The sequence below is a fragment of the Aedoeadaptatus nemausensis genome (assembly GCF_903819165.1).
GTDB lineage: Bacteria > Bacillota > Clostridia > Tissierellales > Peptoniphilaceae > Aedoeadaptatus > Aedoeadaptatus nemausensis.
Window position 1 is genome coordinate 56757 of sequence record NZ_CAIJCS010000022.1, and the last position, 54994, is coordinate 111750.

General features: G+C 46.4%; 67 protein-coding genes and 1 other annotated feature (1 of these 68 running past the window's edge). Of the genes, 57 read left to right on the forward strand and 10 right to left on the reverse strand.

Annotation, left to right across the window (positions count from 1 at the left end):
• A protein-coding gene (locus tag PEPTYR26121_RS06795) for a rhodanese-like domain-containing protein (RefSeq protein ID WP_246285916.1) crosses the window boundary here: on the forward strand, positions 1 to 58 show its end. It extends 521 nt beyond the left edge of the window; the window shows 58 of its 579 coding nt (coding positions 522-579); the start codon falls outside the window, past its left edge; the stop codon is at positions 56 to 58.
• Positions 59 to 558: 500 nt separating this feature from the next.
• Here PEPTYR26121_RS06795 and PEPTYR26121_RS06800 read toward each other — a convergent pair whose 3' ends face one another.
• The 4 genes from PEPTYR26121_RS06800 to PEPTYR26121_RS06815 form a co-directional block, all read right to left on the reverse strand.
• A complete protein-coding gene (locus PEPTYR26121_RS06800; protein ID WP_180500484.1) occupies positions 559 to 1641 on the reverse strand; it encodes a YrzE family protein in 1083 nt (360 codons plus the stop codon).
• Between the two features lie 1220 nt (positions 1642 to 2861).
• Positions 2862 to 3335 carry a dihydrofolate reductase gene (locus tag PEPTYR26121_RS06805; RefSeq protein ID WP_180500486.1) on the reverse strand — a complete coding sequence of 158 codons (474 nt, stop codon included), beginning with the start codon at positions 3333 to 3335 and terminating at the stop codon, positions 2862 to 2864.
• Positions 3332 to 4543 carry a GNAT family N-acetyltransferase gene (locus PEPTYR26121_RS06810; RefSeq protein WP_180500488.1) on the reverse strand — a complete coding sequence of 404 codons (1212 nt, stop codon included), beginning with the start codon at positions 4541 to 4543 and terminating at the stop codon, positions 3332 to 3334. The genes PEPTYR26121_RS06805 and PEPTYR26121_RS06810 overlap by 4 nt, the downstream gene beginning before the upstream one ends.
• Before the next feature lie 40 nt (positions 4544 to 4583).
• Positions 4584 to 5240: a GntR family transcriptional regulator gene (locus tag PEPTYR26121_RS06815; RefSeq protein WP_180500490.1), complete on the reverse strand. Its 657-nt coding sequence runs from the start codon at positions 5238 to 5240 to the stop codon at positions 4584 to 4586.
• Between the two features lie 194 nt (positions 5241 to 5434).
• On the opposite strand from PEPTYR26121_RS06815, the gene PEPTYR26121_RS06820 reads away from it, so the two are divergent.
• The 40 genes from PEPTYR26121_RS06820 (at position 5435) to PEPTYR26121_RS07015 (ending at position 31932) form a co-directional block, all read left to right on the forward strand.
• Positions 5435 to 6199 carry an alpha/beta fold hydrolase gene (locus PEPTYR26121_RS06820; RefSeq protein ID WP_180500492.1) on the forward strand — a complete coding sequence of 255 codons (765 nt, stop codon included), beginning with the start codon at positions 5435 to 5437 and terminating at the stop codon, positions 6197 to 6199.
• Positions 6200 to 6208: 9 nt separating this feature from the next.
• Positions 6209 to 7750 carry a UDP-N-acetylmuramoyl-tripeptide--D-alanyl-D-alanine ligase gene (locus tag PEPTYR26121_RS06825; RefSeq protein ID WP_180500494.1) on the forward strand — a complete coding sequence of 514 codons (1542 nt, stop codon included), beginning with the start codon at positions 6209 to 6211 and terminating at the stop codon, positions 7748 to 7750.
• A 110-nt stretch (positions 7751 to 7860) separates the two neighbouring features.
• On the forward strand, positions 7861 to 9036 hold the full coding sequence (locus PEPTYR26121_RS06830) for a D-alanine--D-alanine ligase family protein (protein WP_180500496.1): 1176 nt from the start codon (positions 7861 to 7863) through the stop codon (positions 9034 to 9036).
• Positions 9037 to 9054: 18 nt separating this feature from the next.
• Entirely contained in the window at positions 9055 to 11175 is a 2121-nt protein-coding gene (gene rnr, locus PEPTYR26121_RS06835) for a ribonuclease R (protein ID WP_180500498.1), read from the forward strand.
• Positions 11162 to 11626: an SsrA-binding protein SmpB gene (smpB, locus tag PEPTYR26121_RS06840; RefSeq protein WP_180500500.1), complete on the forward strand. Its 465-nt coding sequence runs from the start codon at positions 11162 to 11164 to the stop codon at positions 11624 to 11626. Before rnr ends, smpB begins: the two co-directional genes overlap by 14 nt.
• A 68-nt stretch (positions 11627 to 11694) precedes the next feature.
• Positions 11695 to 12240, forward strand: coding sequence for an NADPH-dependent FMN reductase (locus PEPTYR26121_RS06845; RefSeq protein ID WP_180500502.1), 546 nt, complete (start codon positions 11695 to 11697; stop codon positions 12238 to 12240).
• A 147-nt stretch (positions 12241 to 12387) separates the two neighbouring features.
• Positions 12388 to 13323, forward strand: coding sequence for a DnaJ domain-containing protein (locus tag PEPTYR26121_RS06850; protein WP_180500503.1), 936 nt, complete (start codon positions 12388 to 12390; stop codon positions 13321 to 13323).
• Positions 13324 to 13360: 37 nt separating this feature from the next.
• Positions 13361 to 15937: an ATP-dependent chaperone ClpB gene (clpB, locus tag PEPTYR26121_RS06855; protein WP_180500505.1), complete on the forward strand. Its 2577-nt coding sequence runs from the start codon at positions 13361 to 13363 to the stop codon at positions 15935 to 15937.
• 118 nt (positions 15938 to 16055) lie between these two features.
• A complete protein-coding gene (locus PEPTYR26121_RS06860; protein WP_218956338.1) occupies positions 16056 to 16454 on the forward strand; it encodes a pyridoxamine 5'-phosphate oxidase family protein in 399 nt (132 codons plus the stop codon).
• A 492-nt stretch (positions 16455 to 16946) separates the two neighbouring features.
• Positions 16947 to 17264 carry a 30S ribosomal protein S10 gene (gene rpsJ / locus PEPTYR26121_RS06865; protein ID WP_068368942.1) on the forward strand — a complete coding sequence of 106 codons (318 nt, stop codon included), beginning with the start codon at positions 16947 to 16949 and terminating at the stop codon, positions 17262 to 17264.
• A 50-nt stretch (positions 17265 to 17314) separates the two neighbouring features.
• Positions 17315 to 17947 (forward strand): 50S ribosomal protein L3, encoded by a 633-nt coding sequence (gene rplC / locus PEPTYR26121_RS06870; protein WP_180500506.1) that lies wholly within the window; start codon positions 17315 to 17317, stop codon positions 17945 to 17947.
• 20 nt (positions 17948 to 17967) lie between these two features.
• Complete coding sequence (gene rplD / locus PEPTYR26121_RS06875; protein WP_180500508.1) at positions 17968 to 18594, forward strand: 50S ribosomal protein L4; 627 nt, start codon at positions 17968 to 17970, stop codon at positions 18592 to 18594.
• Positions 18594 to 18884 (forward strand): 50S ribosomal protein L23, encoded by a 291-nt coding sequence (gene rplW / locus PEPTYR26121_RS06880; protein ID WP_180500510.1) that lies wholly within the window; start codon positions 18594 to 18596, stop codon positions 18882 to 18884. The genes rplD and rplW overlap by 1 nt, the downstream gene beginning before the upstream one ends.
• 18 nt (positions 18885 to 18902) lie before the next feature.
• On the forward strand, positions 18903 to 19733 hold the full coding sequence (gene rplB / locus PEPTYR26121_RS06885) for a 50S ribosomal protein L2 (protein WP_180500511.1): 831 nt from the start codon (positions 18903 to 18905) through the stop codon (positions 19731 to 19733).
• Between the two features lie 15 nt (positions 19734 to 19748).
• Positions 19749 to 20027 (forward strand): 30S ribosomal protein S19, encoded by a 279-nt coding sequence (gene rpsS, locus PEPTYR26121_RS06890; protein WP_180500513.1) that lies wholly within the window; start codon positions 19749 to 19751, stop codon positions 20025 to 20027.
• A 13-nt stretch (positions 20028 to 20040) separates the two neighbouring features.
• Positions 20041 to 20376 (forward strand): 50S ribosomal protein L22, encoded by a 336-nt coding sequence (gene rplV, locus PEPTYR26121_RS06895; protein WP_180500515.1) that lies wholly within the window; start codon positions 20041 to 20043, stop codon positions 20374 to 20376.
• Positions 20377 to 20389: 13 nt separating this feature from the next.
• Entirely contained in the window at positions 20390 to 21127 is a 738-nt protein-coding gene (gene rpsC, locus PEPTYR26121_RS06900; protein WP_180500516.1) for a 30S ribosomal protein S3, read from the forward strand.
• Positions 21128 to 21144: 17 nt separating this feature from the next.
• The gene (gene rplP, locus PEPTYR26121_RS06905) at positions 21145 to 21585 is read left to right on the forward strand and encodes a 50S ribosomal protein L16 (RefSeq protein ID WP_180500518.1); all 441 of its coding nucleotides are present in this window, start codon (positions 21145 to 21147) and stop codon (positions 21583 to 21585) included.
• A complete protein-coding gene (gene rpmC, locus PEPTYR26121_RS06910; RefSeq protein WP_180500520.1) occupies positions 21575 to 21781 on the forward strand; it encodes a 50S ribosomal protein L29 in 207 nt (68 codons plus the stop codon). Before rplP ends, rpmC begins: the two co-directional genes overlap by 11 nt.
• 3 nt (positions 21782 to 21784) lie before the next feature.
• Positions 21785 to 22039: a 30S ribosomal protein S17 gene (gene rpsQ, locus PEPTYR26121_RS06915; RefSeq protein ID WP_068368913.1), complete on the forward strand. Its 255-nt coding sequence runs from the start codon at positions 21785 to 21787 to the stop codon at positions 22037 to 22039.
• Positions 22040 to 22052: 13 nt separating this feature from the next.
• A complete protein-coding gene (gene rplN / locus PEPTYR26121_RS06920) occupies positions 22053 to 22421 on the forward strand; it encodes a 50S ribosomal protein L14 (protein WP_180500522.1) in 369 nt (122 codons plus the stop codon).
• Between the two features lie 14 nt (positions 22422 to 22435).
• A complete protein-coding gene (gene rplX, locus PEPTYR26121_RS06925) occupies positions 22436 to 22750 on the forward strand; it encodes a 50S ribosomal protein L24 (protein WP_180500524.1) in 315 nt (104 codons plus the stop codon).
• 11 nt (positions 22751 to 22761) lie between these two features.
• Positions 22762 to 23313: a 50S ribosomal protein L5 gene (rplE, locus tag PEPTYR26121_RS06930; RefSeq protein WP_180500526.1), complete on the forward strand. Its 552-nt coding sequence runs from the start codon at positions 22762 to 22764 to the stop codon at positions 23311 to 23313.
• Between the two features lie 3 nt (positions 23314 to 23316).
• Complete coding sequence (locus PEPTYR26121_RS06935; protein ID WP_068368903.1) at positions 23317 to 23502, forward strand: type Z 30S ribosomal protein S14; 186 nt, start codon at positions 23317 to 23319, stop codon at positions 23500 to 23502.
• A 25-nt stretch (positions 23503 to 23527) separates the two neighbouring features.
• A complete protein-coding gene (gene rpsH / locus PEPTYR26121_RS06940; protein WP_180500528.1) occupies positions 23528 to 23923 on the forward strand; it encodes a 30S ribosomal protein S8 in 396 nt (131 codons plus the stop codon).
• 15 nt (positions 23924 to 23938) lie between these two features.
• Positions 23939 to 24475, forward strand: a complete 537-nt coding sequence (rplF, locus tag PEPTYR26121_RS06945; protein WP_180500530.1) for a 50S ribosomal protein L6 — start codon at positions 23939 to 23941, stop codon at positions 24473 to 24475.
• A 17-nt stretch (positions 24476 to 24492) separates the two neighbouring features.
• Complete coding sequence (gene rplR, locus PEPTYR26121_RS06950; protein ID WP_180500532.1) at positions 24493 to 24855, forward strand: 50S ribosomal protein L18; 363 nt, start codon at positions 24493 to 24495, stop codon at positions 24853 to 24855.
• A gap of 11 nt (positions 24856 to 24866) precedes the next feature.
• Positions 24867 to 25379, forward strand: a complete 513-nt coding sequence (gene rpsE / locus PEPTYR26121_RS06955; RefSeq protein ID WP_180500533.1) for a 30S ribosomal protein S5 — start codon at positions 24867 to 24869, stop codon at positions 25377 to 25379.
• A 10-nt stretch (positions 25380 to 25389) separates the two neighbouring features.
• Positions 25390 to 25566, forward strand: a complete 177-nt coding sequence (gene rpmD, locus PEPTYR26121_RS06960; protein WP_180500535.1) for a 50S ribosomal protein L30 — start codon at positions 25390 to 25392, stop codon at positions 25564 to 25566.
• 13 nt (positions 25567 to 25579) lie between these two features.
• A complete protein-coding gene (gene rplO / locus PEPTYR26121_RS06965) occupies positions 25580 to 26029 on the forward strand; it encodes a 50S ribosomal protein L15 (RefSeq protein ID WP_180500537.1) in 450 nt (149 codons plus the stop codon).
• Positions 26030 to 27310, forward strand: coding sequence for a preprotein translocase subunit SecY (gene secY / locus PEPTYR26121_RS06970; RefSeq protein WP_180500538.1), 1281 nt, complete (start codon positions 26030 to 26032; stop codon positions 27308 to 27310).
• Between the two features lie 10 nt (positions 27311 to 27320).
• Positions 27321 to 27971 carry an adenylate kinase gene (locus PEPTYR26121_RS06975; protein WP_180500540.1) on the forward strand — a complete coding sequence of 217 codons (651 nt, stop codon included), beginning with the start codon at positions 27321 to 27323 and terminating at the stop codon, positions 27969 to 27971.
• 3 nt (positions 27972 to 27974) lie between these two features.
• On the forward strand, positions 27975 to 28241 hold the full coding sequence (locus PEPTYR26121_RS06980; protein WP_068368876.1) for a KOW domain-containing RNA-binding protein: 267 nt from the start codon (positions 27975 to 27977) through the stop codon (positions 28239 to 28241).
• A gap of 13 nt (positions 28242 to 28254) precedes the next feature.
• The gene (gene infA, locus PEPTYR26121_RS06985; protein WP_068368873.1) at positions 28255 to 28473 is read left to right on the forward strand and encodes a translation initiation factor IF-1; all 219 of its coding nucleotides are present in this window, start codon (positions 28255 to 28257) and stop codon (positions 28471 to 28473) included.
• 16 nt (positions 28474 to 28489) lie between these two features.
• The gene (gene rpmJ, locus PEPTYR26121_RS06990; protein ID WP_008859825.1) at positions 28490 to 28603 is read left to right on the forward strand and encodes a 50S ribosomal protein L36; all 114 of its coding nucleotides are present in this window, start codon (positions 28490 to 28492) and stop codon (positions 28601 to 28603) included.
• Positions 28604 to 28615: 12 nt separating this feature from the next.
• The gene (rpsM, locus tag PEPTYR26121_RS06995; protein ID WP_180500542.1) at positions 28616 to 28978 is read left to right on the forward strand and encodes a 30S ribosomal protein S13; all 363 of its coding nucleotides are present in this window, start codon (positions 28616 to 28618) and stop codon (positions 28976 to 28978) included.
• Positions 28979 to 28987: 9 nt separating this feature from the next.
• A complete protein-coding gene (gene rpsK / locus PEPTYR26121_RS07000) occupies positions 28988 to 29383 on the forward strand; it encodes a 30S ribosomal protein S11 (RefSeq protein ID WP_180500544.1) in 396 nt (131 codons plus the stop codon).
• A 64-nt stretch (positions 29384 to 29447) separates the two neighbouring features.
• Complete coding sequence (locus PEPTYR26121_RS07005) at positions 29448 to 30395, forward strand: DNA-directed RNA polymerase subunit alpha (protein ID WP_180500546.1); 948 nt, start codon at positions 29448 to 29450, stop codon at positions 30393 to 30395.
• Positions 30396 to 30409: 14 nt separating this feature from the next.
• Positions 30410 to 30751, forward strand: coding sequence for a 50S ribosomal protein L17 (rplQ, locus tag PEPTYR26121_RS07010; RefSeq protein WP_180500548.1), 342 nt, complete (start codon positions 30410 to 30412; stop codon positions 30749 to 30751).
• A 173-nt stretch (positions 30752 to 30924) separates the two neighbouring features.
• Positions 30925 to 31932, forward strand: coding sequence for a potassium channel family protein (locus PEPTYR26121_RS07015; RefSeq protein WP_180500550.1), 1008 nt, complete (start codon positions 30925 to 30927; stop codon positions 31930 to 31932).
• Between the two features lie 207 nt (positions 31933 to 32139).
• Here the strand turns inward: PEPTYR26121_RS07015 and nifJ are convergent, their stop codons facing one another.
• Entirely contained in the window at positions 32140 to 35661 is a 3522-nt protein-coding gene (nifJ, locus tag PEPTYR26121_RS07020) for a pyruvate:ferredoxin (flavodoxin) oxidoreductase (RefSeq protein ID WP_180500552.1), read from the reverse strand.
• 356 nt (positions 35662 to 36017) lie between these two features.
• On the opposite strand from nifJ, the gene PEPTYR26121_RS07025 reads away from it, so the two are divergent.
• Genes PEPTYR26121_RS07025 through PEPTYR26121_RS07035 form a run of 3 tightly spaced genes read left to right on the forward strand, consistent with a single transcriptional unit; the run spans position 36018 to position 37648 of the window.
• Entirely contained in the window at positions 36018 to 36155 is a 138-nt protein-coding gene (locus PEPTYR26121_RS07025) for a CD1871A family CXXC motif-containing protein (protein ID WP_180500554.1), read from the forward strand.
• A 1-nt stretch (position 36156) separates the two neighbouring features.
• A complete protein-coding gene (locus PEPTYR26121_RS07030) occupies positions 36157 to 37044 on the forward strand; it encodes a 4Fe-4S binding protein (protein WP_180500556.1) in 888 nt (295 codons plus the stop codon).
• Between the two features lies 1 nt (position 37045).
• On the forward strand, positions 37046 to 37648 hold the full coding sequence (locus PEPTYR26121_RS07035) for a TlpA family protein disulfide reductase (protein ID WP_180500558.1): 603 nt from the start codon (positions 37046 to 37048) through the stop codon (positions 37646 to 37648).
• A 96-nt stretch (positions 37649 to 37744) separates the two neighbouring features.
• On the opposite strand, the gene PEPTYR26121_RS09290 is transcribed toward PEPTYR26121_RS07035, so the two are convergent.
• From PEPTYR26121_RS09290 to PEPTYR26121_RS07055, 4 genes are all read right to left on the reverse strand, one after another.
• On the reverse strand, positions 37745 to 37831 hold the full coding sequence (locus PEPTYR26121_RS09290) for an IS3 family transposase (protein ID WP_180500601.1): 87 nt from the start codon (positions 37829 to 37831) through the stop codon (positions 37745 to 37747).
• Between the two features lie 176 nt (positions 37832 to 38007).
• Entirely contained in the window at positions 38008 to 39855 is a 1848-nt protein-coding gene (locus tag PEPTYR26121_RS07045; protein WP_180500559.1) for a heavy metal translocating P-type ATPase, read from the reverse strand.
• Positions 39856 to 39858: 3 nt separating this feature from the next.
• Entirely contained in the window at positions 39859 to 40083 is a 225-nt protein-coding gene (locus PEPTYR26121_RS07050) for a cation transporter (RefSeq protein ID WP_180500561.1), read from the reverse strand.
• A 9-nt stretch (positions 40084 to 40092) separates the two neighbouring features.
• Entirely contained in the window at positions 40093 to 40386 is a 294-nt protein-coding gene (locus tag PEPTYR26121_RS07055; RefSeq protein WP_180500563.1) for an ArsR/SmtB family transcription factor, read from the reverse strand.
• A 136-nt stretch (positions 40387 to 40522) separates the two neighbouring features.
• On the opposite strand from PEPTYR26121_RS07055, the gene PEPTYR26121_RS07060 reads away from it, so the two are divergent.
• The 12 genes from PEPTYR26121_RS07060 to serS all read left to right on the forward strand — a co-directional run bounded on the left by PEPTYR26121_RS07060 (position 40523) and on the right by serS (position 50622).
• Positions 40523 to 40873 carry an ATP-binding cassette domain-containing protein gene (locus PEPTYR26121_RS07060; protein ID WP_180500565.1) on the forward strand — a complete coding sequence of 117 codons (351 nt, stop codon included), beginning with the start codon at positions 40523 to 40525 and terminating at the stop codon, positions 40871 to 40873.
• A gap of 501 nt (positions 40874 to 41374) precedes the next feature.
• Positions 41375 to 42541 (forward strand): CD0519/CD1768 family membrane protein, encoded by a 1167-nt coding sequence (locus PEPTYR26121_RS07065; RefSeq protein WP_180500566.1) that lies wholly within the window; start codon positions 41375 to 41377, stop codon positions 42539 to 42541.
• Positions 42542 to 42631: 90 nt separating this feature from the next.
• Complete coding sequence (locus tag PEPTYR26121_RS07070) at positions 42632 to 42988, forward strand: hypothetical protein (RefSeq protein ID WP_180500568.1); 357 nt, start codon at positions 42632 to 42634, stop codon at positions 42986 to 42988.
• Between the two features lie 130 nt (positions 42989 to 43118).
• Positions 43119 to 43997: a radical SAM protein gene (locus tag PEPTYR26121_RS07075; protein ID WP_180500570.1), complete on the forward strand. Its 879-nt coding sequence runs from the start codon at positions 43119 to 43121 to the stop codon at positions 43995 to 43997.
• A 1-nt stretch (position 43998) separates the two neighbouring features.
• Positions 43999 to 45342: an aminotransferase class I/II-fold pyridoxal phosphate-dependent enzyme gene (locus PEPTYR26121_RS07080; protein ID WP_180500572.1), complete on the forward strand. Its 1344-nt coding sequence runs from the start codon at positions 43999 to 44001 to the stop codon at positions 45340 to 45342.
• Positions 45339 to 45641, forward strand: a complete 303-nt coding sequence (locus tag PEPTYR26121_RS07085; RefSeq protein ID WP_180500574.1) for a hypothetical protein — start codon at positions 45339 to 45341, stop codon at positions 45639 to 45641. Before PEPTYR26121_RS07080 ends, PEPTYR26121_RS07085 begins: the two co-directional genes overlap by 4 nt.
• Positions 45642 to 45905: 264 nt before the next feature.
• Positions 45906 to 46130, forward strand: a complete 225-nt coding sequence (locus tag PEPTYR26121_RS07090) for a FeoA family protein (protein WP_180500575.1) — start codon at positions 45906 to 45908, stop codon at positions 46128 to 46130.
• Positions 46131 to 46138: 8 nt separating this feature from the next.
• Entirely contained in the window at positions 46139 to 46384 is a 246-nt protein-coding gene (locus tag PEPTYR26121_RS07095; RefSeq protein ID WP_180500577.1) for a FeoA family protein, read from the forward strand.
• Positions 46381 to 48498, forward strand: a complete 2118-nt coding sequence (feoB, locus tag PEPTYR26121_RS07100) for a ferrous iron transport protein B (protein WP_180500579.1) — start codon at positions 46381 to 46383, stop codon at positions 48496 to 48498. The genes PEPTYR26121_RS07095 and feoB overlap by 4 nt, the downstream gene beginning before the upstream one ends.
• Positions 48499 to 48506: 8 nt before the next feature.
• Positions 48507 to 48653, forward strand: a complete 147-nt coding sequence (locus PEPTYR26121_RS07105) for a FeoB-associated Cys-rich membrane protein (protein WP_180500581.1) — start codon at positions 48507 to 48509, stop codon at positions 48651 to 48653.
• A 213-nt stretch (positions 48654 to 48866) separates the two neighbouring features.
• Entirely contained in the window at positions 48867 to 49034 is a 168-nt protein-coding gene (locus tag PEPTYR26121_RS07110; RefSeq protein ID WP_180500583.1) for a DUF362 domain-containing protein, read from the forward strand.
• 94 nt (positions 49035 to 49128) lie between these two features.
• Positions 49129 to 49293, forward strand: a binding site (T-box leader).
• Positions 49294 to 49329: 36 nt separating this feature from the next.
• Entirely contained in the window at positions 49330 to 50622 is a 1293-nt protein-coding gene (serS, locus tag PEPTYR26121_RS07115; protein ID WP_180500584.1) for a serine--tRNA ligase, read from the forward strand.
• Positions 50623 to 50698: 76 nt separating this feature from the next.
• Here the strand turns inward: serS and PEPTYR26121_RS07120 are convergent, their stop codons facing one another.
• Entirely contained in the window at positions 50699 to 51778 is a 1080-nt protein-coding gene (locus PEPTYR26121_RS07120) for a stalk domain-containing protein (RefSeq protein ID WP_180500586.1), read from the reverse strand.
• 397 nt (positions 51779 to 52175) lie between these two features.
• On the opposite strand from PEPTYR26121_RS07120, the gene PEPTYR26121_RS07125 reads away from it, so the two are divergent.
• Entirely contained in the window at positions 52176 to 54881 is a 2706-nt protein-coding gene (locus PEPTYR26121_RS07125) for a cation-translocating P-type ATPase (RefSeq protein WP_180500588.1), read from the forward strand.
• Positions 54882 to 54994: the final 113 nt, after the last annotated feature.

Sequence of the window (54994 nt, forward strand, 5' to 3'; positions counted from 1 at the left end):
TCCCGGCGGAATCGGCGCATGGATGGAAGCACAATATCCCGTTGAAGCAGCAAAATAAGATATTAAAAAAAGAGTCGATTTTTATCGACTCTTTTTTAATGGCAATATGTTTTTGGATAGGTTGTTACGGAAGATTTTTTCTTGAAAAAGGAAAGCATTCATCTTAAATTTTTTCCCCGGGCCCCAATCCTTTCCACCCTAACGCTTTCCAGCAGTCCGAAGCCCTAACGGGCTTCGATTCCTGTTGCCTCGAGTCGACACTATGGATAAAAAGACCATTTTTGCGTTTTCGAAAACATATCGATGTTTCTGATAAGTTTTTAGTTTGCTTTTCCAATCTTTTAGTTGTTCATAGTCTCGTTGAAGTTGATGTTTTCTTTTGCCTTGACCATGTACGAAGTTTATTTTCTTTTGTCTACATTCTTTACTTCTCTTTGCTTTAGTATTGGTATATTTTACCATTATAAAAAATATTTAATTTAGTGATTATTTAATAATCTCCAAAAAAATCACTTAGCCTAGGCTAAGTGATATAAACAAATTATATATTTTTTTCTATTAGTTTTCTTCTATAAATCTTTCATTAGATACTCTTGAACCTAATAAACCACCAAACATTGCTGCAATAGCACTTAATAACAATCCAACAAAGATTAATAATGAAGCCTTGCTTGATGTGCTTGTAACATCATTACCTGTTTCTTTTGCTTCTTCTACAGTATTTTCTGCTGTTACTTTAGCTTGTTCTACTGCTTTTGTAACTTCTACTGAAGCTTCGTTAAATGTTTTTTCTGCTTGTGCATATGTTTTTTGTAAACCATCATATATGTTGTTTGATATTTCTTCAACTTCAGTTTCTGATAGGTCTGAGTTTTTTGCTACTGCATTTGTAATATCTTCTTGTGATACTGAATTTGCAATGTCTTCTGCTCTTGCACCTATTTTATCTGCTGTATCCTTACCAATTTTTTCTGCATTTTCAGGATTTAAAGCTATATCTTTTGCTGCTTGTTTGATTTCTTCTACTGATTCATCAACTTGTGATTGCAAGTATCCTGGTCTTAATTTTTCATTTTCTGAATCTTTTAAGTATTTTTCTACATTAGCTTGTAATTCTTTTGAATCAACACCTTCAACTTCTTGACCTACTTTTTCAAAAGCTGTTGAACTTAATGATGATACATTTTCTGAAACTGTAGATGCTGCTTTTCCAGCTACACTACCTGCTGCCCCAGCTACTGATCCTGCTGTATTTGCTGCAGTTTTAACTGTTGCTGTAACAGCTGTGAATAACATTACAACTACTAAAGCCATTGATAATGCCCATGATAAGAAACCATGCAATAAACCAACTCTTTTAGCTGCTAATCCTCCAACAAAACCTGCTGCAAATAAAGATACTAATAATTGAACTACTGTCCAAATACCAACACCTGTAAATAATCCATTAAATGGATTTGATGATTGAAAGTCTAAAGTTGCAAATCCGATTGATGATCCTATAAAACTTAGTAAGAACATTACAGCGATAAATGTCACTGCACCAGCAAATATTGCTGACCATGAAATGTTGTTACCTATTTCATGTCTACTATTTCTTCTTTCAATTCTTTCTTGTAATACTTCTTCTCTATTTTTCATAATTCCTCCTAATAATTCATCTGCATAGTATTGTATCAGCAAATATGTTTTTTTCAAACAATTATCATAAATATTCTCTATAGGCGAGTGGTAATATTAAATGAAACACCCTATATAAAAAAGTCGCTGTCCTCTCATGTATAATAAATTTATCAACAAGTTCTTTTCCCTTACCAAGTTCATCTGGATTGTTAAATGAAACATCGGGAAGAGCTCCTTTAAGATTATTTGTTTCTAATTAATCATATAAATTCAAATCTATTTATCATTTTTCTCCATCTATACCGTTGACACGACCTATCAAAATATCCAAAGTGTTGACACAACCCTTTCATAATATTTATAGTGTTGCTACGACTAAGTATTTGAAAAATATTTTTGAAGACTAATTTCAATATTTTAAATCTATAATTATCTAGTCCAAAATTCATAAGCCTATTGATTTCAAGCCTTTCAAAGACTTTAATACCTTACTCTCTTGTCATCAATACTAGAGCCTCTACATGGGCTGTGTCGCGGAATAAATTCTCTAAATTGGACCATTATATTCGCCCACAGATAACGGGCGAGCGTCCGTCAAATCTACCCAATCAGTCGTCGCTTCGCTCGGCTTCTTGGAGATTTTTGAATTGAGACCTGCCATGAAATCAAAGATTTCAGGCTAGGGCTTCAGCTCGCCCCTACGAGCGTGCAAGGTGTGGTTAGGATAAAAATATTTTTATAGGAAACGCGACGATGTCTGACCGACACAAAATAAAAAGATTCTGTTGAGTCCCAATGTAGGGGCGGGCCTGCCCGCCCGAGGTATGCGAATATATTCCCCCAAATGAAACACAAAACTTTCGCATGAATTCCATCTGATGCGGAAAATGCCGCAGGTATTTTCTTCTCATCAAAAAGCCGGCCAGAATGGGGATGGGGTTCGCGGAAAAGTTTTTCTGGTTATTTAAAACCGAGTTTAAAAAGGAGTTTCATGCGTGAATGTATTTTTTTAATGCGATCGAAAGTTTTTTATTTTTAACCAGAAGGTTTTTTCTTGAAAAAGGAAAGAATTCATCTTAAACTTTTTCCGGGAAAAGGAATAGGGCATCCGGATTCGCCCTCTTACCTTTCCCCGCGTTATGGTTTTCGGGTAGTATGTAAACCGAATCAAAGAAGATTTTTACATTAAAGCTGTCTTTATTTTTTCTAATCAAAAAAGCTCATTTTAGATCATATATCTAAAATGAGCTTTCTCTTCTTACCCAATGTTCTTCTCTCGCTTTTTCCGTAAAGGGTTTATCTTCTTTCAGTTCGAATTCATCCTCCAAAGAGGGAATCGTCGTCTCTCCTCCCGTGTGGGCGGGCACGCGGGTAAGATAAGCTTCTTCGATCCGGTGCCAAAGGCTTTTTACTACGCCGGCACCGCCGACGAGAAATACTTTCCGCTCGGGAAATTTCTCTATCAGGCGGTTCAGTTCTTCTTCGTCTTTAAAGTAGTGGACGTGAGGCTCGGGTTCTTTCTTTTGCCGCGTCATAACGAATGTTTTACGGCGGGGAAGGGTGCCGGTAGCTTCAAATGTCTTTCGACCCATGACGAGGATATGGCCTTCGGTCCGTTCTTTAAAGCGCTTCAGGTCTTCGGGAATAAAGAGGATCTGTTCGTCGTCTTTTGCGATGGCATTGTCTAAATCTACGAGGAGTAATAGGATCATCGGATGGTTTGGATATCGGCGCTACGTTCCGCCGGATGGTGGAGGATCAGTGCTTCACGGGCGCGATTCGGGGTTTCGGAGAAAATAGTCAGCTTGCCTTCCGTTGCGTCGTGGCGCAGCAGATTATTTTCTACAAGTTCTTTTCGCAATCCCGTCATTAAAAGATCGAATACGTCCACGCGATGAAGTCGACGCTTTAAGCTCTCTTCCAGGAATTTTTCGATGGCATCGGATTGAGTGGAAAGCTTGGAATCGACGATCAGGAGGGTGTCGAAGTTTTTCTCTTTAAGCTCGTCCAGATGAGCGGCGAGGACCGTATAAAAATCGGCGTCCAGGGTGTGGCCGCTTCTAAAGCCGTCTCTGTCCAGTGTCATTTCTACGGCGGTAAGGGAGCCGTCTATTGCGTCGAAAGCGGCGCGATAATCGTTGGATTTAAACTGCATTTCCGTACCGATGACGAGGGCCGTCTTGGTCTTGCTGACTCGCTTAACTTCTTCCGCCGCTACTTTCGGCAGATCGAAGTCTTCCAGGGGGCGGAAATTGCGATTGCCGTACAATTCGGGGGCTATAATGGAATACTTTGCTGTTTCCGTCTTAACTCTTCGGGCCAGTTCCAACCAATAAGGGTCGTCGCGCAGGAGGTCTACGACGATAAGCTGCTCTTTCGGGAAATAGTTACGGATGGTGGGGATCAGTTCGAAGCCCATAGTTTTCGTCGTGAAGTAAACCAGAGGCTGTTCTTGTTCTTTAGCAAAGAGGGGAAGGGGATTGCGGGCTTTGCTTCCGATTTTTTTCTCGTAATCGATGCGCATGCGGTCGTTGACGCCGCTGTATTTTGTCTTCGGCTGAAAGCCGTTGCGTTCGAAAAAGCCGCGAGCGGAAAGGGGACCCGACGACGATAGAATTTGGCCTTTTTCCATGCGGGCTTCCAGGAAGCTGAGCATTTGATGGCCAAGCCCTTGGCGGCGCTTATGGTAGTCCACCAGGATTTCGTGAATATGGATTTTATCTTCTTCTTTTGAGGTAACGAGGGCGCCGACCAGTTTCTCGTCGTCGTAAAGGCCGTAAATGGTTTTGTCCCGATCCAATGTCATGCGTTCGTCGTCGAAGAGCTCATTGTAGGGAGCGTAGAGAATATGTTGGCGCAGGCGAATAGCCTCGTCGTGTTCCGGCGTACCGTAATCGATGGCGTTCATGTAAATGGTCATATTTCCCTCCAAAAAAATACAGAGGCGAGCCTCTGTATTACTAGATGTCTGTCGCCGTATGGCCAATTTCCGAGAAGTGATATTCCCAGTGGGTGTTGATAAGGTAGTCTTTCAACTCGTCGATTTTCTTTTCCCGGAAGAGATCGGTAATATGGGAGTGTTGTCTGTTGGTCTCGATCAGCAGGTTCTGCAAGTCTTTATTCTCTCCCACATCGAGGCCTTGGCGAATAAAGCGACGTTGCAGACGGTTGATGGTATCGATAAGAGTTTCGTTGTTGGATTTTTCGATATAAGTTTCGTGAAATCTCTCCTGAAGATCGAAGTACTCGTCGAATTGGAAGCGGTTAATATGGAAACTCATAAGCTCCGTTAAATCGTCCATGGAGTTTAAATCTTCTTCCGTTAAATTTTCGAGTGCGAGCTCGGCCGCCAGTGCATCCAGAGGAGCGAGAATGCGGTAAATATCCTTGCCCTCTTCCTTTGTAAGGGGCTTGACGCGGAACCCTCTGCGCGGTGCGGAATCCAAAAAGCCGTCGGCGGCCAACTGAATCAGCGCCTCGCGCACCGGTGTACGGGAAATATTTAGTTGCTGACAAATATCTTGTTCGTTTACTTTTTCATTGGAATTTAATTTTCCCAAGCGAATTTGCTCGGCTATAAAATTATAAACATGATCTTTTAATGATAAAAATTCCATAGTAACCTCCTATTGTACGATATCCTTTGCTTAATCATAACACTAGGAAAATACCATGTCTACAATTTTCACATCTGCATACAATATCTAGCTTAGAAAAGAACAATTAATTGAATTATCCTAGAAGTCTTCAGCGGGGAATGGGGTCAATTCTTTTATAAGCTATGGTATAATGAGCAGTTGAGGGGGATGGGATGGAGAAAGAATACATTCAAATAAATGGAAAACAAATTGCTCTCGTCGATACGAAAATCGGCGAGGATATCGTGTTTGTCTTACACGGTTGGGGCGCCATGATCGAGTCGGTCATGCCCATTGTCAATGCACTGAAAGATAAATACCGCGTGATCGCCTACGACGCTTATGGCCACGGCGATAGCGACGCGCCTACAGAGGTGATCGGAGGGGAAGAATATATGGAACTTCTTCATGCCGTTTACGATTATTTCGGCGTGGAATCCGCCCACTGTGTGGGACATTCTTTCGGCGGTAAGACCCTTACGCTTTTCGCCTCGCGCTATCCCGAAAAGGTGAAGAGGCTCGTGCTCATTGACGCCAGCGGCGTAAAGCCCAAGCGCAAACCGTCGTATTATGTGAAGGTGTATTCTTTCAAACTCATGAAATTCCTTTACCGCGCCGCCTTTTTCTGGAAAGACAAGGAAGAAGCCATGAAGGGCTTTTATAAAAACCACGGGAGTGACGATTATCGTGCCGCCGACGGCATTATGCGCAAGGTCTTCGTAAAAGTGGTAAATGAAAACACGGAAGAGGTTTTTCCGGATATTCAGGCGGAGACGCTCCTTATTTGGGGCGATAAAGACGACGCCACGCCTCTTTATATGGCGGAGGTCTTCGAGAAGAAGATCCCCGGAGCGGGGCTAGTGGTCTTGGAAGGCGGACATTACAGCTACTTAGATGCATTCGGACAATTTAACGCCGTCTTGCGTTCGTTTTTATAAGGAGAGATTATGGATCAAAGCATTTCCTTTTGGGTTTATGTCATTATTTACGGTTTACTCAGTGTGGCGCTGTATAAACTTTTCAATCAGCGGGCACTGTACCCTCTCCATATGCTTCAATTAGAGGGCTATGAGGAGAGTGAATACAGAGCGTGGCTTAGGGCAAACGGAGATAAGATCAAGAGTTTCCGCTATCAAACCACATCGCAGAAGACGCCCCTGGTCATGACCGATCGGGCGAAGCGTCTGTTCAAGGTCCATCGCCAATTAAACGGTCTTTTGCTCGGACTGATTTTTATTCTTTCCGTAGCCTTATACGGCATGTCGCCCTATATTTCCATCGTCGTCTTCGCCGTTTTATGTGCCCTCGTTCATTTTTATCAATACTTGATCTTGATTTATGCCAATCGGATTAATTATCCGAGAGAAATGAAGATTAATCAGGGATTTTATGATGCGGCACAGAAGAAAGTTCGCGAATTAAAAGAACAGGGCCTGCAGGTCGTGGGTATTACCGGGAGCTTCGGCAAGACTTCGACGAAATTTATAACCTCCACGGTTTTAGAAGAGGGCTTCCGCGTACAAAACACGCCCTCGTCTTATAATACGCCCATGGGACTTTCCAAAGTCATCAACAATGAACTGGACGACAAGGACGAAATCTTCCTGGCGGAGCTGGGCGCCAAAGTGCCGGGAGAAATTGCGGAAGTGGCGGAGCTCGTGCAACCCTCCATCGGCATTATTACCGCCATCGGTCCCACCCACATGCATCTTTTCAAGACCATCGAAAACATTCAGAAGACGAAATATGAATTGATCGAAGCATTGGCTGAAAAGGATGTGGCCATATTTAACTACGACAACGATTATGTCAAACCCTTAGCGGACAAGACGAAACAACGCACTATTCGCTACGGTATGGAGAATATTGATAAGCTCGATGTCTACGCCAAGGACATCGCCGTTCACGAGCGAGGAAGTTCCTTTACCCTCGGCTTTAAAGAGGGAGGGGAAGTGCGCGCCGAGACGAAACTTCTCGGAAAGCACAATATTTCCAATCTCCTGGCCGCCGCTTCGGTAGCCTATGTTCTCGGCATGGAGCCCGAAGCTGTAGCGCGAGGCATCGGCAAAGTAGAGCCTGTGGAGCATCGCTTAAACATCGTCGACGGAGGCACGGGTATTATCGTCATCGACGACGCCTTTAACTCCAATCCCGTAGGAGCGCGGGCGGCCCTCGATGTACTGGCCGCTTTCGAAACGGGCAAGAAAATAATCGTTACGCCGGGAATGGTAGAGCTCGGCGATATGGAAGAAGAGGAGAATTATAAATTCGGCAAGGAGATGTCGAAGGTCGTGGACTATGCGATTCTCGTCGGGCCCAAGCGTACGGAGCCCATTCAAAAGGGCTTACTGGAAGCGGGCTTTGCATCCGACAAAATGATCGTCGCCAAAAACTTGGATGAAGCTACAGCGTCTTTAGGACGGATAGCCGTTCCCGGGGACGTGGTTCTTTTCGAAAACGATCTGCCGGACAGTTATGATGAAGATTAAAAGGAGGGAGCGAACGGCAGGTTCGCTCCTTTCTTTGCCGTATAAGCGCAAGCCATATGGAAAAGATTATGTTAAAATAAACAACGACTAATGATCTGGGAGGATTTAGAATGAAAACAATAGCTGTATTTTTCGGCGGACGAAGTGTGGAACACGAGGTAAGTGTTATTACCGGTATGCAAGTCATCGAAAATTTAGATAAAACGAAATACGATGCCGTGCCGGTCTATGTGACGAAAGACGGACGTTTTTTAGGGGGAGAAAGTTTAAAGAACTTTAAAACCTTTAAATCCAGCGACTTTTCCGGCACCTACGATGTCTATTTCAAAGCGGACATTAACGACCGCAAGCTTTACCATAAAGTGGAAGAAAAAGGCGGTCTCTTCTCTAAAGGCGGAGAAAGAGAAGCGGTTTATGCCGATGTGGACATGGTCTTTACGGCTCTTCACGGCACCTTCGGCGAAGACGGCTCCATTCAAGGCTATTTCGACACGCTGAACATTCCCTATATCGGCTGTTCCACTTTATCCGCCGCCGTAGGTATGGATAAGAAGATTATGAAAGATGTGTTCCGTTCCCACGGCATTCCCGTTATGAACGGGGAAGCTTTTTACCGCAGAGAGTGGCAAGAGGACAAGGACAGAGTGCGGGCCGCCATCGAAAAAATAGGCTATCCCGTCTTTGTAAAGCCCGTCAACTTAGGATCTTCCATCGGCATCAGCAAAGTAAAGGACGCTTCCGAATTAGATGAAGCCATGGATCTCGCCTGCCAATACGATCGCAAGATCTTAGTGGAAGAGGCGGCGGAAAACCCCCGTGAAATTAACTGCGCGGTCTTAGGCTATGCAGGGGACGTGATCACATCCGCTTTAGAAGAACCCCTTGGCTGGAAAGATCTCTTAAGCTTTGAAGACAAATATGTAAGTGGCAATAAAAAAACCGGCGGCTCCAAAGAGGGCAATGCCCGTAACTGCCCGGCCGATGTAGAGGACAGCCTGAAGAAGGAAATTGAAGAATTAGCGAAGAAAGCTTTTACCGCCATCGATGCCTGTGGCACTGCCCGAATTGATTTTCTCGTTACCGAATCGGGTACAGTTGTCAATGAGATCAACACCTTACCGGGCTCCATGGGTTTCTATCTCTGGGAGCCGCTTGGAATTTCATTCGGTGAACTTCTCGACAGAGTCATCGAATATGGTGAAGTTCGTGCCGGCGAGCGCGGAGAAAATATGTACAGCTACGAATCCAATTTATTCTCCAAGACCGGATACGGAAGTAAACTTTAAAAACATGAAGGAGGTCGCATGACCATACGCGAACGTGTGTTAGAAACAATTGAAAAGGAGGGCCCCCTTTCCGAGCGCACTCTTTTCAAGGCGCTTCAAGTCAATCCGAATTTACAAAAGGAAATGAAGACGCTTTTGAAGGAAATGGTAAGAGATGGGAGTCTTTATCGCGACGAGGAAAGTCGCTACCATTCCAGCGAAAAAGAGGGGCTTATGGTAGGTCGCCTGCAGGGGAATGAGAAGGGCTTCGGTTTTTTCGTCGCCGACGACGAGGAACAGGACGATCTTTACATTCACCGCACCAAGATCAATTCCGCCATGCACAACGACCGCGTGCTTGTAAAAGAAATAGAGCCGAAGGATCCTTCGAAAGGGGAAGAGGGCCGCGTCGTTACGGTTTTAGACAGAAGCAACGAGCGCGTCGTCGGCGTTTACGACGATGCGGGGAAATTCGGCTTCGTCATGCCCGATGAAAAAAAGATATCAGAAGATATCTTTATCCCCAGCCGTTGGAAAAACGGCGCAAAATCCGGACAGAAGGTCGTCGTGGACATCGAGCGATTCCCCTCCGACGAAAAAAAAGCCGAGGGTAAAATTGTAGAAGTTTTGGGCTATCCCGACGAAAAAGGCGTGGATATTTTAAGCATCGCCTACGCCATGGGTCTGGATCTGGAATTTCCGAAAGAAGTTCTCGACGAGGCTAGGCGCGTGCCTCGGGAAGTAAGTAAGGAAGCCGCCCAAAAGCGGGAAGATTTCCGCTCCGCCACCACCTTTACCATCGACGGCGCCGACAGTAAAGACTTCGACGACGCCCTTTCGGTGGAAGAGCTTCCCAACGGCCATTATCAAATCGGCATTCACATCGCCGATGTGGCGGAATATGTAAAGGCGGGAAGCGCCTTAGACGAAGAGGCCTATCATCGAGGCAACAGTGTCTACTTAATCAATGAAGTGCTCCCCATGCTTCCCAAAGAACTTTCAAACGGCATTTGCTCTCTGAACGAAGGGGTGGACCGCCTCTGCTTAAGCGTCGTTGTGGAATTGGACGACAAGGGGAAGGTATACGGCCACAGCATTATGGAGACGGTGATCAATAGTGACCGGCGATTGGTCTACACCGATGTAAGCGACTTTTTAGAGGGCCTTCGTGTGGACGACTCCCTAAAGGATTTGACAGAAGAACTTACGATCCTAAATACTATCGCCAAGAACCGCAAGAAGATGCGTGACCGTCGCGGCAATATCGACTTTTCCTTTAAAGAACCTTATATCGAACTGGACGATAAGGGACATCCGATTAAGATCACCCTGTCCGATCAGCGGGAAGCCAATCAGTTGATCGAGGAATTTATGCTCCTCGCCAATGAACTGGTAAGCGAAGAGTACTCGAAAAAGAAGCTCCCTTTCCTCTATCGGGTCCACGAGGAACCTACGGCGGAAAAATTGGAGCTTTTAAACTCCGTCATCCGTCCATTCGGCTATCACCTGGATCTTACGAAAGATATTACGCCGAAGGATATTCAGGAACTGACGAGCAAAGTAGAGGGAAAAGACGAGGAGAGCTTAGTGCAGACCATGGTGCTGCGCAGTATGCAAAAGGCCCGCTACAGTGACGAGCGCTATATGCACTTCGGTCTCGCAGCGGAATATTATTCTCACTTTACCTCGCCCATTCGCCGCTACGCCGACCTTACCATTCACCGCGTCATTAAAGAAGATCTTAACCACGAATTGAATCAGCACTTAATCGACGAATACAAGGCTACTTTCGGCGATATTGCCGAACATATTTCCGCCACGGAAAAAGCTGCGCAAGAAGCGGAGCGCAAGGTAGTGGACGTGAAGATGGCACAGTATATGTACGATCATATAGGCGAACATTTCGACGCCAAGGTATCGGGGATTACCTCCTTCGGTATTTTCTGCGAACTGGAAAATACGGTGGAAGGCCTTGTAGGCTACGCCTCCATGGATGATTTTTACCGATTCGACGAGGAAAACTATGTGGCTATCGGCGAAAGGACTCAGAAAACCATTCACATGGGCGATCCCGTGCGCATCGTCGTCGTAGGTGCCGATCCCATATTGGGCCGTATCGATTTTCAAATGGAAGGTGATGAGGACCATGGCGAAAAATAAAAAGACAAATCCCGGCACATTGGCCACCAATCGCAAGGCACGCCACGAGTACTTTATTGAGGAAACCTATGAGGCGGGCATCGCCTTAAAGGGGACGGAAGTAAAGAGTATGCGCCAAGGTAGCGTGAACCTTAAAGAAGCTTACTGCTCCATTGAGAATGGCGAGATCTTCATCGAGGGCATGCATATTTCTCCTTACGAGCAGGGGAATCGCTTCAATACCGATCCCCTTCGCAAGCGCAAGCTTTTAATGCACAAGCGGGAGATTTTGAGACTTCAAAAAGCCCGGGATCAGGAAGGCTATACCATCGTACCTTTGAGCGCCTATTTAAGTCGCGGGAAAGTAAAAATTTCCATCGCCGAGGCGAAAGGTAAAAAACTTCACGACAAGCGGGAGACTATTAAAAAGCGGGATATCGAGCGGGATTTGAAACGCTACGTGGACCGTTAGTGTTTAGAACTTATTTTTTCGGCTATATATTTGATAGAAATAGAATACTAGCTGAAAGGATGAAATAAATGAAGAAAATAGGTTTAATCGTAGGGTCCTTAAGGAAGGAATCCTGGAATCGCAAGGTAGCCCAAGTAGTTAAGGGAATGTTCCCCGAAGCTTACGATGTAGATTTTATCGAAATCGGCGATCTTCCCCTATATAATGAAGATTTCGAAGCGCCCGGCATGGAGCCCGCAAGTTACGCGCCCTTCAGAAAACAGGTAGAGGAGTCGGATGGCTTTATTTTCTTCACGCCGGAATACAATCGCTCCGTACCCCCGGCAATAAAAAATGCCATCGACGTAGGCAGTCGACCCTATGGCGAAAGCAAATGGGGCGGAAAGCCTGCGGCCGTGGCAAGTGCCTCCATCGGAACGTCAGGCGGTATGGAAGGAAATATGGCACTGCGTCAAAACTTCATCTTTACCGATTTAATTCCTCTTCAACAGCCCGAGGTTTACCTCGCCGGCGTGGCGGACCTCTTCGACGAGAAGGGCGAAATGGTGGAGGACACGAAGGAGTTTTTACAAAACTTCGTCGACGCTTTCGTTCGACACGTGGAACGCTTCTAAAAAACGAGCCTGCGTCAGCGGGCTTTTTTTTGCGTCTAATTAAAAATAAAATTGGTAGTCAAAGATAGTCAGAAAAAGCTTGCAATTCATAGCTGAGCTGGTATAATAAAAGTAAGGTCAAAGAAAGTCAACAGGTTGAGGTGATGTATGGAATATAAAGATTACTATAAAGTGTTGGGCGTCGATAAAGATGCCGACGATAAAACGATAAAAAAAGCCTATCGAAAATTAGCGAAGCAATATCACCCGGACCTACACCCGGACGATAAGAAGGCTCATGAAAAATTTAAAGAAATAAACGAGGCCTACGAAGTTCTTTCCGATCCGGAAAAACGGAAGACCTACGATACATTCGGAAGCAGCGGAAACTTTACAGGCGGCATGAACTTCGATCCGTCTCAATATGGCTACACCTATACGACGGGCGGCGGAGGAGACTTCAGTGATTTCTTCGAAATGTTTTTCGGCGGCGGCGCATCGAGTGCCGGCGGAAGAAGCAAGAGGAGATCCGGAGGCTTCAATATGTCCGATATTTTCGGCGGTTTCAGCGGAGGTGGAGCAAGCGGCGGCGGTCGCGCTGCGCGCACCCAATACAATACCGATCTCACCATTTCTCTTGAAGATGCCTACAAAGGCGTCAATCGAAATGTGAGCTTAACCGTCAATAATCAACCGGTAGATGTGCTCGTAAAAGTGCCCGCCGGTATTACGGAAGGCAAGAAGGTCAAAGTGCGAGGGGATAAATTCGGTGTGGACGGAGATATTCTCTTTAAGATTCACATTAATCTTCCGAAGGGAACGACTATGGACGGGCTGGACCTTACCGTTCAAAAGGACATCTATCCCTGGGAAGCTTATTTCGGCGACCGCGTCGAGGTGGAACTTCCCGTCGGAAAGCTCCGCGTCAAGGTACCGGAAAAAACGAAGGGCGGCTCCAAGCTGCGCTTAGCTAAAAAAGGCTTTAAAGATCTAAAAAAACATGAAGGCGATGCCTACATTCAATTTAATATTATTAATCCTACGTCTTTGAGCGTCGAAGAAGAGGCGCAATACAAGGCCATGGGCGAAAAATACAAACACTAATAAAAAATAAATCAGGTTTAAAAAGAAAGGAGTGCCTATGAAAATCGATCAATTTACTCAAAAAAGCATGGCCGCTTTAGAAATGGCTCAACGATTGGCACAAGAATACGGAAATCCGGAAGTGGACGTGCTCCACTTAAACAAAGCCCTTTTATCGGATAATGAGGGGCTTATTCCCAAAGTACTGAATTATATGGAAATCGATCCTCGGGATGTAGAAAACGCCGTAGATCGTGAAATTAACCGTCTCTCCCGCCAAACGGGAGCGGATCCGAGAATGTCCTCGGCAATGAACGGCGTCTTAACCGATGCCCTCAAAGAGGCGAAGCGCCTCGGCGACAGTTATGTAAGCGTCGAACACCTCTATCTAGCCATGATCAAAGGGGACGGGGTCAACAATAAGCGTATATTAAAAGAATTTAATATCGACGAGAAGAGTTTTATGGGCGCTCTGAAAGAAATACGCGGCAATCAAAAAGTTACCAGCGACAATCCGGAAGACACCTACGAAGCCCTTACAAAATACGGCAGAGACCTGACCGCCGATGCGGCGGCGGGGAAAATGGACCCGGTCATCGGCCGCGACGGCGAAGTGCGCCACGTGATTCGCATTTTGAGCCGCCGCACGAAGAATAACCCCGTCTTAATCGGCGAGCCCGGCGTCGGTAAAACCGCCATTGTCGAAGGATTGGCTCAACGAATCATTGCGGGAGATGTGCCCGACGGACTTAAAAATAAAACCGTCTTTTCCTTAGATATGGGCGCGCTCATCGCAGGTGCCAAATACCGCGGCGAATTTGAAGAGCGATTAAAAGCGGTCTTAAACGAAGTCAAAAGCTCCGACGGCGAGATCATTATGTTTATCGACGAGCTTCACAACATTGTCGGCGCCGGAAAGAGCGAAGGGGCAATGGATGCGGGCAATCTCTTAAAGCCCATGCTCGCGAGAGGGGAACTGCGTACCATCGGCGCCACCACCCTCGATGAGTATCGTAAATACATCGAAAAAGACCCGGCATTGGAACGTCGCTTCCAAAAAGTACAAGTAGATGAGCCTACAGTGGAAGATACGATTTCCATTTTAAGGGGCTTAAAGGAAAAATACGAAATCTATCACGGTATTCGCATTTCCGACGGCGCCGTCATCCAATCGGCAGTATTAAGTGATCGCTACATTACCGATCGCTTCCTGCCGGATAAGGCCATCGACCTAATGGACGAAGCCTGCGCCATGGTGCGTACGGAGATTGAATCCATGCCGACGGAAATCGACGAAATCAGACGGAGCATCCTTCAACTTGAAATCGAACGGGAAGCGCTTAAGAAAGAAACCGACGAGGCGTCGAAAAAACGTCTCGAAATTCTGGAAGGAGAATTGGCCGAGGAAAAGGCCCATTACGACGCTCTTATCGCCCGATGGGAATCGGAAAAGAAGGAGCTCGAAGGGGAAAAGAACTTAAAAGAAGCCATCGATCGTGTACGTCACGAAATCGAAGAGGCCGAGAGAAAATACGATCTGGAAAAACTTTCCGCTTTGAAATACGGCAAACTTCCCGAGCTCGAAGAAAAACTTAAGCGAGAACAAGAGAAGGAAAAAGGCGAAGGAAAGCTTATAAAAGAAGAAGTCAGCGAAGAAGAAATCGCCGCTGTCGTGAGCAAATGGACGGGCATTCCCGTGACGAAGCTCGCCGAAACGGAAAGGGAAAAACTTCTCCACTTAGACGAAATCTTGAAGGAACGCGTCATCGGACAAGACGAGGCGACGCAAGCCGTATCCGATGCCGTGCTTCGCGCAAGAGCAGGCCTTAAGGCGGAAAACCGCCCCATCGGAAGCTTTATATTCTTAGGCCCCACCGGCGTCGGGAAGACGGAAACGGCCAAGGCCTTAACCGAAGCACTTTTCGACGACGAGCGGAACATGGTTCGCATCGACATGAGCGAGTATATGGAAAAACACAGCGTGTCTCGCCTCGTAGGCTCCCCTCCGGGATATGTAGGATATGACGAAGGCGGTCAGCTTACAGAGGCCGTCAGAAGAAAACCCTATTCCGTCATCCTCTTCGACGAAATCGAAAAAGCGCACCCGGACGTGTTTAATATCTTATTGCAAGTATTGGACGACGGCCGCTTAACCGATAATCAAGGCCGCACCGTGGACTTTAAAAATACCGTCATCATTATGACTTCCAATATAGGGTCTCAGGACTTGATCGAAGGCATGGAAAGTGACGGCACCATTACCGAAGAGGCCCGGGAAGATGTGTCCGATCAATTGAAAGCACACTTCCGCCCGGAATTTTTAAACCGCGTGGACGAAATCGTGCTCTTCACCCCCTTGCAAAAAGATGAAATTAAGCGCATCATCGACGTATCCGTCGCGGAAATTTCTACACGCTTGGAAGAACGCAACATCACCATCGTCTTAACGGATAAAGCGAAAGATCAAATTCTCGAAGAAGCCTACACCGTTCAATACGGTGCAAGGCCTGTCAAGCGCTATATTCAAAACCATATCGAAACTAAACTTTCCCGTGCCCTTATTGCGGGAACGATTATGGACGGCGACAATGTAAACGTAGATTACGACGGAGAAGATTACACTTTAAATAAATAAACCCCAGACGCACTGGCTTTTTAATAGCTGGTGCGTCTTTTCTATCTATATTAGGGTACATGTAAATTGAAGTTCGCGAGTAGGGTAAAGAGGTACATTCATAAGGAAGGAAGAGTGAATGATGAAAGTATTGGAATTTTTGCAAAATGCCAAAGTATTTTACGCCGCCACCACCGACGGAGAGGGCGGTCGCGTACGTCCCATCGGATTTGTCATGGACTATGAAGGTAAACTCGCCTTCTATACCGACAAACGCAAGGACATGTACAAGCAAATGTGTGAGCATCCGAAAATCGAACTCTGCGCAATAGATGGCAAAATGAACACCCTTCGTTTAAAGGGAGAAGCCAAGTTTATTACGTCGAAAGATTCTAAAAAAGCGGCGCTGGAAGCTCTGCCTATGTTGAAAAAAGCGGGCTATACAGAAGATGACGATGTGTTTGAAATCTACACGATCGACAATGCAACTGTATCCCTAAAAACCATGATGGGGAAAGAATTGGACATCGAACTTTAAAATAAAGCTTCATATCTATACAGGATGCTCTCTTTCAAATCTTGAAAGAGGGCATTTGTATTGAGTCAAGATTCGATGGGCCATCATAAAAGCACGAAGAAATAGAAAACAAATCGATAAAAGACTTGTAAGCTGACAAAAGATTTGTTATGGTATAAAAGTTGCCTACGAGAGATCGCCGGAATGAAGACTTTAAAAAAATTAAGAGTTTTTCTTCGAGAAACGGCGAAGTTCTCTTGATTTTAGGTATTTTTTAAGTTATAATACTTTGGTATGCGTAAGACATGCGTTGACACAATAGGTGGCTTTGAAACAGGCGCAAAGATGTGTTCGCATCGGAGGCTTGCGGAAAAGGGAATTATTGTTTAGTAATGTCCAATCTGGAATTGGGCGACGGAACGCCCATATTTTTTATGGGGTGCAGAAAACACCCGGATCGGTTGATCGGCGTTCTTTCCCTTAATTTGAGGAAAATGCAATAGGAGGGACTTAATGTCTGCAAATGTAAAACAAAAAATCAGAATTCGTTTGAAAGCTTATGACCACGAGCTCTTGGACAGCTCCGCTCAAAGAATTGTCGAAGCGACAAAGGCCAGTGGCGCTGATGTATCGGGTCCGGTACCCCTTCCCACGGAAAAAGAAATCATCACCATTCTTCGTTCCGTACACAAACATAAGGACAGCCGGGAACAATTCGAACAAAGAACGCACAAGCGTCTTATCGACATCATGAACCCGAACCAAAAGACGGTGGATTCTTTAATGAAACTCAATCTGCCCGCAGGCGTAGATATCGAGATAAAACTGTAAGCTGTCGGACTATATGATTGCTGAGCAATCCGCTGTAATGGAGGTATTTTATGAAATATGCATTAGGTAAAAAGGTCGGCATGACCCAAATCTTTACCGAAGAAGGAACTCAAGTTCCCGTTACGGTCATCGCTGTAGAACCGCAAGTCGTCGTTCAACGCAAAACCGTTGAAATCGACGGATACGACGCGATTCAAGTAGCGACCGGCGCCGTAAAAGAAAAACGCGTCAACAAACCGTTGAAAGGCCACTACGACAAAGCAGGCGTGGCTTATAAGAAAGTCCTTCGGGAATTCCCCTTAGCTGACGGCGAAGATTACAATGTCGGCGACGAGATCAAAGTCGACGTCTTCGAAGCGGGCGACAAGGTCGATGTAACCGGCACCAGCAAAGGTAAAGGAACTGCAGGCCTTATTAAACGCCACAACTTCGGTCGCGGTCGCGAAACCCACGGTTCCAAGTTCCACAGAATGCCCGGTGGTATGGGTGCTGCATCCTTCCCCGGTCGCGTATGGAAGGGCCACCGCATGATGGGTCGCATGGGTAATGAACGTGTAACCGTTCAAAACCTCGAGATCGTCCGCGTCGATGCAGAAAATAATTTCCTTTTAGTAAAGGGCGCCGTTCCCGGACCGAAGAACGGACTCGTTCGCGTCCGTGCCACTGTGAAGAACAGTAAATAAGCGAGAGGAGGACAAGAGTTATGACGAAGTTCCAAATGGTAGATATCGAAGGTAAGTCGGTCGATACGATCGAGCTTGCAGACGATATTTTCAATGTAGAGATCAACGAACACGTCGTCTACTTAGTAGTTAAGAACATCTTAGCTAACAGACGACAAGGCACACAGTCCGCTAAAACTCGCGCAGAGGTTCGCGGTGGCGGAAGAAAACCCTGGAGACAAAAAGGTACTGGTCGTGCAAGACAAGGTTCCATCCGTTCTCCCCAATGGCGTGGCGGCGGTATCGTCTTTGCGGCAAAGCCGAGAAGCTATCGCTACACGACACCGAAAAAGGTTCGTCGCTTAGCAATGAAATCCGTCTTAACCTCCAAGGTTCAAGAGGAAGAATTAATCGTCGTAGACAAGTTTGCTTTAGACGCTCCGAAGACAAGCGCATTTGCAAAACACTTAAACGCAATGGGCGCTAAGGACAAAGCACTCTTTGTTACCGCAGACGAAAGCGACAAGAACTTAGTACTGAGTGCCAGAAACCTTAAGAACGTAAAAGTTTTAAGTGTCGGCACCTTAAATGTATACGACATTTTGAAATACGACTCCCTGATCCTTACAAAGGATGCATTGGACAAACTTGTGGAGGTGTATAACTAATGAAAAACTTTGATATCATCATTCGCCCGATCATCACTGAAAAGACGATGGCGGACATGGAAGAAGACAAGTACACCTTTGAAGTGGCGAAGAAGAGCAACAAATCGGAAATCAAAAAAGCCATCGAAGAGATCTTCTCTGTAAAAGTTGCAAAGGTCAACACGATGAACATGACCGGTAAGGTTAAACGTCAAGGCATGAACGTCGGCAAACGTCCCGACTGGAAAAAGGCTATCGTGACCCTGGCTCCCGGTTCCGAACCGATTGAATTCTTCGACAGCATGCAATAAGCCTAAGGAGGGAAATTCATGGAGATCAAAAGATATAAACCGACGACGAACGGCCGCCGCGGCATGACCGTCGCCAGTTTTGAAGAAATTACGAGAAACAGACCGGAAAAAAGCCTGGTCGTAAGTTTAAATAAATCCGCAGGTCGTAACGCTCACGGCCGCATCACCAGCCGTCATCGCGGCGGTGGCGCAGCTAAAAAGTACAGAATCATCGACTTCAAACGTCGTAAAGACGGCGTACCTGCAAAGGTTGCGGAAATCGAATACGATCCGAACCGTACCGCTTACATCGCATTATTAAACTATGCGGATGGTGAAAAACGCTACATCTTAGCTCCGAAGGGCCTTAAGGTCGGCGACAAGGTAGAAAGTGGCGAAGATGCCGACATCAAAATCGGTAACGCACTTCCCTTACGTGCCATTCCCGTCGGTACCACCATTCACAATATCGAAATGACACCGGGTAAGGGTGGCCAGCTTGCACGTTCCGCAGGCACCAGCGCTCAACTTTCCGCTAAGGAAGGCAAGATGGCGCAATTACGTCTCCCCTCCGGCGAGTACAGACGCGTCAGCATCGAATGCCGCGCAACTGTCGGCAGTGTCGGCAACTCCGCTCACGAGTTGATCAACCTCGGTAAGGCCGGTAAGAAGCGTCACTTAGGTTTCCGTCCTCACGTACGTGGTTCCGCAATGAACCCCGTCGATCACCCCCACGGTGGTGGTGAAGGTCGTACACCGATCGGACGTCCCTCGCCGATGACGCCTTGGGGCAAGAAAACTCTCGGCTTGAAGACTCGCAAGAAGAACAAGATGAGCGATCGTTACATCGTTCGTCGCAGAACGAAATAAGGGAGGAGGAAGTTAATGTCCAGATCCATTAAGAAGGGCCCTTTCGCAGACGAACATTTGCTTAAGAAAGTTGATGCCCTCAACGAAGCTAACAAACAAGAAGTGATTAAAACGTGGTCTCGTCGTTCGACGATCTTCCCTGAAATGGTATCCCATACCATTGCAGTTCACGACGGTAGAAAACATGTACCGGTATACATCACTGAAGATATGGTCGGCCATAAACTCGGCGAGTTTGTTATGACCAGAACCTACCGCGGTCACGGCGGTGGCGAAAAAACCACGAGAATGTAAGGAGGAGTAACGAATGGAAGCAAGAGCAATTGCAAAATACGTGCGCATTTCTCCTTTGAAGGTTAACTTCATCTGCGCGGAAATTCGCGGCAAGCAAGTCGATGAAGCATTAGCGTTACTGAAGTTTACACCCAAGCGCGGTGCGCGTGAACTATACAAAGTTCTTCACTCCGCCGTCGCCAATGCTGAAAACAATCTTAACTTAGATCGTGCCGATCTCATTGTTAAGGAAGCTTATGCAAACGACGGTCCGACGATGAAACGCTATCGCCCCAAAGCAAAGGGTATGGCGTATCCGATTTTGAAGCGTTCCAGCCATATCGGCGTGGTCGTTTCGGAAAGAGAATAAAAGGAGGAGAAGAATGGGTCAAAAAGTAAATCCGCACGGTCTTCGTGTAGGGATCATTAAAGATTGGGATTCCAAATGGTATGCCGACAAAAAAGACTTTGCTGATCTCCTCGTTGAAGACAACAATATTCGTAAATATATTAAGAAGAACTTATACCAAGCAGGCATTTCCCGTATCGAAATCGAACGTGCCGCCAACAAGGTAAAAGTTTCCATCTCTACGGCTAAACCGGGCATGGTTATCGGCCGTGGCGGCGCAGGCGTCGAAGAACTTCGCGCCGAGCTCGAAAAAATGACGGGCAAAAGCGTCGTCGTCAATGTCGATGAAATTAAAAACCCCGACTTGGATGCGACTCTTATTGCAGAAAACATCGCCGCTCAACTCGAACGTCGTATTGCGTTCCGTCGTGCGATGAAACAAACCATTCAACGTGTTATGCGCTTAGGCGTAAAAGGTATCCGTACCCAATGTTCCGGCCGTTTAGGCGGTGCCGATATGGCGCGTCGTGAAGGCTACAGTGAAGGTACGATCCCCCTTCAAACCCTTCGTGCAGACATCGACTACGGTTTCGCAGAAGCCGACACGACATACGGTAAAATCGGCGTTAAGGTTTGGCTCTACAAGGGCGAAGTCCTTCCCGAAGCACCCCAAGGTCGCAGAAACCGCAGAGACAGAAAACGTCGTGGCTCTGACAACAGACGCCGCGGAGGAAACCGTAACGCTCAAGGCCAAGGCCAAGACAGACGGTAAGTGAGGAGGACAGCACTATGTTAATGCCGAAAAGAGTAAAATATCGGAGACAACATCGCGGGAGAATGAAGGGTGTAGCACATAGAGGCAACACTTTAACCTACGGTGATTACGGCATCCAAGCATTGGAACCGACCTGGATCACTTCCAATCAAATCGAGGCCGCCCGTCGTGCTATGACACGTTACATCCGCCGTGGTGGTAATATCTGGATTAAAGTATTCCCCGACAAGCCGGTAACCGAAAAGCCTGCTGAAACCCGTATGGGTTCCGGTAAAGGTTCTCCGGAATACTGGGTAGCAGTTGTAAAACCGGGTCGCGTGTTATTCGAACTCGGTGGCGTCGATGAAGAAGTCGCCAGAGAAGCAATGCGTCTTGCAGCGATGAAATTGCCGATCAAGACCCGCTTCATTACCAGAAACAATGAAGAAAGTGAGGGCGAATCGAATGAAAAATAAAGACATCCGTAATTTATCCGGTGAGGAACTGAATAAAAAGGTGTCCGAGTTGAAAAACGAACTTTTCAACCTTCGCTTTCAACTGGCTACTGGACAATTAGACAACCCGTCCACTATTAAGAGCGTGAAAAAAGATATCGCGCGCGTTAAAACCATCCAAAGAGAGCGCGAGCTCAACATGGAAAAGGAGGCGTAACTTATGGAAAGAAATCAACGTAAAGTGATCTCCGGTAAGGTCGTAAGCGATGCCATGGACAAAACGATTGTCGTAGCCGTAGAGACCTTCAAGACTCACCCTATCTATAAAAAGAGATTTAAAAACACCACTAAATATAAGGTGCACGACGAGAACAATGAAGCGGGTATCGGCGATACCGTTCGCGCAATGGAAACCCGCCCCCTTTCCAAGGACAAGAGATTCCGCCTCGTCAAAATCGTAGAAAAAGCGAAGTAAGGAGGTTCTCGGAATGATTCAACAAGAAAGTAGATTAAAAGTTGCCGATAACTCCGGCGCAAGAGAACTTGGCGTTATTAAAGTTCTCGGCGGAACCAATCGTCGCTATGCCAATATCGGCGACATCGTCGTTTGCTCTGTCAAACATGCAACACCCGGTGGCGTTGTTAAAAAAGGCGCCGTGGTAAAAGCGGTTATCGTTCGCTCCAAAAAAGGCATTCGTCGTCCCGACGGAACTTACATTAAGTTCGACGATAACGCAGCCGTTGTTATCAAAGAAGACAAGAATCCCCAAGGCACCCGTATTTTCGGGCCCGTAACCAGAGAGCTCAGAGGCGATAACTTCATGAGAATTATCTCCCTCGCTCCGGAAGTTCTTTAAGGAGGTGGCATAGAATGCGCATCAAAAAAGGAGATACCGTCGAAGTCATTTCCGGCAAGGACAAAGGTAAAAAGGGCAAGGTTGTTCGCACCCTACCGAAGCAAGATCGCGTAGTAGTTGAAGGTGTGAACATCGTGACCAAACACGAAAAACCGAGAGGACCGCAAAATCCGGGAGGCATCACCAAAACGGAAGCCCCGATTCACGTATCCAATGTCATGTACTATGACACCAAGACCAACAAGAGAAGCCGCATCGGTTATACTTTTGAAAATGGCAAAAAGGTACGTGTCATCAAGTCCAGCGGTGCTACCATTTCTGATAAATAAGGAGGCCTGTGATGACATCGAGATTACATGAAAAAATCACGAACGAAGTCGCACCTGCTTTAATGGACGAGTTTAAGTATGAGAATGTCATGCAAATTCCCCGTCTTGAAAAAGTAGTGATCAATATAGGGCTTGGAGAAGCAAAGGACAATCCGAAAGCGCTTGAAAGTGCTATTAACGATTTAACCTTGATCTCCGGTCAAAAACCCATCGTAACGAAGGCTCGCAAATCCATCGCGAACTTTAAATTACGTGAAGGTTCCAATATCGGTTGTAAAGTTACGCTTCGCGGCAGAAGAATGTACGAATTCTTAGACAAACTAATGAACGTAGCACTTCCCCGTGTACGTGACTTCCGCGGCGTAAAGAGCACAGCTTTTGACGGCAGAGGCAACTACGCACTCGGTCTTAAGGAACAACTGATTTTCCCTGAAATCGAATATGACAAGATCGACACGTTACGCGGCATGGACATTACCATCGTAACGACTGCCGAAACTGATGAAGAGGCAAAGTCTTTCCTCGCGAAGATGGGCATGCCTTTTGCAAAGAAGGAGGGTTAAACTGTGGCAAAGAAATCCATGGTCGCAAAACAAAAACGTAAAAACAAATACAGCTCCAGAAACTACACCAGATGTAGTATTTGCGGACGCCCTCACGCAGTGCTTCAAAAGTACGGCATTTGCAGAATTTGTTTCCGTAAACTAGCTTACGCAGGCCAAATCCCCGGCGTAAGAAAGGCAAGCTGGTAAGGCTAACCGAAAGGAGGAATTGACTATGATGACAGACCCTATTGCAGATATGCTGAGCAGAATCCGCAACGGCAACGATGCAAGACACAAATCTGTTGAGATTCCCGCTTCCAAGATTAAGGCGGAAATCGCCCGTATCCTTCTCGAGGAAGGCTATATTAAGAGCTACGATGTGCTTGAAGAAGGACCTCAAGGCAAAATTAATGTAGAACTTAAATACGGCAGCAATGATGAAAAAGTAATCAGCGGTATTAAACGTATTTCCAAACCCGGCCTTCGCGTTTACGCAAAGAGCACGGAGATTCCCAGAGTTTTAGGTGGCCTGGGTGTGGCTGTAATTTCGACTTCCAAGGGAATTATGACAGACCGCGAAGCACGTAAAGAGCAAATCGGCGGAGAAGTACTCTGCTACGTTTGGTAAGGAAGGAGCGTTAAGATGTCCAGAATCGGAAAAAATCCAATCGATATCCCTTCCGGCGTAGAAGTTAAACTTAACGGCAATGTCGTAGAAGTAAAAGGACCGAAGGGCAGTCTTCAAACTGAATTCGATCCCGCTATCGACATCGCCATTGAAGATAATCAAGTCATCGTGACACGCCCCAATGATAACAAAGACATTCGCGCGCTTCACGGTCTCTATCGTACCTTGATCGCCAACAATATCGAAGGCGTGGTCAACGGTTACGAAAAGAAACTTGAAATCATCGGAACGGGTTACCGTGCACAAAAACAAGCTAAGAAATTAAATCTCAACCTTGGTCACTCTCACCCCATCGAACTAGAAGATCCCGAAGGAATCGAAGTCGAAGTTCCGAGCAATACAGAAATCACGGTTAGAGGTATCGACAAACAAAAAGTCGGCGCCTACGCTGCCAAGATCCGCAGCTTCCGTTCCCCCGAACCCTACAAAGGCAAGGGTATTCGCTACGTCGGCGAACATGTTCGTAGAAAAGTCGGTAAGACCGGTAAGTAAGAAAGGAGTGGAGTGTTTTGTTTAAGAAAATTGATCGCCAAGGCAATCGTAAAGCGAGACAAACTCGCGTCAGACAGAAGATTAACGGAACCGAATCCAAGCCTCGTCTTGCCATCTACCGTAGTGCGCACCACATTTATGCGCAACTTATCGACGATGTTAATGGTAAGACATTAGCTAGTGCATCCACCTTAGATAAATCCTTAGGTTTAGAGAGCACTAAAAACGTAGAAGCGGCCAAAGCTGTCGGCAAAGCTATCGGCGAAAAAGCTAAGGCTAACGGCATTGAAGACGTCGTCTTTGACCGCGCAGGCTATGTATACCACGGCCGTGTAGCAGCACTTGCTGAAGCGGCTCGCGAAGCGGGACTGAAGTTCTAAGGAGGGAAAGTTTGAACCGTAACAAGAACAATACCAGAGATAGAGACACGGAACTCGAAGAAAGAGTAGTAGCTATCAACCGTGTTGCCAAGACCGTTAAGGGCGGTCGTAATATGCGTTTCTCTGCCCTCGTCGTCGTAGGCGATAGAAACGGCAGAGTCGGTGTCGGCACCGGTAAAGCCCTCGAAGTTCCCGAAGCCATTCGCAAGGGTATTCAAGCGGCTAAGAAAAACATGGTCGACATCAACCTTGTAGGAAATACCATTCCGCACCAAACCGTCGGCGTTTTCGGCGCCGGCCGCGTATTCTTAAAACCGGCTCGTCCCGGTACCGGTGTAATCGCCGGCGGTAGCGTACGTGCCGTGTGCGAACTTGCAGGTATTAAAGATATTTACACTCACAGCATCGGTTCTCCCAACCCGAGAAACACCGTTAACGCCACCATGGAAGGTTTAACGGGTCTCAAAACGGCTGAGAGCGTTGCAAAACTACGCGGTAAAAGCGTAGAAGAGATTTTAGGATAGGGGGATTGAAATGAGTACAATTAAAATTAAGCTCAAGAAAAGCCCCATCGGGAAGATTGAAAAGCACAAACGTACGATTAAGGCCCTGGGTTTTAAAAAGATCGGTCAAGTCGTTGAAAAAGAGGATACTCCTCAAATTCGCGGCATGATCCACGCTGTAAACTACATGGTCGAAATCGTCGACTAAGGAGGTGGACGTAATGAAATTGCATGATTTAAGACCTAATGAAGGTGGAGGAGTCAAGGCAAAGAAACGTCTCGGCCGCGGTATTGCATCCGGCACCGGTAAAACATCCGGTCGCGGTCATAAAGGCCAAAAAGCCCGCAGCGGCGGCGGTGTTCGTCCCGGCTTTGAAGGTGGACAAATGCCTCTTTTCCGTCGTCTTCCGAAACGTGGCTTCACCAATGTTTTCAAAAAGCAATACGCTATTGTAAATGTTGAAGCACTTAACCAATTTGACAATGGATCCGATATTACCTTAGATACCCTCGTAGATCGCGGTATCGTGAAGCGCGCTGACGCCGTCGACGGCTTGCGTGTGCTCGGCAACGGTGAAATCAATGTCTCCGTTAACGTAAAAGCTGAACACTTCACGAAATCGGCAGCTGAGAAAATCGAAGCGGCAGGGGGAAAGGTTGAGGTGATCTAGATGATCCAAACCTTTAGAGATGCTTGGAAGATCCCGGAAATTCGTAAAAAGCTTCTCTTCACCTTGATGATGTTGGTTGTTTTCCGTTTCGGTAGCCACATTCCGGTACCTTTTATGGACCGCGCGGCTATCGCACAAATCTTCAGCCAACAAGAAGGTGGTATACTTTCCTTTCTGGATTTAATGAGCGGTGGTAACTTTGGACACTTCTCCATTTTTGCGACCAGCATTTATCCCTATATTACGGCGTCCATCGTCCTTCAATTATTGACGATAGCCATTCCAAGCTTAGAAGCACTCAGTAAAGAAGGGGAAACGGGACGTAAAAAAATTGCGAAGTATACAAGGTATCTAGCAGTTGTTCTCGCGGCGGTACAAGCCATCGGTTATACCTATGGTTTCTATCGTAGAGCCGTGAACACAAGCAACCTGTTCCAAGATTTCGTAATCATTCTCTCGGTCGTAGCGGGAAGTAGTTTCCTCATCTGGATCGGCGAGATTATTACGGAAAAGGGAATAGGCAACGGGATCTCTCTACTCATCTTTGCAGGGATCGTAGCCAGATTCCCCGCTGATATTTGGGCATCGATTCGCCTGGCCAGCATCGGCAGAGTATCGTGGGCATGGGTAGCCGTGTTCGCCATCCTCGCCATCGGCATTGTCGTTTTAGTCGTCGCTCTTAACGAAGGGCAACGAAAGATTCCCGTTCAATACGCTAAGCGCGTAGTGGGACGTAAAATGTATGGCGGTCAAAGCACCCATATTCCGATTAAAGTATTAATGAGCGGCGTTATGCCCATCATTTTCGCTCAAACCATAATGAGTATTCCTTCCATTATCGTCATGTTCCAAGGCCCGAACTCTGAAGCGGCCAAATTCATGACCAAATGGTTTACGCCGGCAGGTGATATTGGGATTTTCATCTACAGTATCTTTATGATCATCTTGATTGTCTTCTTCACCTTCTTCTACACGGCGATTCAATTCAACACCGTGGAATACTCCAAAAACTTACAACAAAACGGTGGATTTATCCCCGGTATTCGCCCGGGTAAAAAGACTTCCGATTACCTCCAAAGCGTGGTCAATCGCCTCGTCTTCCCCGGCGCCATGGCATTAGCCTTTCTTTCCGTCCTACCGACGATCTTGGAAAAGATCACCAATCTGAACTTCAGTTTCGGCGGTACGAGCTTAATCATCGTCGTAGGGGTTATTATGGAAACGGCCAGAGTACTGGAACAACAATTAATGATGCGACACTATAAGGGATTCCTAAAATAAGGAGGATCATATGAGACTAGTCATTTTAGGCCCGCCGGGAGCCGGTAAGGGTACGCAAGCAGCATCTATCGTAGACACATTCGACGTCGTTCACATTTCCACGGGAGATATCTTCCGCGAAAACATTAAAAACGACACACCGCTGGGCAAAAAAGCCAAGAGCTACATGGATCGCGGCGAACTCGTCCCCGATGAACTGGTAAACGACCTCGTCGTCGATCGCCTTAAAAAGCCCGACGTCGAAAACGGATTTTTACTGGACGGTTTCCCGAGAACGGTCAATCAAGCGGTCGCATTGGATGCGGCATTGGAGCAAATGGGCACCAAGCTTGATCGCGTCATTAACATCGTCGTGGCAAGCGACCTTCTAATCGACCGTGCGGTCGGCAGACGGGTTTGCCCGACCTGTGGAAGAACGTACCACATTAAGAATCAAAAGCCCGCTGTCGAAGGCAAATGTGACGACGACGGTGCGACCTTGATTCAACGTGACGATGATACCGAAGAAACGGTGAAGAAGCGCATCGATGTATACGAAAGGCAAACTTCCCCGTTAATCGACTATTATAAAGCGCAAGGACTACTGCTTGATATCGACGGTTCCAAAGACATTGACGTCGTATTTGAAGAGATTCGCGCAGGCCTCGGCAAAGAGGCTTAATCAATGATCGGGACCTCTGATATTAGAGTCGGTCAGGTAGTAAAATCCAAGGCGGGCAGAGATAAAGAAGGATTCTTTGTAGTCTTGGAAGTCATCGACGACAGATATCTTCTGTTGGCGGACGGCAAGAGAAGAACGCTCGATCATCCCAAGCGGAAGAAGGCTATGCATTTGCAGAAAACTCATTCTCTTGTGGATCTAAAACCCGAGGATAGACCGTTAAACGATAGTTATATTCGTAAACAACTGTCTCGCTTCCAAGAGGCATAAAGGAGGATCTTTCATGGCAAAAGAAGATGTCATTGAAGTGGAAGGCGTCGTAACCGACGCTCTACCCAATACAAACTTTAAAGTCAAGCTGGAAAACGGACATGAAATACTGGCCCATATCTCCGGGAAATTGCGTATGCACTATATCCGTATACTGCCCGGCGATCGCGTAACAGTAGAACTCAGTCCTTACGACTTGACCCGCGGACGTATTACCTGGAGAAAGAAATAGTTTAGGAGGGGACGAAATGAAAGTAAGACCTTCAGTTAAGAAGATGTGCGATAAATGCAAAATCATTAAACGTAAAGGACGCGTTATGGTGATTTGCGAAAATCCGAAGCATAAACAAAGACAAGGATAAGGGGGTGTTGGCATGGCAAGAATTGCTGGTATAGACTTACCGAGAGAAAAACGAGCTGAAATCGGGCTCACTTATATTTACGGAATCGGACGTTCCCGCGCCCAAGAAATCCTAACCAAAGCCGGTGTCGACTTTAACACATATATTAAAGATCTCACCGAAGCTGAAGTAGGCGCCATTCGTAAAGTAATCGACGATTACAATGTAGAAGGTGATTTACGTCGTGAAGTCGCTTTAAACATTAAGCGTTTACGCGAAATCAACTGCTACCGTGGCATCCGTCATAAGAGAGGCCTACCCGTTCGCGGTCAAAAGACAAAGACCAACGCCAGAACGCGTAAAGGTCCTAAGAAAATAGTTTCCAAGAAGAAGTAGGAGGGCTAAATGGCTAAACAAACTAGAGCTACGCGCTCCAAAAAGAGAGTGCGCAAGAATATCGAAAAAGGACAAGCGCATATCGCTTCTTCCTTTAACAACACCATGGTGACCCTGACCGATCCGAACGGCAACGTGATCTCCTGGTCCAGTGCCGGACAATTAGGTTTCAAGGGCTCCAGAAAATCGACACCCTTTGCGGCTCAAGAAGCGGCTCAAGAAGCAGCTACTAAAGCAAAAGAACACGGCTTAAAAAGTGTCGAAGTATTTGTAAAGGGACCGGGCAGCGGACGTGAAGCTGCTATTCGTTCCTTACAAGCATCCGGCTTGGAAGTTACCATGATCAAAGACGTAACTCCCATTCCTCACAACGGTTGCCGTCCACCGAAACGTCGTAGAGTCTAATTCTTGAACAGATTACCTGTTCACTTGAACGTCTCCACCGATCATCAATAGGAGGGCGCATAACATGATTGAAATTGAAAAGCCTAGTATCGTAGTTGAACAAGTATCTGACGACGGCAATAAGGGAAGATTTGTTGTAGAACCCCTGGAAAACGGATACGGGATCACATTGGGCAACTCGCTCAGACGCGTGCTGCTCTCCTCGCTTCCCGGTTGCGCCGTTTCTTTCGTCAACATTCGCGGCGTAGAACACGAATTCAGCGTGATCGACGGCATCTTGGAAGATGTTCCCGAAATCATTTTGAACATTAAAGGCATCGTGTTTACCAGTGATCAAGATGAGCCTGTACGTCTAAGTGTCGAGAAAAAAGGCGCAGGAGAACTTACGGCAGGGGATATCGAAGTTCCCGCCGGAGTGACCATCGTCAATCCCGATCATCACCTCGCTACCCTTAATGAGGACGCCGACTTCTACATGGAGCTTGTCATCGAACGAGGCAGAGGATACGAACCGAGTGAACTTAAAAAAGACGAGATCACAGAAATCGGTGTTATTCCCGTAGACAGTAACTACACCCCGATTCGCTCCGTGAACTGGAATGTAGAAAACACGCGCGTCGGCTTAAGAAGCGACTACGACCGCTTGATCTTAGATGTCGAAACCGACGGATCCATGTCCGCCGACGAGGCCACATCCCTTGCGGCGAAAGTGCTTATGGAGCACCTGGACTTATTCGTATCCATGACCGCCGAGGTCAACGATATGGACATTATGGTTGAAAAACCGGAAGGCAAAAAAGAAAAAGTCCTGGAAATGACCGTCGAAGAATTAGATCTATCCGTAAGAAGCTTCAACTGCTTAAAACGGGCAGGTATTAATACCGTTGACGAACTTACGGAAAAAACAGAAGACGAAATGATGAAAGTGAGAAACCTCGGGAAGAAGAGTCTTGAAGAAGTGCAAGAAAAACTTGCCGAACTCGGCCTTTCTCTCAAGGAAAACGAAGAATAAAGGAGGAAACCATTGTGGCACAGCTCAGAAAATTAGGTCGTACCACGCCGCATAGACGGGCAATGTTAAGAAACTTAACAACCGATCTATTACGCGAAGGCCGTATTGAAACCACAGTGACCCGTGCAAAAGAAACCAAACGCATGGCTGAAAAAATGATCACCCTCGGCAAACGAGGCGATCTTCACGCAAGACGTCAAGCGTTGGCATACATCTTCGATGAAACCGTCGTAACGAAACTCTTCGAAGAAATTGCACCGAACTACGCCGAACGTCAAGGCGGCTATACGCGCATCCTCAAAGTAGGTCCGCGTAGAGGCGATGGCGCTGAAATGGCGATTATCGAATTAGTATAAAAGCCGGGGATACTCCGGCTACATAAAAAGCATCTCCTGATTCGGAGATGCTTTTTTGATACTCCAACTGAATAGCGTCCCTTCCCGAGCAATTATAGAAAAAGAGATACTAAATACTTATTCACCTTTTTATAAGAAAATATATTATAATCGAAGCCATAAGGAGAGAGAGTATGGAAGAAAAAAGAAAACTTAAACTGGTTCTGTACGCCTTTGCATTTCTGCTGATTTTCGGCATGATCGGTTACAAATTCTTATTGCAGGTCGATTGGGTAGATGCCTTTTATATGACCGTCATAACTATTTCTACGGTCGGCTTCGGTGAAATAGGCACGACCAGTAATGCGTCCGAAATATTTTCGGTACTTATGATTTTTCTGGGAGTGGGCATCGTCGGCTACGCCTTTACTACGGTGGTGGCTATGTTTGTGGAAGGTAAGATAAGAGATTATTGGAAGGGAAGCAAAATGGATAAAAAAATTTCCGCCCTGAGCGATCACTACATCATCTGCGGCTCCGGAGAGACGGCGGAGGTCATAATCGACAAATTTATAGACCAAAGGTTAGATTTCGTCGTCATTACCGATAATCGGGAAGATCTGGACGATTACAGCCATCACGATATTTTAGTGGTAGAGGGCCATTCCACGGAAGAAAGCGTCTTACAACACGCAGGCGTCGAAAAAGCCAAGGGACTTATTGCCACTCTGGACGTGGAAGTAGACAATATCGTTACCGTTCTTACGGCGCGAAACCTAAATGATACGATCTATATTATTGCCAATGCCGTTACCAAATCCGGAAGCGATAAGCTGTTGAAAGTGGGCGCCGATAAAACATTATCTGCCGTAGAGATCAGCGGCAAACGCATGGCATCCCTTATGACCAAACCGAATATTATGTCGTTTCTCGACGTGGTGACGCGAGTCGGTGATGTGGAATTGGATTTGGAAGAAGTCTATGTCAAGAAAGACTCCTATTTGGAAAACAAAAACCTTATCGAAGCGGAGATTCCGAGAAAAACAGGCCTCATTGTTTTGGCGATCAAGAAAATCGACGACGGAACTATGCTTTTCAACCCGCCTATCGACTACACATTTAAAATCGGTGATGTTCTGATCGTTCTCGGAAGAGAAGAACAGGTAGATAAACTGCGGCATTTAGGCGATGAAACGAAATAAATTTCCATAAATCATAAAGATCCGGAGAGAGTAAAGATCTCACCGGATTTTTTGTGCAGAACTTTATGGTGAACAGTAGAGGACTATTCCATTGAATAAACCGATCATCCGGTGAAAAGAAGTTTATAATCCTCGTTCCTTATCGCTATTTTCAGCAAATAAAAAGGAGCCCGAAAGGATCGGGCTCCTAATAGTATGGGACAGATTTTATTTATCTTCTGCCAATGCTTTGTAGCGTTCGTAAGTTTGTTTTGCATCTTCTTCCGATGCGTCGAGAAGTTCTTCGCCTTCTTCGGGGGAGCGACGGAGCAAGGATGCGTAACGGTTTTCGCTCATAATGAATTCGCGATAGGATTTGGTCGGTTCCTTGGAATCCAAGATGAACGGGTTTTTACCTTCTTTAATAAGATCGGGATTGTAGTGGTAAAGTTGCCAGTAGTTACTTTCGACAGCTTCTTTTTGTTGTTGAGTAGCATACATCATACCCTTGTTGAGACCGTGGTTGATACAGGGCGAGTATGCGACGATGAGAGAAGGTCCGTCGTAAGCTTCGGCTTCTTTAATAACCTTGATCAGGTGGTTCATATTGGCGCCGAGAGCGACTTTTGCGACATAAATATCGCGGTAGCTCATAGCTAAGAGACCGAGATCTTTTTTAGCGGTCTTCTTACCAGCTGCAGCAAATTGTACCACCGATCCTTTAGGCGTAGCCTTGGAGGATTGACCGCCGGTGTTGGCGTAGAGTTCGTTGTCTACGACGAGGACGTTGACGTCGGCACCTGTTGCCAAGACGTGGTCGAGACCGCCGTAGCCGATATCGTATGCCCAGCCGTCGCCACCGTACATCCAGAAGGATTTCTTAGTGAGTTGCGCTTTGTGGTCGAGGACATATTTCTTAGCTTCTAAAGCTTCGCCGTCGAGATCCAAGCGTTCAAGAGCGGCGATAACGGCATCGCTGCGTTCGCGCGTACCTTCACCTTCGTTGAAGTTGTCGAGCCATTCTTTGAATGCCTTCTTAGCGTCGGCATCGTCGATGGCCTTGTCGACTTTTTCAAGTTCCATGGTGATCTTTTCACGTTGTTGGCCGTTAGCCAGGTACATACCTAAGCAGAATTCCGCATTGTTTTCAAACAATAAGTTGGACCATGCGGGACCGAAACCTTGGTGGTTGGTGGTATAAGGTGCGATGGGGAATGCGCAGCCCCAAGCTTGGGAACAACCCGTCGCATTGGCGATGTACATTCTGTCGCCGAAGAGTTGGGTGAGAAGTTTAGCATAGGGGGATTCGGAACAGCCGGCACAAGCTCCGGAGAACTCGAGTAGAGGTTGTTCGAATTGGCTGCCCTTGATGGTAAACTTGTTCATCGGGTTTTCTTTATGAGACAAGCTCATAGCGTAATCCCAGTTCTTTTGTTCGGGAAGTTGAGTATCGAGATCTTCGAAGACCAATGCCTTTTCCTTGGCCGGGCAGGTTTGGATACAGTTACCGCAACCTGTACAGTCGAGGGGATCCACTTGGATGGCAAATTCATATTCCTTAAAGCCCTTGGCGGGAATGGAACGGAAATCTTCCGGTTTGTTCTTCACTTCTTCTTCATTCAGCAAGAAGGGGCGAATAACGGCGTGGGGGCAGACGAAGGAACATTGGTTACATTGGATACAGTTATCCGGTTGCCAACGGGGAACGTGAACGGCGATGCCGCGTTTTTCGTATTTGGATGTTCCCAAGGGGATGTAGCCGGATTCGTAGCCTTTAAAAGCGGATACGGGCAAGTCGTCGCCGTGAAGTTCCGTAATGGGAAGCATCATATTGCGAACGTATTCGTCTAAAGTTTGATCCACTTCAGGTTCTACGACGGTAAGGTCTTTCCACTCGGCCGGTACGTCGAATTTGTGGAGGTTTTCGTAACCAACTTCGATGGCCTTGTAGTTCATATTGACGATCTTTTCGCCCTTATGTTCGTAAGATTTCTTAGCGAATTCTTTCATTAAGCGTTCCGCTTCATCCATGGGAATGATTTCTGCAAGTTTAAAGAAGGCGGATTGTAAAATCGTATTGGTACGACGTCCTAAGCCGATTTCTTCAGCCAAGTGAACGGCGTCGATGGTATAGAATTGAATGTCGTTTTCGGCAATGTATTTCTTAACCTTGTTGGGAAGGCGTTCTTCGAGTTCGGCATCGTCCCAAGTGGTGTTGAGTAAGAAGACGCCGCCCGGACGAATTTCGTTGACGATATCGTAGCGGGTAATGTAGCTTTGGTTGTGGCAGGCGATAAAGTCCCCGTGGGTAACGGCGTTGGAGTTGCGAATGGGCTCGTGGCCGAAACGAAGATTGGATTTGGTAATACCGCCGGTTTTCTTGGCGTCGTATTCGAAGTATGCTTGAACATACATATCCGTATTGTCGCCGATGATTTTAATGGAGTTTTTGTTGGCACCGACCGTACCGTCGCCGCCGAGACCCCAGAATTTACATTGGATGATCTTCGGATTTTCGATTTGGAAGCTGTGATCAACAGGAAGGGAACGATAGGTAACATCGTCTACGATACCGACCGTAAAGTCGTCTTTCGATTCGGCTTGTTTTAAGTTGTCGAAAACAGCTTTAATTTGAGCGTGGTCTACGTCTTTCGAGGAAAGGCCGTAGCGTCCGCCGAAGATTTCCGGTCTGTCTTTAAGATTGTTGAGAGCACCTGAAACGTCGAGGTAGAGGGGTTCTCTTCCGCCGGGTTCTTTTGTACGGTCGATAACGGCGATACGTTTCACAGACTTCGGCAATTCATTTAAGAAATGTTTTTTAGAGAAGGGACGGTAGAGGTGAACTTGGAGATAACCGGTTTTTTCGCCGGCAGCGTTTAATTTATCTACCGTATCTTGAACGAGACCGCTGACGGAGCCCATGCCGACGATGACATATTCCGCGTCGTCTGCGCCGTAGTAGTTAAACAACTTGTAGTTCGTGCCCTTTAAGTCGTTGACCTTGTCCATATATTTTTCTACGATTTCGGGAATGCGATCGTAGAATACATTGACGGATTCTCTCGATTGGAAATAGGTGTCCGGATTTTGAACGATCCCTCTTTGCTTCGGACGTTCCGGGTTCATCGAGTTTTGTTTGAAATGCTCGAGAGCATCCCAGTTAAGCATGTCGCGAAGATCTTCATAATCCATGACTTCGACTTTTTGAATTTCGTGGGAAGTTCTGAAGCCGTCGAAGAAGTGCATAAAGGGAACGCTGGCTTCAATGGCACATAAGTGAGCCACTGCGGAAAGGTTCATACAATCTTGCACATTGGCAGAGGAGAGCATGGCCCAGCCGGTTTGGCGACAAGCCATAACGTCGGAGTGGTCGCCGTAAATAGAAAGTACGTGGGAACCTAATGTACGGGCGGCGACGTGCATAACGCCCGGATATAGAGAACCGGCGGTACGGAACATACTGGGAATCATAAGGGCGAGACCTTGTGATGCAGTGTAGGTCGTGGTGAGGGCGCCCGCTTCCAGGGAGCCGTGAAGTGCTGCGGATGCACCGGATTCGGCTTGCATTTCGACCAAGCGAACTTCTTGATCAAATAAGTTTTTCTTGCCATCGGCGGACCAGGAGTCTACCAATGCCGCCATAGGAGATGACGGGGTAATGGGATAAATCGTGGCTACTTCAGTAAAAGCGTAAGAGACATAAGCTGCCGCTTCGTTACCGTCCATAGACTTATAGACTTTTTCTCTCATGAACACACTCCTTACATTCAAATAAGTACAATTACTGCTTGCTTTGAGATGAGCGAAGGACAAAAGTGAGAAAACGTTATCACCTCTTTGTTCATCGCTCTTGAATTTATTATATACACAATACAAAGAAAATGGTAGGTTAATCTATAAAATGACAGGCGGTTTATTATTTTGATCGCCGGTCCTTTTCTAAAGAGAAATTATTTCACTTCGGGACTTTTCGCCGACAGAAGCATTTATGGATCTTATATACTAATTTTTCACAAACCGTTAATATAATTTTCATAGAGACAACAGGAAATACACAACAAGGTATTTTATACTGTTTTCAGTTGAACGGACAAAAGGAGGAGATCATGAATCGACAGTTATCGCGTTACGCATTGCTGATAATGGGCATTGCCTTTATAGCCTTCGGAGCGGTGCGGGGAGAAGTGGACACGGTATTCGCCAAGGCCGTGCGCATCTGCTTGGAATGTATCGGGATCGGTTAAGATGAAGTTATCGAAAAAAATATTCAGAAGACGAAATCTATTACAGGGATTGGCGACCCTGGCCACCAATCCCCACGTGGGAAATTTTGCAAGCGGAAAGCTTTACACCGGCTCCCTCAAGCGAGGTTGCGTGCCCGGGCTTAACTGCTATTCCTGTCCGGCGGCTACAGGTGCCTGTCCCGTAGGAGCTTTTCAAGCGGTGGTCGGTTCGTCGTCCTTTAAATTTTCCTACTATATAACGGGCATCTTGATTTTAATCGGCGTCATGCTCGGGAGGTTCGTCTGCGGCTTTTTATGCCCCTTCGGATGGTTTCAGGATTTACTCCATAAGCTGCCCACGCCGAAATTTTCGACAAAGAAACTTAAAGCCCTTACGTACTTAAAATACATCATTATGATCGTCGTCGTGTGGTTGCTCGGCGTTTTCATCGTGGACGAAACGGGAATGAGCATGCCTTATTTCTGCAAGTACATCTGTCCTCAGGGAATTTTGGAAGGCGCCCTTCCCATCTCTCTCGTTCGCCCGTCTATGCGCACGGCCTTCGGATCCCTCTTTAATTTAAAACTCGCCACTCTGATCGTCGTAACGATCCTTTCAATTATTATGTATCGCCCATTCTGTAAGTGGATCTGTCCTTTGGGAGCATTTTATTCTCTATTTAATAAGCTGTCCTTTATGCAGCTTAATGTAAGTAATGCTTGCATCGGTTGCGGGAAGTGTGAGAAAATTTGCCCTATGGACGTATCCATTTACAAAGGGGAGCGCGAGCGAGAATGTATTCGCTGCGGCGATTGTATAGAAGCCTGTCCGGTGGATGCTATTTCTTCCACATGGTCCTGCTTTAAAGAAGATAAAAACAACTCATTAGAATGCAGAGAAGGAGAATAACATGAAATTTAACTTAAAGAAACTCACCGTCGCACTTTTAGCCCTGGCCCTTGCCGTGCCCGTTACGGCCTGCAGCAACAAGGCGGAAAATACGGGAAACAGTGGAAATGTAGCCGCCGAACAGGGCGCAGCACAACAAGGGGAAATGCCCGCTACATTCCCCGAATTCACCGGCGCCGATTTAGACGGCAACAAACTGGATCAATCCGTATTTAAAGAACACGCCGCCACGGTAGTAAACTTTTGGTTTACTGACTGCGGAGCCTGCGTTCAGGAAATGCCCACCCTTCAAAAATTAGCCGACGGCTGGAAAGATCAGGACGTGGCCCTTAAAGGTCTCTTAGTAGAACGGGATAAAAACGATAAGGCGAAGGACATTCTTAAGACGAAGGGCGTCAATTATCAAAACATCGTTCCCGACGAAGGCGATGCCATCGACGGAATGATCGTCAATATTTTCGCCTTCCCCACCACCATCGTCGTCGATCGAAACGGCAATATTGTAGGGGACCCCATTCAAGGAAGCCTGGATACCCAAGACAAAATAAAAGCACTTCAAGATCGCATCGACGAAGTAGTAGCGAAGGATAAAGAAAATAAATAAAAAACGGCCCTAAGGGGCTCTTAGAGTGACCCCATAAAGTTGGACTTAATCGAGTAAGCATTTGCTTACTCGATTTTGTTTTACATAACTTATTTTCTATGCGGATTGCATGCGTTCACGGTATTGTTTCGGACTTAGACCTCCTAACTTTTCTTTGATTCGATCGTTGCTGTAGTAGCGAATAAAGCATTAGATGGCCCGGACGAGTTCTCTCCGGCTTCGGTAGAGGATGACAGCTGAGAGAGTGCTTAGTAGAATCCTTCAGCCGGACCTAAAATACCCTACTTCAAGAATGAAATATATCAATATATTCTTAGCAATCAAAAAAGAGGATAGTATGAAAACTTCCTCTTTCTCTTTTATATATCTTTTTTCAAAATCCTCATTGCCCATAGGACTGCTATTATTGTAACTCCAACATCTCCAAATATTGCTAGCCACATATTTGCATAGCCTAGTAGTCCTGATATGAGGATTCCTATTTTGACTGCCATTATGAAAGTCACGTTTTGCCTTACTGTCCTATTGGTAAGGTCTGAGATTTTCATTAGCTTGCTCATCTCTCTAAATTCTCCGTTAACTACGAGTATATCGGATGATTCTATAGCAAGGTCAGATGCTGTTTCTCCCATTGATATACCAACATCTGCATTGGTAAGGACTGGGGCGTCGTTGATACCATCTCCTACAAAGACTGTAGGAAGTCCTTTATCTTGGTAGCCTTTCATAATTTCTAGCTTCTGGTCTGGCATGACTTCTGCGTAGTAGTCATCTAGGCCAAGTTCTTTGGCTGTTTCTTCAACTGCATTTTTGCCATCGCCTGATACTACAGCTATATTTTCAAAATAGTTGTGAAGATCTTCTATAGTTTCAAATGATTGGTCTTTGATTTCATCTTCGATTATTACTTTTGCAGCAAGTTTGTCATCTATAGATACATAGATTGCCCTGTCATTTTCCTCTCCATCATAGCCAATAAATCTAGCAGAACCTATCTTGATTAGGTCGCCATCCTTGCTAGTAGCTCTTACACCAAGGCCCTTTTCATTGGTCACTTCTTCAAACAAATCATGTTTTTCATCACGGTCTAGACTTTCTACTATCCCTTTTGCTATAGGATGGGTACTCATGAGCTCGATATTGTATATATAATCGAGGATTTTTTCCCTATCATGGTCAGTAAAATATTCTATATCTTTTACTTTGAAATTCCCTGTAGTGAGGGTTCCGGTTTTGTCGGATAATAGGACTTTGGCATTATTTAGTCCTTCAAAATACTGGCTTCCTTTTATAAGGATTCCATTTTCACTAGCTAGGCCAAGGCCTGACATAAAGCTTAGTGGGACTGATAATACTAGGCCACATGGGCATGATATTACTAAAAATGTAGCTGCTAAAAATACATATTCATACCAATCTCCTCCAAAAAATAGGGGAGGGATGATAGCTACTATAAGCGCAATAGCTACAACAATTGGGGTATAGACTCTGGCAAATTTTGTTACCATTTTTTCACTTTGAGATTTACTTTCTGCGGAATCTTCTATAATCTCCATAATCTTTGCTGCAACAGAATCATCAAATTCTTTTTGGGCGCGTATTTTGATAATACCCTCAGTAAGAAGGGATGAAGATATAATCTCAGACCCTACTTCGGCTTCTACTGGCATGGATTCTCCAGTGACAGAGGATGTATCAAGGAGGCCGTGACCTTCTATAACGACACCATCCACACCAATTTTCTCACCATCACGAACCAGGAGGATATCTCCTACTTCTACATCATCTAGGTCGATTTCTGTAGTAGAACCATCTGGGTTTACCTTATTGGCCACATCAGGCACTAAGTCTAGAAGTCCTTCTATGTTTTGGCGGGACTTATGGCTTGCTATATTTTCAAATAAATCACCAAAATTATAAAAAAGTATTACAGCAATTGCTTCTATATATTGGCCTAGGGTGAAGGCTGCAATTGATGCTATAGACAAAAGGAAGTTCTCATCCATGGCCTGGCCACGGATGATTCCCTTAAACCCTTTTATCAAAACATTCCATGCGGATAGCAAGTAGGCTAATAAAAAACCACCCACAATCCATATATTTTCACCTATAGTATTCCTTAATACTGCTAATATAGCAGTAAAAATACCTATAGCTATAAGTTTACTAAGCTCCTTTTTATGAGAATCTGTCATAGACTCAAACATATCCTACCTCACTAAGACAGTCCCTGGCTCAAGTTTATCAGCAAGTCTATTAGCCTCATCAAAGATAGCATCTTCATTAGCACCATCAGCTAATTCCATCTTTAGCTTCAAAGTTAGGAATGATAGGTTGGCATCATTTACTCCATCAATTTTCTTAACAGCCTCTTCAATCTTTGCTGCACAATTTGGACATAGGTCATCACTTACTACTTTATATTTAACTTTCATTATATTCTCCTATTCTTTAATATGTTCTAATCCTATCATAAAAATCGTCTTGACGTGGTCATCGGCAAGTTCGTAGTATATTGACTTGCCACTTCTCTTGGAACTGGCCAAATTGTTATCCTTCAAGCTCCTTAGCTGGTGGCTTATAGCCGACTGGCTCATATCCAAGACTTCTGCAATTTCGCCTACAGAAGTGGGTCCACTAAAAAGCACATTCATGATTCTAAGCCTAGTCGAATCACCAAAAACCTTAAAAAGGTCAGCTAAGTCAAATAAAATTTCCTCATCTTTGATAGCTATCATTATCACCTCTATTCACATGAATGAGCGTTCATGTATATTGTAGCAGATATCGAAATTTTGTCAAGGCGTATATTTGTTATGATAAATTTACATTTATATTTTGTTTAACGGGCAAACTATTCTATAGGAGGCTGGTATGGTAGAAGAACTTTTTACAGTTAAAAATTTAAAATCGTGGCATGAGCCAGAAAAAAACATCTTAGATGGGTGCGGTTTTAGTCTCAATCAAAATGAAGTTGTGGCACTTGTAGGCAGTAATGGCTCTGGGAAAACAACCCTTATCAAAACTATTATGGACATACATTCTAATTACAAGGTGGATGAAATTAGTTTTATGGGCAAAAATTCTGATTTCAAAGACCCATACTTTAAAGAAAATAGGCTGGCAGCTTTTTCAGATTATAAAGCCTTTAGGTATTGGAGTTTTTGGGAATATGCAGAATTTTGTACAAAATATATGGCAGAGAAATCGATGAAACTTACATAGAATCCTTGATGCAGGGTTTTAATTTTAACAAATATGAAAACTACATACTAAAAGATCTATCTATGGGAAATGCCAAAAATTTTACATTATAGCTGCTCTTGGCCTTAAATTACCTTTTTTAGTCTTAGATAAGCCTGTAGATGGCCTAGACTTTGAATCTACTGTGTTTTTGTACCAAGAATTAAAAAATATAAAACATAGGCCGTTTTTTTATTTGAGAAAACTCAGCTAGATTCAATATAATGAAACAACCTATGGGTCTGTATTGAATGATTCTATGGGAGTTTTTTTAACTATATAAGAAACGTCTGATTATAGAGGTTTAGTTTTTTTAATATTCAAATAATCGATAGAAGACAGATGAGAATTGACTAAATGATGACAATCGATTATAATATATTTAAAGATTGATCGTCGTCTATTTTTAGACAGACAAATCACAGTACATATTATTGTACAAATTAAATTAGAAGCACTACGGTATAGTGCACGGAGGTTATTATGGATGGCACGAACGGCAAGAAAAAAGTAAAAGCCATAGGGCTGGAAACTTTTGTATTCCTCGTCGTATTCATCGGTGGATTCGCCTTGATCGGTCGTAAAATGGGCGTCGGCATGATGTTCAAAACGATGATGGCCACGGCACACGATCTACTACTTTCAACTGTATTCTTAATTATGGCTATGGCGGTACTGGCCGGCGCCATAAGCGGCGTTTTATCGGAGTTCGGAGCAATTGCTCTTATTAACAAGATCTTTGCCCCCCTCATGAAACCGATTTGGGGTCTGCCCGGCGCAAGTATTACGGGGGCAGTAGCAACTTTCTTATCGGACAATCCGGCGATCATATCTTTTGCTAAGGATAAGACATTTACTCAATACTTTAAGAAATATCAGGTACCGGCACTCTGTAACCTGGGTACATCCTTCGGGATGGGGCTAATAGTTACTACCTTTATGATTGCCCAAGGAACAGAATTTATTGCCCCCGCCATTATAGGAAATGTGGGCGCTATTCTCGGTTCCATCGTCAGTGTGCGTTTAATGATGGCACAGACGAAAAAATATTACGGCGATCAAGCCGAAGAACCTTATGACGACGATATGGATATAGATGATCTGGAAGCGAAGGGCGAATTCCGCTACATTCGCGAAGGAAATCTCTTCCAAAGAACATTGGACGCTCTCCTCGAAGGGGGCAAGACCGGTGTTGAAATGGGTCTTTCCATTATCCCCGGCGTCCTTATCGTATGTACTTTCGTTATGATGATTACATTCGGCCCGGGAGAAAGCGGAGAATACACAGGCGCTGCCTATGAAGGCGTTAAATTCCTTCCCTTCGTAGGACAAAAGCTGCAATTTATCTTCGAACCCCTATTCGGTTTCCAATCTCCCGAAGCTATCGCATTTCCCATTACGGCATTAGGCGCCGTAGGTGCGGCCATTTCCCTCGTACCGAACTTTATCGAAACCGGCGTCGCATTTCCCAACGACATCGCCGTCTTTACGGCCATGGGTATGTGCTGGTCCGGCTACCTTAGTACCCACATCGGCATGATGGACGCATTGGATTCCCGCCCATTGGCAGGAAAAGCCATTTTATCCCATACCATCGGCGGTCTCGTGGCAGGTATATCGGCCCACTTGATCTTTATGTTAATAGGATAAGAAAAGCGCAGCGCAAGCTGCGTTTTTTATTGCCTACAGATGAAAGTATGATAAACTTTCAGTAAACATATTTTATTCTTAGGAGGCCCCGTGAAATCATTACATCTTTTAAAACTACGTTCCTATCTCCTCGTCGCCTTATTGGCCCTAACCCTTCGGCAAATTCTGGGCCTTATGGGCATGGTTGGTCAGGTGACCGATCCCCAGCAAATTGCAGGCTGCGTCGTCGCCGTCATAGGCTTTTTGCTCTATCGCTATGAAATCACAAAAGGCTACACCCACAAAACGCCCGGGCCCGGAGGACTCGGCGGACCCGTCCTAAACGGCGCGAGCATCGTCGGATTGTCCTTAATTTTCTTCGGCGTCAGCTTTTTAAAGGGCATTGCCGTCATCCTCATCTTTGCCCTGGTGCTCTATCTCTTACACCTGTTGATTCGAGAAAGATAATAAAACCTAAAATGAAGGCTCCCTTGGCGGAGCCTTTTTGCGGTATAAAGGCGGTTAAGATAGCAAGGGAAGTAGGGTCATGGTATAGTTAAGATAAGAACCGAAATTATGAAAATAGAAAGGATGCACTATGCACTACACAGGACAAACATTTCGCCCCCCTCGAGAGGCTTATTCACCCCTGCTCGAGGTAACGGTGGGCTGCTCACATAATAAATGCACTTACTGCTCGATGTACAAAGATGTATCGTTTCGCCCGGCGCCGAAAGAACAGATCTTGGCAGATCTTCAGGAACTCTCCCAGTTCAGTGATCGAATCGATCGAATCTTCCTCTTAAACGGCGACCCTTTCATTTTAGATACGAAATACCTTCTGACCCTCGCCGATTGGATTCACGATTACCTGCCCCATGTGGAAACCATTACCTGCTACGCATCCATCTTCGACATTAAAAACAAAACCGTCGACGATTTGAAGCGCCTAAGAAAAGCGGGCTATGATCAACTCTATATCGGCATCGAAACCGCCCACGATCCCACCCTGAAGCGTATTAAAAAAGGTTGCACGCAAGAAGATGAGTATCGCGAGCTTGCCAAGCTGGAAGAGGCGAATATTGACTGGATTTGCATGGTAATGACAGGTATTGCCGGAAAAGAAGACAGTTTCATTCACGCCGAGGAGACGGCGGCCCTTTTAAACAAACATCAGCCCCGTAGCGTGGCGCCCCTAACCACGTCGGTCCATCCGGGAACGGAGCTGGAGCTGGAGATGATGCGAGGCGAATACATTCCCTTGACGGAAGGGGACATCCTCCTCGAGGAGATTCACCTTTTAGAACATTTGGAATTAAACGACAGAGCCCTTTTCTTCGGCGGTCACGCTTACAATATGGCGCCGATTATCGGCCGTTTCTCCGAAAAAGAAGAAATGCTCGAAAAGCTCCGCGCCACTTACGACAATATGAGCGAAGCTCAACTAAACGCGCGCTTAAGACGCACCGGGTATTAAAGTGAAACGTCCGCTTTTTGAACGGCTCCGATCCTTTCGGGGAGACGTAAATTTCGCCATGCCCGGCCATAAAAATCGGGTGACCTTCGATTTTGATTTACGAGACGATATGACGGAAATTGTCGGTGCCGACAATCTCCTGAATCCCGAGGACTGTATCAAAGCGTCCCAGGAAAATATAGGGAAGGCCTACGGGGTAGCTCAAAGCCTGATGGTGCCCGCAGGCTCCACGACCGCCATAAAAATCGCCCTCTTCCTCGCCACAAGGCCGGGGGATAAGGTACTCGTCCAGCGCAACAGCCATCTTTCCCTCTTCCACGCTGCGGTAAGTTTGAATTTAAACCTTTCTTATTTGGAAGGGGAAGTGGACGAGGAGGAGGGCCTCTTTGCAGGCATAACGCCGGAATCCGTGGAAGAAGCACTGGAGGCCGATCCCGGAATAAAGGCCGTGTTTTTAACGAGCCCGGATTATTTCGGCGGCATCTTGCCCTTAAAAGAGATCGCCCACATCGTCCACAGTCGGGGGAAGAAACTTATCGTCGACGAGGCCCACGGCGCTCACCTGGCCTTCAGCGAACTTAAAGAATATTCAGCCGTCAACTATGCAGATTACAGCGTACAGTCCCTCCACAAGACGGCCCCCGCCCTTACGGGAGCGGCCCTCCTTCACCTAAAGGAAGAAGAGGAAAGAAACCGCGTGCTGAAGGGAATGCAACACTTCCTCTCCACATCCCCATCCTATCTCACCATGCTTTCTTCGGAATTCGCCGTCGCCGCCATGGAAGAACAATATGACGACGAGCGAGTAAACTATTGGCGAGAGGAGATTATAAAAAGTGTAGGCGATCTCTACGTCCCTCGACGAGAAGGGAGGGGGCTTATCGCCCACGATCCCTCGAAGCTTCTCTTTCATATGGGGGGAAGAAAAGGGAGTGAGGTAGTAGAATCCTTGGCGAAAAGGGGTATTCACTTAGAAATGGGCGATCGCCATTATGCCCTCGCCATCTTGTCGCCTTACAATACGGACGAGGACTTTCGAAAGCTCATAGGGGAATTAAAGGATCTGCCTACGGGAGAACCGGAGACATTATATTGGAAAAGGCCGCCCCAAGCGGAAATCGCCCTTTCGCCAAGAGAGGCCTTCTTCAGCCCGACCCGATCCCTTCCCGTGGAAGAAAGTGTAGGGTCCGTCGCCGCCGATACGATCACGCCCTACCCGCCGGGAATTCCCATCATTACTTATGGGGAGCGGATATCTCGTGAGATAGCAGAGTACATCATGGAATATCCCGACGCCATAGGTAATTCAGACGGCACTATTACCGTTGTAAAGGAGGAATTATGAAGTATTATGTCATCGAAGGAAAATTTAAAACCTTCCAATTTTCTCTGGAAAACGAAGAAAACAGCGAACTTCGAAAAGAATTTGAGAATTTCTTAAAAAAAGGAATGGAAGACGGCCACATCCTTATAATGGGCGGTCGGGCCCACGGCGTACTGGGTATCGGAAAAGGGGAACATCTCGACGATATGCTTCAAAAATTCGAGGAAGATCCCCTGACCCTGGCCGACGTGGTGGAATATCGCATGGTGGAAATAGAAGAACCCGTCATCAGCAAAACTGCGGAACAGTTTTTTAAGTAAAGAAAATCGGCGCAATCAAAAATCGAGCAGGTCGATGGCCGCTCGATTTTTTTGTCCCCATTTTTAACTCGGCCTCAGCATTTTCGTCTCACGATTTGATTTACATCGGGAACAATATTTTAAATTGAGAAACTTTATTATTTCATTGCCATTAATTATGTAGAGTGTTATAATATCATTAATGAGAAATACTATTGATTTTTGAGATATCTTTTTTTTCGGCCATCGCTGATAACGGGTATCAACAAGATCGGAGGAATACATATGAATTTACTTTTAGCACCGAAGGATGTCGATCTGAAGGTTCTAAAAATTCGCGATCGAAAACTCGATAAGACACAGATCACCCATTTGCAAAACTTAGGTTTTGTAGAAGGTGCTAATCTTCGTGTCGTAAGCGATGTACAGGGCTCGATTATCGTCATCGTCAAAGGGGTACGCGTCGGCCTTGGAAAAGATTTAGCGGAATGTATTCGCGTCAGTGCGTGAGGTGAACAATGAATTTAAGTCAAGCAGAAGTAAATAAATCCTATTGCGTCGATAAAATTACGGGGAAGGGTCCCTTAAAACGTCGCATTATGGATATGGGTATTACGAAAAACACCACAATATTCGTGCGTAAGTTCGCTCCTTTGGGCGATCCCATTCAGATAACGGTACGCGGCTATGAACTTAGCCTGAGAAAAGCCGACGCCGAATTAGTAGAAGTTACGGAAATCGATGAAGAGGAGGCTAACCGATGAGAATTGCACTGGCGGGAAATCCCAATAGCGGCAAAACGACCTTGTTTAATGCCTTGACCGGCTCCCATCAATACGTGGGTAACTGGCCCGGCGTAACCGTAGAGAAAAAAGAAGGGAAGTATAAAAAGGACACGTCCATTAAAATTACCGACTTGCCCGGCATATATTCTCTCTCTCCCTACACCCTGGAAGAAGTGGTGAGCCGTAAATACTTATTAAATGAGCAGCCCGATGTCATCGTCAATATTATCGACGGCGTCAATTTAGAGCGTAATCTTTACTTAACCACCCAGCTCTTGGATCTGGGCATTCCCGTGGTCGTCGCCGTGAACCGCATGGACGTCGTGCGCAACAAAGGGGACATGATCGATCGGGAAGGGCTTTCAAAAGCTCTCGGCGCAGAAGTAGTGGAGATTTCCGCCCTTAAAAAAGAAAATATGGACGGTTTGATGGAAGCTGTCAAGGCGGCGAGCACGCGCTATGAAAAAGATCATATCGTTTACGATCCTCAATTAGAATCGGCTGCGGAAGACATTTATAAAATCTTGCCCGGTCTCTCGGCGAAAGATTCCAAGCGCTTCTACGCCTTAAAATTAATCGAAGGGGACGAAAAACTCGATCTGAACCTAACCGCCGATGAAGAAAAGAAAATCGGAGACCGCATCGCGGAGCTCGAAGATTTCTACGAAGACGACGGAGAAGGCATCATTACCGAAGCCCGTTACGGCGCCATTTCGGATATCGTCACCGGGAACTATAAGGCCGGTAAGAGAGGAAAGACCACCAGCGATAAAATCGACACCATCGTCACCAATCGCATTTTGGCACTTCCCATTTTCGTAGCTATTATGACGGCGATTTACTATGTAAGTGCCGTCGTCGTAGGCGGACCGGTTACCGACTGGGTCAACGACACCCTCTTCGGAGAATATCTCGCCGACGGCGTCAGTACATTGCTGGAGTCCATGGGGACGTCCCCCTGGCTCGAATCCCTCGTCGTCGACGGCATCTTCGCCGGCGTCAGCGCGGTTTTAGGCTTCCTGCCCTTAATCGCCACCCTCTATCTCTTCCTCGCCATTATGGAAGATGTGGGCTATATGTCCCGTATCGCCTTTATCTTAGATAGAATCTTCAGAAAATTCGGCCTCTCCGGCAAGAGCTTTATCCCGATCCTTATCGGTACCGGCTGTTCCGTACCGGGGATCATGGCCACCCGTACCATCGAAAACGAAAACGACCGACGCATGACCGTCGTCGTGGCGAGCTTTATGCCCTGCGGCGCGAAAGTTAACCTGATCGGTTTATTCGTCGCCTCCTTCGGATTCTGGTACTTTATGCCCATCGCTTACTTCTCGGGTATATTGGCCGTCATCATTTCGGGCCTTATCTTAAAAAAGACCTCCATCTTCCAAGGAGATCCGGCCCCCTTCGTCATGGAACTTCCGGAATACCATATGCCCTCTGCTGAAAATGTATTGAAGAGCGTATGGGAACGCTGCAAGGCCTTCGTTAAAAAAGCGGGCACGGTCATCCTCGTGGCTTCCGTAGTTATTTGGTTCCTGCAAAACATTTCCGTACACGGCGAATTTGTAGAATTTGCGGAATCCACCGACAGCATTCTTTCCGGTTTCGGAAAAGTCGTGGCTCCCATCTTTACCCCCTTGGGCTTCGGCAACTGGCAAGCCACTGTGGCCAGCGTAACAGGCCTTGTGGCGAAAGAAGCGGTAGTATCCACCTACGGCATTATCGGCGGCATTGCCGACGGCAACGACGCCGGCTTACACGCCTTCGTTATCAGCCAATTTACTTTCTTAAGCGCCCTCTCCTTTATGCTGTTTAATCAATTAAACGTACCTTGTTTTGCCGCCATCGGCGCCATTCGCGAAGAAATGAAATCCAGATTCTGGGTCCTCTTCGCCCTGGCTTACCAAACGGGCTTCGCTTACGCCGTGGCATTGGTCGTCTTCCAAATCGGTGGCCTGATTCAAGGCAAACCCTTCACCCTTTGGACAGGTATAGCTTTCGCCCTCCTCATCGCCTGCATTTGGGGGATCGCAAGAAAACCCTCGAAACAAAAGCAAGTGCCCATCGGGCGTGAGCAAACACAAGAATAGGAGGAATTATGGGAAACTTTATCGTACTCGCCGTCGTCGTGCTCCTCGTAGCATACGGTGTGCGCTCCATTTATAAAAAACGAAAAGAAGGCGGTTGCGGCTGTGGATGCAGCTCCTGCGACAGCGGCCACTGTTCTTCCCATACACATGAATAAAAGAGATGCCTTCGGGCATCTTTTTTTGTGGAAGCGCACTGCAAAATTCTAAGTGATTCACTCTGAATTGTGAAAAAAGTTAATATAACGTCGTATTATTTAGCTTTTCTACTTGAATTATAAAAGATCAATGCTATAATAAATTCAGGAAGTAAAAAAACAGGAAAAAACGGTATTCCGTTACATACCTGAAGATAATTTGGAGGTATCATTATGGCACATAAAATTACTGACGCTTGCATCGCTTGTGGCGCTTGCAAACCCGAATGTCCGGTAGACTGCATCGCTGAAGGCGATGTTTACAGCATCGACGCTGACGCTTGCATCGACTGCGGTTCTTGCGCATCCGTATGCCCCACCGGCGCAGCTCAACCCGAATAGGATTTAATTAAGAAAAGGCGTTCTCCGCAAGGACGCCTTTTTTTATTGCATCCATAGCCAGAACGGGGAAGCTGTGGTATACTAGTGGCAACTGTATAAGGTGATGAAGAGGAAAAGTAAAGAGTGAAACGCTTAAGAGAGTCTGCGGTCGCTGGGAGCAGATGCTGGAAACTTTTGAATCCGCCTCGGAGCCTGTTAAATGAAGTGAATCGCATAGCGATTAAGTTGGGTGGCAACGCGGGTTCGACTCGTCCCATAGAGGATGATCGGAGCCCTTTTTTTATTGGAGGTAAACATGCTCGATATTCGTTTAATTCGGGAAAATCCGGAACTGGTAAAAGAAAACATTAAAAAGAAATTCCAAGACGAAAAAATCGCCCTCGTGGACGAAGTGTTGGAACTGGATATTGAAAACCGTCAAGCCAAGACAGAAGGCGACGAACTTCGCGCCAAACGCAACCAACTGTCGAAATCCATCGGCGGCTTAATGAAAGACGGAAAAAAAGACGAAGCGGAAGAAGTAAAGGCGGAAGTAAAGGCCATTAACGACCGCATCGAAGAGCTGGAGACGGAAGAAGCTAAAAAGAGCGAACGCATTCGCGAGATCATGCTCGTCATTCCCCAAATCATGGACGACACCGTGCCCATCGGAAAAGACGATTCCGAAAACGTGGAAGTGGAACGCTACGGCGAACCCGTGGTGCCCCCTTACGAAGTACCCTATCATATCGATATTATGGAAGCGTTAAGCGGCGTGGATCTCGACAGCTCCAGAAAAACATCGGGTAGCGGCTTCTACTATTTAATGGGAGACATCGCCCGCCTTCACTCGGCCATCCTTTCCTACGCTCGAGACTTCATGATCGACAAAGGCTATATCTACCACATTCCGCCCTTTATGATCAGAAGCGATGTAGTAAGCGGCGTCATGAGCTTCAGCGAAATGGAAAACATGATGTACAAAATCGAAGGGGAAGACCTCTACCTTATCGGTACCAGCGAACACTCCATGATCGGGAAATACATCGATTCCATTACGGAAGAGGACAGCCTTCCCCATAAGCTTACGAGCTACTCCCCCTGCTTCAGAAAAGAAGTGGGCGCCCACGGTATCGAAGAACGGGGCGTGTACCGTATCCACCAATTCGAAAAGCAAGAGATGGTCATTATCTGTAAGCCCGAAGAGAGCAAGGCCTTTTACGACGAGCTCTGGCAAAACACCGTGGAATTCTTCCGCTCCATGGACATTCCCGTGCGTACATTGGAATGCTGCTCCGGAGACCTTGCCGACTTAAAAGTTAAGAGCGTGGACGTGGAAGCCTGGTCCCCTCGCCAAGAAAAATACTTCGAAGTGGGCAGCTGCTCCAACCTAGGCGACGCACAAGCTCGCCGCTTAAACATTCGCGTTCGCGGAGAAGACGGCAAACTCTGCTTGGCACACACCTTAAACAACACGGTCGTGGCGCCGCCGAGAATGCTCATCGCCTTCTTGGAAAACCACTACCAAGAAGACGGCTCTATCTTTATTCCCGAAGCCCTTCGTCCCTATATGGGCTTCAAAGAAAAAATCGAAGTACCGAAAAAATAAGAACACATTAAAAGACGCCACCTTTTCGGTGGCGCCTTTTTGATTCTCGAAAATCTTATTGTAAGGCATGCTTATTTTAGCCTTGAGAATACGCTTCTACAATATTCTTTTGAAGATCCATATAGAAATTGAACATGCCGATGGGATCCATTTCACTATTGGTCAGGCCTTGGCGGATGTACTGCTCCGGCGTCTTATTCATGGGCATGATTTTATAATGGTTGTTTTTGTACTGAATATAGTTCACCTTGGCAGCCACATAACCGTAGCTTTCTCCGTCATTTAAAAGGGGATTATAGTACATCTTGTAAATCGTAGGTTCATTATTATCCTTCAGAACGATTCGGTCGCCGGCAAGGTTCATATCCAAGTGGAGTGCCGCAGCTAAATAACGAAGAGAGACGAAATTCTTTCCGCCAATGGTCTTCGACACAACTTCACTTGCCTGCCTGTTTTTAGCAGCGTCCAAACCGCCGAAGGAAATATTGTCGCACATCAGGGCGTATTCGTAGTTCCACACCTTTTTTCCCGTGGCGGTATCTGTCAAGACGGGCACCATTTCTTCGTACTCGTTTGGTGCTTTGGCGTAAGTCCAACCCATGGCGCGGGCAAAGTCGCTTATGGGAATTAATAATTCCCCGTCGACCTTCTTAGTAATGAGTTCGAAAGATTTTCCGCGATAGTCCACATTCACCCGATTGGGATCCTTCGGCGGCACATAGCCTTCGCCGACGATGACCGTGCGATTGGTGCGGTCCCAATCTACCTTTTCGCCGAAGTTTTCGGAAATAAAGCGAAGGGGAACGAGGGAGCGATCGTTTATAATCTGAGGCTTAACATCCATGACCACCTGTCTCCTCGAGCCCTTTTCCGTTACATAAGCTACCTTACTGTTGAGAGTAAGATCCATAGTGCGTCCTGCCTGTACAATTTGAATGCTACGATCGGCTTTGTTCCACTTCACATCGTAGCCCAAAGTTTCGCTTACGAGGCGAAGCGGCACCATGGTGCGGCCGTTTTCGATGCGGGGCGATACGTCCCCTTGAATATAGCGGCCGTTAATAAAAAGCTGCACCGATCCCTGTGCCGAGCTCTTTGCCGGAAAGACAAGGGCCAATAAAAGAATTAAAAGAAGGTAGCGGCGAGATTTTTTCATAAAATTCATCCTTTCTTTGACAAAAGTATCTGTAAAGAGATTATAATATGGCAACGCACTAAATTCTATGGCAAAAGAATCTTACAACAAACATTTTGGATCTAAATACACTTAATCATATAAAAAATCGAATGGTATTCTGAAATAAGAGAAAATCGATTTGCAGTTAAAGATAGATGGAGAATTGTTTTCCGCCAGGATAGATCCGGGAAAACCGGGGTAAAAGTGGATAGGAAATAATTGCGTTCACGCCGACCCTTTGGTATACTGTAATGCGAAACAAAGGGGAGTAACTACTATTCTTGGTCGTCAATCCGGCTTTAGCCCGGCCAAGGATCCTAAACAGGCTGTGAGACTTTTGTCCTAGAGACAAGAGTCTTTTTTTTAAGGAGGTATTATGGACTGGTATCAAATGACCCCGGACGAGGCGGTCGGCAAACTGGAGGGAGATAGCCGCAAAGGGCTTTCCCAAGAAGAAGCCGAGCGTCGCCTTTCGGAATACGGGGCGAACGAATTAAAAGAAGAAGAGAAAAAGCCCTTGGCCAAAAAACTGGCGGAGCAATTCCTGGACCCCATGATTATTATTTTATTGATCGCCGCCGTTATTTCAGGCGTAGTAGGAGAAGCGGTGGATTCCGTTATTATTCTCCTCATCGTCATCGTCAACGCATTATTGAGTATTTTCCAAGAGGGGAAAGCGGAAGAAGCTATTGCCGCTCTCAAAAAAATGAGCTCCCCCACGGTAAAAGTCATTCGTGACGGCGCGTCCAAGGAGATCAACTCCGCGGGCGTCGTTCCCGGCGACCTCGTCGTACTGGAAACAGGCGATATCGTGCCGGCGGATCTCCGCTTATTGGAAAGCTCCAATTTAAAAATCGACGAATCCTCCCTTACTGGAGAATCCGTCGCCGTTGAAAAACACGCCGAAGAAAAACTTACGGAAGAAGTGGGCATCGGCGACAGACTGAACGTCGCCTACTCCGCCTCCATCGTAACCTACGGACGGGGCAAGGGCATCGTCACCGCCACGGGAGAAGATACGGAGATCGGTAAAATCGCCACCTCCCTCTCTTCCATGGAAGAAGAACAGACGCCCCTTCAAAAAAAACTGGCGGGCCTATCCAAAACCCTGGGTATTTTAGTCGTCGCCGTCTGCGCCGTGGTCTTCCTCGTGGGGAAACTTTACGGCCACGAAACCCTCAGTATGTTTATGACCTCGGTATCTTTGGCAGTAGCTGCCATTCCCGAAGGCCTTCCCGCCATCGTGACCATCGTCCTCTCCATGGGCATGGGCAATATGGCGAAGCGCCACGCCATCGTAAAAAGACTGCTGGCAGTAGAAACCTTAGGCACCACCACCTATATCTGCTCGGACAAAACGGGCACCCTGACGCAAAATGAAATGACCGTCACCCACGTCTACGTAGACGGAAAAGTGCTCGACGTCTCCGGCACAGGCTACGCGCCGAAAGGGGAAGTGAGTTTCGACGGAAAGCCCGTCACCTTCGATGACGTGCACGGTCTTAAAACCTTAAGCGCCATCGCCAACTTGGCAAACGACGCCGATCTTACGGAAGAAAACGGAACATACGGCATTTTAGGCGATCCTACGGAAGGCGCTCTCATTACCTTCGCCGGAAAACAGGGAATCGACGAGAAAAAACTCGAAGAAGAATACCCGAGAGTGGAAGAAATTCCCTTCGATTCCGAGCGGAAAATGATGTCCACCTTCCACAAAAACTACTTCGAAAACAAAGTATCGTCCTTTACAAAAGGCGCGCCGGACGTCGTTTTAAGCCGCTGCAAATACTTCCTGAAAGACGGAGAAGTAGTAGAGCTTACGGAAAAAGATCGGGAAGCAATTTCCGAACAAAACAACAGCTTCGCCAAAAACGCCCTTCGTGTCCTGGCTTACGCCTACAGAAATTACGACGAACTACCTTCGGACATCAGCTCTGAAACAGTCGAAAAAGACATGGTCTTCGTCGGCCTTACGGGCATGATCGACCCGGCCCGTCCGGAAGTAAAAGAAGCCATTAGAGAATGCCGCTCCGCAGGCATCGTCCCCGTTATGATCACGGGGGATTACCTCTTGACGGCGAAAGCCATTGCCGAAGAGCTCGGCATTTTACGCGAAGGGGACCATGCCATGATGGGCGAAGAGCTCAACGGCAAGAGCCCGGAAGAAATTCGTGAAATCGTAAAGACCACCCGGGTATTCGCTCGGGTTTCGCCCCAAAACAAAGTGCAAATCGTAACGGCCCTTAAAGAAAACGGCGAAATCACCGCCATGACCGGCGACGGCGTTAACGACGCACCCGCCATTAAAAAAGCGGACATCGGCATCGCCATGGGCATTACGGGTACGGACGTGGCGAAAAACACCGCCGATGTCATCCTAACCGACGACAACTTCGCTACCATCGTCAACGCCGTAGAAGAAGGCCGCATTATCTATGCGAACATTAAAAAATTCGTAACCTTCCTATTGAGCTGCAATATCGGGGAAGTGCTTGTAGTGTTCCTTTCCATTCTGTTGAACCTGCCCACGCCTTTCCTTCCCATTCAGCTCTTGTGGCTCAATCTCGTAACCGACTCGTTCCCTGCCCTCGCTTTAGGCGTAGAAAAAGGGGAAGAGGAAACCATGCTCGAGCCGCCGAGAGATCCGAAAGAGCCTATTTTGGATCGCAAGGTTACCATTACCTTGATCATTCAATCCTTAGCCATTACGGCGGCGACCTTAGGTGTTTACTACTACGCGCTTACGACCCACGGCGCCACCGGCGACGGCCTCGTCTACTCGAGAACCATGGCCTTCTCCACCTTGGTCTTCAGCGAACTGTTCCGCTCCTTCTCATCGAGAAGCATCGACGATACCCTCTTTAAAATGGGATTCTTCACGAACAAGCGCCTGAACCAAGCCGTGCTACTATCCCTCGCCTTGGTCCTCGTCGTACTATACGTGCCGGCATTGGAAGCTATGTTCCACATGACCGACCTCGGTTTTATGGACTGGGTCATCGTATTAATTTCCGCCCTGATCCCCTTAGTCATCGGCGAAATTCAAAAAATGATCCGCTTCGGCCGTCAACAGGCCAACTAAAACACGCCGCCTTCTGCACTGACCCCCAAAAGTTGGACCAAGAAATCCAACCTTCGGGGGTCTTTTAATGGCAAAATATAGTTATGAATTGAAGAAGAAAATTGTCGAAGAAT

Coding starts and splice junctions, on each gene's coding strand:
- PEPTYR26121_RS06800 (WP_180500484.1), bottom strand. CDS start 1,641: ATGAAAAATAGAGAAGAAGTATTACAAGAAAGAATTGAAAGAAGAAAT.
- PEPTYR26121_RS06805 (WP_180500486.1), bottom strand. CDS start 3,335: ATGATCCTATTACTCCTCGTAGATTTAGACAATGCCATCGCAAAAGAC.
- PEPTYR26121_RS06810 (WP_180500488.1), bottom strand. CDS start 4,543: ATGACCATTTACATGAACGCCATCGATTACGGTACGCCGGAACACGAC.
- PEPTYR26121_RS06815 (WP_180500490.1), bottom strand. CDS start 5,240: ATGGAATTTTTATCATTAAAAGATCATGTTTATAATTTTATAGCCGAG.
- PEPTYR26121_RS06820 (WP_180500492.1), top strand. CDS start 5,435: ATGGAGAAAGAATACATTCAAATAAATGGAAAACAAATTGCTCTCGTC.
- PEPTYR26121_RS06825 (WP_180500494.1), top strand. CDS start 6,209: ATGGATCAAAGCATTTCCTTTTGGGTTTATGTCATTATTTACGGTTTA.
- PEPTYR26121_RS06830 (WP_180500496.1), top strand. CDS start 7,861: ATGAAAACAATAGCTGTATTTTTCGGCGGACGAAGTGTGGAACACGAG.
- rnr (WP_180500498.1), top strand. CDS start 9,055: ATGACCATACGCGAACGTGTGTTAGAAACAATTGAAAAGGAGGGCCCC.
- smpB (WP_180500500.1), top strand. CDS start 11,162: ATGGCGAAAAATAAAAAGACAAATCCCGGCACATTGGCCACCAATCGC.
- PEPTYR26121_RS06845 (WP_180500502.1), top strand. CDS start 11,695: ATGAAGAAAATAGGTTTAATCGTAGGGTCCTTAAGGAAGGAATCCTGG.
- PEPTYR26121_RS06850 (WP_180500503.1), top strand. CDS start 12,388: ATGGAATATAAAGATTACTATAAAGTGTTGGGCGTCGATAAAGATGCC.
- clpB (WP_180500505.1), top strand. CDS start 13,361: ATGAAAATCGATCAATTTACTCAAAAAAGCATGGCCGCTTTAGAAATG.
- PEPTYR26121_RS06860 (WP_218956338.1), top strand. CDS start 16,056: ATGATGAAAGTATTGGAATTTTTGCAAAATGCCAAAGTATTTTACGCC.
- rpsJ (WP_068368942.1), top strand. CDS start 16,947: ATGTCTGCAAATGTAAAACAAAAAATCAGAATTCGTTTGAAAGCTTAT.
- rplC (WP_180500506.1), top strand. CDS start 17,315: ATGAAATATGCATTAGGTAAAAAGGTCGGCATGACCCAAATCTTTACC.
- rplD (WP_180500508.1), top strand. CDS start 17,968: ATGACGAAGTTCCAAATGGTAGATATCGAAGGTAAGTCGGTCGATACG.
- rplW (WP_180500510.1), top strand. CDS start 18,594: ATGAAAAACTTTGATATCATCATTCGCCCGATCATCACTGAAAAGACG.
- rplB (WP_180500511.1), top strand. CDS start 18,903: ATGGAGATCAAAAGATATAAACCGACGACGAACGGCCGCCGCGGCATG.
- rpsS (WP_180500513.1), top strand. CDS start 19,749: ATGTCCAGATCCATTAAGAAGGGCCCTTTCGCAGACGAACATTTGCTT.
- rplV (WP_180500515.1), top strand. CDS start 20,041: ATGGAAGCAAGAGCAATTGCAAAATACGTGCGCATTTCTCCTTTGAAG.
- rpsC (WP_180500516.1), top strand. CDS start 20,390: ATGGGTCAAAAAGTAAATCCGCACGGTCTTCGTGTAGGGATCATTAAA.
- rplP (WP_180500518.1), top strand. CDS start 21,145: ATGTTAATGCCGAAAAGAGTAAAATATCGGAGACAACATCGCGGGAGA.
- rpmC (WP_180500520.1), top strand. CDS start 21,575: ATGAAAAATAAAGACATCCGTAATTTATCCGGTGAGGAACTGAATAAA.
- rpsQ (WP_068368913.1), top strand. CDS start 21,785: ATGGAAAGAAATCAACGTAAAGTGATCTCCGGTAAGGTCGTAAGCGAT.
- rplN (WP_180500522.1), top strand. CDS start 22,053: ATGATTCAACAAGAAAGTAGATTAAAAGTTGCCGATAACTCCGGCGCA.
- rplX (WP_180500524.1), top strand. CDS start 22,436: ATGCGCATCAAAAAAGGAGATACCGTCGAAGTCATTTCCGGCAAGGAC.
- rplE (WP_180500526.1), top strand. CDS start 22,762: ATGACATCGAGATTACATGAAAAAATCACGAACGAAGTCGCACCTGCT.
- rpsH (WP_180500528.1), top strand. CDS start 23,528: ATGATGACAGACCCTATTGCAGATATGCTGAGCAGAATCCGCAACGGC.
- rplF (WP_180500530.1), top strand. CDS start 23,939: ATGTCCAGAATCGGAAAAAATCCAATCGATATCCCTTCCGGCGTAGAA.
- rpmD (WP_180500535.1), top strand. CDS start 25,390: ATGAGTACAATTAAAATTAAGCTCAAGAAAAGCCCCATCGGGAAGATT.
- rplO (WP_180500537.1), top strand. CDS start 25,580: ATGAAATTGCATGATTTAAGACCTAATGAAGGTGGAGGAGTCAAGGCA.
- secY (WP_180500538.1), top strand. CDS start 26,030: ATGATCCAAACCTTTAGAGATGCTTGGAAGATCCCGGAAATTCGTAAA.
- PEPTYR26121_RS06975 (WP_180500540.1), top strand. CDS start 27,321: ATGAGACTAGTCATTTTAGGCCCGCCGGGAGCCGGTAAGGGTACGCAA.
- PEPTYR26121_RS06980 (WP_068368876.1), top strand. CDS start 27,975: ATGATCGGGACCTCTGATATTAGAGTCGGTCAGGTAGTAAAATCCAAG.
- infA (WP_068368873.1), top strand. CDS start 28,255: ATGGCAAAAGAAGATGTCATTGAAGTGGAAGGCGTCGTAACCGACGCT.
- rpmJ (WP_008859825.1), top strand. CDS start 28,490: ATGAAAGTAAGACCTTCAGTTAAGAAGATGTGCGATAAATGCAAAATC.
- rpsM (WP_180500542.1), top strand. CDS start 28,616: ATGGCAAGAATTGCTGGTATAGACTTACCGAGAGAAAAACGAGCTGAA.
- rpsK (WP_180500544.1), top strand. CDS start 28,988: ATGGCTAAACAAACTAGAGCTACGCGCTCCAAAAAGAGAGTGCGCAAG.
- PEPTYR26121_RS07005 (WP_180500546.1), top strand. CDS start 29,448: ATGATTGAAATTGAAAAGCCTAGTATCGTAGTTGAACAAGTATCTGAC.
- PEPTYR26121_RS07015 (WP_180500550.1), top strand. CDS start 30,925: ATGGAAGAAAAAAGAAAACTTAAACTGGTTCTGTACGCCTTTGCATTT.
- nifJ (WP_180500552.1), bottom strand. CDS start 35,661: ATGAGAGAAAAAGTCTATAAGTCTATGGACGGTAACGAAGCGGCAGCT.
- PEPTYR26121_RS07025 (WP_180500554.1), top strand. CDS start 36,018: ATGAATCGACAGTTATCGCGTTACGCATTGCTGATAATGGGCATTGCC.
- PEPTYR26121_RS07030 (WP_180500556.1), top strand. CDS start 36,157: ATGAAGTTATCGAAAAAAATATTCAGAAGACGAAATCTATTACAGGGA.
- PEPTYR26121_RS07035 (WP_180500558.1), top strand. CDS start 37,046: ATGAAATTTAACTTAAAGAAACTCACCGTCGCACTTTTAGCCCTGGCC.
- PEPTYR26121_RS07045 (WP_180500559.1), bottom strand. CDS start 39,855: ATGTTTGAGTCTATGACAGATTCTCATAAAAAGGAGCTTAGTAAACTT.
- PEPTYR26121_RS07050 (WP_180500561.1), bottom strand. CDS start 40,083: ATGAAAGTTAAATATAAAGTAGTAAGTGATGACCTATGTCCAAATTGT.
- PEPTYR26121_RS07055 (WP_180500563.1), bottom strand. CDS start 40,386: ATGATAGCTATCAAAGATGAGGAAATTTTATTTGACTTAGCTGACCTT.
- PEPTYR26121_RS07060 (WP_180500565.1), top strand. CDS start 40,523: ATGGTAGAAGAACTTTTTACAGTTAAAAATTTAAAATCGTGGCATGAG.
- PEPTYR26121_RS07065 (WP_180500566.1), top strand. CDS start 41,375: ATGGATGGCACGAACGGCAAGAAAAAAGTAAAAGCCATAGGGCTGGAA.
- PEPTYR26121_RS07075 (WP_180500570.1), top strand. CDS start 43,119: ATGCACTACACAGGACAAACATTTCGCCCCCCTCGAGAGGCTTATTCA.
- PEPTYR26121_RS07085 (WP_180500574.1), top strand. CDS start 45,339: ATGAAGTATTATGTCATCGAAGGAAAATTTAAAACCTTCCAATTTTCT.
- PEPTYR26121_RS07090 (WP_180500575.1), top strand. CDS start 45,906: ATGAATTTACTTTTAGCACCGAAGGATGTCGATCTGAAGGTTCTAAAA.
- PEPTYR26121_RS07095 (WP_180500577.1), top strand. CDS start 46,139: ATGAATTTAAGTCAAGCAGAAGTAAATAAATCCTATTGCGTCGATAAA.
- feoB (WP_180500579.1), top strand. CDS start 46,381: ATGAGAATTGCACTGGCGGGAAATCCCAATAGCGGCAAAACGACCTTG.
- PEPTYR26121_RS07105 (WP_180500581.1), top strand. CDS start 48,507: ATGGGAAACTTTATCGTACTCGCCGTCGTCGTGCTCCTCGTAGCATAC.
- PEPTYR26121_RS07110 (WP_180500583.1), top strand. CDS start 48,867: ATGGCACATAAAATTACTGACGCTTGCATCGCTTGTGGCGCTTGCAAA.
- serS (WP_180500584.1), top strand. CDS start 49,330: ATGCTCGATATTCGTTTAATTCGGGAAAATCCGGAACTGGTAAAAGAA.
- PEPTYR26121_RS07120 (WP_180500586.1), bottom strand. CDS start 51,778: ATGAAAAAATCTCGCCGCTACCTTCTTTTAATTCTTTTATTGGCCCTT.
- PEPTYR26121_RS07125 (WP_180500588.1), top strand. CDS start 52,176: ATGGACTGGTATCAAATGACCCCGGACGAGGCGGTCGGCAAACTGGAG.